Origin of the sequence: Mammaliicoccus sp. K-M42 (genome assembly GCF_022386375.1) — a bacterium.
In the GTDB taxonomy this organism is placed as follows: domain Bacteria; phylum Bacillota; class Bacilli; order Staphylococcales; family Staphylococcaceae; genus Mammaliicoccus; species Mammaliicoccus fleurettii.
The window spans coordinates 1-57,671 of sequence record NZ_JAJNIS010000004.1 but is presented as its reverse complement, the minus strand read 5'-3'; the positions used below and the strand labels follow the sequence as shown (position 1 = coordinate 57,671).

61 protein-coding genes and 1 pseudogene (1 of these 62 running past the window's edge) are annotated in these 57,671 nt (G+C 31.5%); 45 read left to right on the top strand and 17 right to left on the bottom strand.

Going from position 1 to position 57,671, the window contains the following annotated elements:
- A protein-coding gene (locus LQ668_RS03960) for a hypothetical protein (RefSeq protein WP_107509710.1) crosses the window boundary here: on the bottom strand, positions 1 to 42 show its start. It extends 192 nt beyond the left edge of the window; 42 of the gene's 234 nt are visible here — the first part of the coding sequence; the start codon lies at positions 40 to 42; its stop codon lies beyond the left edge, outside the window.
- Positions 43 to 382: 340 nt separating this feature from the next.
- Here LQ668_RS03960 and sufC point away from each other — a divergent pair, with 340 nt between their 5' ends.
- The 5 genes from sufC to sufB are packed head-to-tail and all read left to right on the top strand — an operon-like array spanning position 383 to position 5,656.
- Complete coding sequence (gene sufC / locus LQ668_RS03955; protein WP_078357710.1) at positions 383 to 1,162, top strand: Fe-S cluster assembly ATPase SufC; 780 nt, start codon at positions 383 to 385, stop codon at positions 1,160 to 1,162.
- A 35-nt stretch (positions 1,163 to 1,197) separates the two neighbouring features.
- On the top strand, positions 1,198 to 2,514 hold the full coding sequence (gene sufD, locus LQ668_RS03950) for a Fe-S cluster assembly protein SufD (protein ID WP_107509709.1): 1,317 nt from the start codon (positions 1,198 to 1,200) through the stop codon (positions 2,512 to 2,514).
- Entirely contained in the window at positions 2,511 to 3,782 is a 1,272-nt protein-coding gene (locus LQ668_RS03945) for a cysteine desulfurase (protein WP_174221883.1), read from the top strand. Before sufD ends, LQ668_RS03945 begins: the two co-directional genes overlap by 4 nt.
- Positions 3,772 to 4,212: a Fe-S cluster assembly sulfur transfer protein SufU gene (gene sufU / locus LQ668_RS03940; RefSeq protein ID WP_078357707.1), complete on the top strand. Its 441-nt coding sequence runs from the start codon at positions 3,772 to 3,774 to the stop codon at positions 4,210 to 4,212. Before LQ668_RS03945 ends, sufU begins: the two co-directional genes overlap by 11 nt.
- Before the next feature lie 46 nt (positions 4,213 to 4,258).
- A complete protein-coding gene (gene sufB / locus LQ668_RS03935; protein ID WP_078357706.1) occupies positions 4,259 to 5,656 on the top strand; it encodes a Fe-S cluster assembly protein SufB in 1,398 nt (465 codons plus the stop codon).
- Between the two features lie 84 nt (positions 5,657 to 5,740).
- On the opposite strand, the gene glcP is transcribed toward sufB, so the two are convergent.
- Entirely contained in the window at positions 5,741 to 7,108 is a 1,368-nt protein-coding gene (gene glcP / locus LQ668_RS03930) for a glucose transporter GlcP (RefSeq protein ID WP_107509708.1), read from the bottom strand.
- Positions 7,109 to 7,342: 234 nt separating this feature from the next.
- On the opposite strand from glcP, the gene LQ668_RS03925 reads away from it, so the two are divergent.
- The 5 genes from LQ668_RS03925 to dgoD are packed head-to-tail and all read left to right on the top strand — an operon-like array spanning position 7,343 to position 12,148.
- Positions 7,343 to 8,563: an ROK family transcriptional regulator gene (locus LQ668_RS03925; protein WP_115337681.1), complete on the top strand. Its 1,221-nt coding sequence runs from the start codon at positions 7,343 to 7,345 to the stop codon at positions 8,561 to 8,563.
- A gap of 18 nt (positions 8,564 to 8,581) precedes the next feature.
- Positions 8,582 to 9,367: an SDR family NAD(P)-dependent oxidoreductase gene (locus LQ668_RS03920; RefSeq protein WP_107509706.1), complete on the top strand. Its 786-nt coding sequence runs from the start codon at positions 8,582 to 8,584 to the stop codon at positions 9,365 to 9,367.
- A gap of 20 nt (positions 9,368 to 9,387) precedes the next feature.
- Positions 9,388 to 10,341, top strand: coding sequence for a sugar kinase (locus LQ668_RS03915; RefSeq protein ID WP_107509705.1), 954 nt, complete (start codon positions 9,388 to 9,390; stop codon positions 10,339 to 10,341).
- A 12-nt stretch (positions 10,342 to 10,353) separates the two neighbouring features.
- The gene (locus LQ668_RS03910) at positions 10,354 to 10,998 is read left to right on the top strand and encodes a bifunctional 4-hydroxy-2-oxoglutarate aldolase/2-dehydro-3-deoxy-phosphogluconate aldolase (protein ID WP_107509704.1); all 645 of its coding nucleotides are present in this window, start codon (positions 10,354 to 10,356) and stop codon (positions 10,996 to 10,998) included.
- A gap of 1 nt (position 10,999) precedes the next feature.
- The gene (dgoD, locus tag LQ668_RS03905; protein ID WP_078357700.1) at positions 11,000 to 12,148 is read left to right on the top strand and encodes a galactonate dehydratase; all 1,149 of its coding nucleotides are present in this window, start codon (positions 11,000 to 11,002) and stop codon (positions 12,146 to 12,148) included.
- 433 nt (positions 12,149 to 12,581) lie between these two features.
- Here dgoD and LQ668_RS03900 read toward each other — a convergent pair whose 3' ends face one another.
- Positions 12,582 to 13,046: an ImmA/IrrE family metallo-endopeptidase gene (locus LQ668_RS03900; protein WP_107509703.1), complete on the bottom strand. Its 465-nt coding sequence runs from the start codon at positions 13,044 to 13,046 to the stop codon at positions 12,582 to 12,584.
- Between the two features lie 35 nt (positions 13,047 to 13,081).
- Positions 13,082 to 13,411 carry a helix-turn-helix transcriptional regulator gene (locus tag LQ668_RS03895; protein ID WP_078357698.1) on the bottom strand — a complete coding sequence of 110 codons (330 nt, stop codon included), beginning with the start codon at positions 13,409 to 13,411 and terminating at the stop codon, positions 13,082 to 13,084.
- A 141-nt stretch (positions 13,412 to 13,552) separates the two neighbouring features.
- Here LQ668_RS03895 and LQ668_RS03890 point away from each other — a divergent pair, with 141 nt between their 5' ends.
- The 10 genes and pseudogenes from LQ668_RS03890 to LQ668_RS03845 all read left to right on the top strand — a co-directional run.
- The gene (locus tag LQ668_RS03890) at positions 13,553 to 13,873 is read left to right on the top strand and encodes a phage holin (protein WP_078357697.1); all 321 of its coding nucleotides are present in this window, start codon (positions 13,553 to 13,555) and stop codon (positions 13,871 to 13,873) included.
- A 19-nt stretch (positions 13,874 to 13,892) separates the two neighbouring features.
- Positions 13,893 to 15,146, top strand: coding sequence for an N-acetylmuramoyl-L-alanine amidase (locus tag LQ668_RS03885; RefSeq protein ID WP_119634593.1), 1,254 nt, complete (start codon positions 13,893 to 13,895; stop codon positions 15,144 to 15,146).
- Between the two features lie 250 nt (positions 15,147 to 15,396).
- The gene (locus LQ668_RS03880; RefSeq protein WP_239775908.1) at positions 15,397 to 17,397 is read left to right on the top strand and encodes a DUF1430 domain-containing protein; all 2,001 of its coding nucleotides are present in this window, start codon (positions 15,397 to 15,399) and stop codon (positions 17,395 to 17,397) included.
- Positions 17,397 to 17,759 carry a YxeA family protein gene (locus LQ668_RS03875; RefSeq protein WP_078357694.1) on the top strand — a complete coding sequence of 121 codons (363 nt, stop codon included), beginning with the start codon at positions 17,397 to 17,399 and terminating at the stop codon, positions 17,757 to 17,759. Before LQ668_RS03880 ends, LQ668_RS03875 begins: the two co-directional genes overlap by 1 nt.
- Complete coding sequence (locus LQ668_RS03870) at positions 17,756 to 18,388, top strand: ATP-binding cassette domain-containing protein (RefSeq protein ID WP_078357693.1); 633 nt, start codon at positions 17,756 to 17,758, stop codon at positions 18,386 to 18,388. The genes LQ668_RS03875 and LQ668_RS03870 overlap by 4 nt, the downstream gene beginning before the upstream one ends.
- Before the next feature lie 139 nt (positions 18,389 to 18,527).
- Entirely contained in the window at positions 18,528 to 19,376 is an 849-nt protein-coding gene (locus LQ668_RS03865; RefSeq protein WP_107509670.1) for a DUF72 domain-containing protein, read from the top strand.
- 12 nt (positions 19,377 to 19,388) lie between these two features.
- On the top strand, positions 19,389 to 20,210 hold the full coding sequence (locus LQ668_RS03860) for a sulfite exporter TauE/SafE family protein (protein ID WP_078357691.1): 822 nt from the start codon (positions 19,389 to 19,391) through the stop codon (positions 20,208 to 20,210).
- A 12-nt stretch (positions 20,211 to 20,222) separates the two neighbouring features.
- Positions 20,223 to 21,554, top strand: a complete 1,332-nt coding sequence (locus tag LQ668_RS03855; protein ID WP_078357690.1) for a bifunctional metallophosphatase/5'-nucleotidase — start codon at positions 20,223 to 20,225, stop codon at positions 21,552 to 21,554.
- 76 nt (positions 21,555 to 21,630) lie between these two features.
- Positions 21,631 to 22,551, top strand: coding sequence for a lipoyl synthase (gene lipA, locus LQ668_RS03850; protein WP_078357689.1), 921 nt, complete (start codon positions 21,631 to 21,633; stop codon positions 22,549 to 22,551).
- A 9-nt stretch (positions 22,552 to 22,560) separates the two neighbouring features.
- A pseudogene (locus tag LQ668_RS03845) lies at positions 22,561 to 22,938 on the top strand (YutD family protein); the annotation flags it as partial.
- Positions 22,939 to 23,646: 708 nt separating this feature from the next.
- Here the strand turns inward: LQ668_RS03845 and LQ668_RS03840 are convergent.
- The gene (locus LQ668_RS03840; protein WP_078357687.1) at positions 23,647 to 23,916 is read right to left on the bottom strand and encodes a DUF3055 domain-containing protein; all 270 of its coding nucleotides are present in this window, start codon (positions 23,914 to 23,916) and stop codon (positions 23,647 to 23,649) included.
- A 109-nt stretch (positions 23,917 to 24,025) separates the two neighbouring features.
- On the opposite strand from LQ668_RS03840, the gene LQ668_RS03835 reads away from it, so the two are divergent.
- The 9 genes from LQ668_RS03835 (at position 24,026) to dltD (LQ668_RS12365) (ending at position 30,791) form a co-directional block, all read left to right on the top strand.
- Positions 24,026 to 24,469, top strand: a complete 444-nt coding sequence (locus LQ668_RS03835; RefSeq protein ID WP_078357686.1) for a DUF86 domain-containing protein — start codon at positions 24,026 to 24,028, stop codon at positions 24,467 to 24,469.
- Positions 24,456 to 25,223, top strand: coding sequence for a TIGR01457 family HAD-type hydrolase (locus LQ668_RS03830; protein ID WP_078357685.1), 768 nt, complete (start codon positions 24,456 to 24,458; stop codon positions 25,221 to 25,223). Before LQ668_RS03835 ends, LQ668_RS03830 begins: the two co-directional genes overlap by 14 nt.
- 21 nt (positions 25,224 to 25,244) lie before the next feature.
- The gene (locus LQ668_RS03825; RefSeq protein WP_239775907.1) at positions 25,245 to 26,210 is read left to right on the top strand and encodes a 2-hydroxyacid dehydrogenase; all 966 of its coding nucleotides are present in this window, start codon (positions 25,245 to 25,247) and stop codon (positions 26,208 to 26,210) included.
- A 317-nt stretch (positions 26,211 to 26,527) separates the two neighbouring features.
- The gene (locus tag LQ668_RS03820) at positions 26,528 to 26,671 is read left to right on the top strand and encodes a teichoic acid D-Ala incorporation-associated protein DltX (protein ID WP_078357683.1); all 144 of its coding nucleotides are present in this window, start codon (positions 26,528 to 26,530) and stop codon (positions 26,669 to 26,671) included.
- Between the two features lie 15 nt (positions 26,672 to 26,686).
- A complete protein-coding gene (gene dltA, locus LQ668_RS03815; RefSeq protein WP_107509673.1) occupies positions 26,687 to 28,147 on the top strand; it encodes a D-alanine--poly(phosphoribitol) ligase subunit DltA in 1,461 nt (486 codons plus the stop codon).
- Positions 28,144 to 29,364: a D-alanyl-lipoteichoic acid biosynthesis protein DltB gene (gene dltB, locus LQ668_RS03810; protein ID WP_203153980.1), complete on the top strand. Its 1,221-nt coding sequence runs from the start codon at positions 28,144 to 28,146 to the stop codon at positions 29,362 to 29,364. The genes dltA and dltB overlap by 4 nt, the downstream gene beginning before the upstream one ends.
- A gap of 16 nt (positions 29,365 to 29,380) precedes the next feature.
- Positions 29,381 to 29,617, top strand: coding sequence for a D-alanine--poly(phosphoribitol) ligase subunit 2 (gene dltC, locus LQ668_RS03805; protein WP_078357680.1), 237 nt, complete (start codon positions 29,381 to 29,383; stop codon positions 29,615 to 29,617).
- A complete protein-coding gene (gene dltD, locus LQ668_RS12370; protein ID WP_275583888.1) occupies positions 29,614 to 30,213 on the top strand; it encodes a D-alanyl-lipoteichoic acid biosynthesis protein DltD in 600 nt (199 codons plus the stop codon). The genes dltC and dltD (LQ668_RS12370) overlap by 4 nt, the downstream gene beginning before the upstream one ends.
- On the top strand, positions 30,210 to 30,791 hold the full coding sequence (gene dltD / locus LQ668_RS12365; protein WP_275583887.1) for a D-alanyl-lipoteichoic acid biosynthesis protein DltD: 582 nt from the start codon (positions 30,210 to 30,212) through the stop codon (positions 30,789 to 30,791). Before dltD (LQ668_RS12370) ends, dltD (LQ668_RS12365) begins: the two co-directional genes overlap by 4 nt.
- Positions 30,792 to 31,425: 634 nt before the next feature.
- Here dltD (LQ668_RS12365) and LQ668_RS03795 read toward each other — a convergent pair.
- On the bottom strand, positions 31,426 to 31,668 hold the full coding sequence (locus tag LQ668_RS03795; protein WP_017001072.1) for a NifU family protein: 243 nt from the start codon (positions 31,666 to 31,668) through the stop codon (positions 31,426 to 31,428).
- A 110-nt stretch (positions 31,669 to 31,778) separates the two neighbouring features.
- On the opposite strand from LQ668_RS03795, the gene LQ668_RS03790 reads away from it, so the two are divergent.
- Positions 31,779 to 32,105, top strand: coding sequence for a YuzD family protein (locus tag LQ668_RS03790; RefSeq protein ID WP_107509674.1), 327 nt, complete (start codon positions 31,779 to 31,781; stop codon positions 32,103 to 32,105).
- A 34-nt stretch (positions 32,106 to 32,139) separates the two neighbouring features.
- On the opposite strand, the gene LQ668_RS03785 is transcribed toward LQ668_RS03790, so the two are convergent.
- Positions 32,140 to 33,204, bottom strand: a complete 1,065-nt coding sequence (locus LQ668_RS03785; RefSeq protein ID WP_078357677.1) for an NAD(P)/FAD-dependent oxidoreductase — start codon at positions 33,202 to 33,204, stop codon at positions 32,140 to 32,142.
- Positions 33,205 to 33,357: 153 nt separating this feature from the next.
- Here LQ668_RS03785 and LQ668_RS03780 point away from each other — a divergent pair, with 153 nt between their 5' ends.
- The 7 genes from LQ668_RS03780 to LQ668_RS03750 all read left to right on the top strand — a co-directional run bounded on the left by LQ668_RS03780 (position 33,358) and on the right by LQ668_RS03750 (position 39,112).
- Positions 33,358 to 33,594 carry a YuzB family protein gene (locus LQ668_RS03780; protein WP_025904683.1) on the top strand — a complete coding sequence of 79 codons (237 nt, stop codon included), beginning with the start codon at positions 33,358 to 33,360 and terminating at the stop codon, positions 33,592 to 33,594.
- A gap of 11 nt (positions 33,595 to 33,605) precedes the next feature.
- Complete coding sequence (locus tag LQ668_RS03775; protein WP_078357676.1) at positions 33,606 to 33,965, top strand: HesB/IscA family protein; 360 nt, start codon at positions 33,606 to 33,608, stop codon at positions 33,963 to 33,965.
- A 153-nt stretch (positions 33,966 to 34,118) separates the two neighbouring features.
- Positions 34,119 to 35,333 carry an NAD(P)/FAD-dependent oxidoreductase gene (locus LQ668_RS03770; RefSeq protein WP_239701341.1) on the top strand — a complete coding sequence of 405 codons (1,215 nt, stop codon included), beginning with the start codon at positions 34,119 to 34,121 and terminating at the stop codon, positions 35,331 to 35,333.
- 65 nt (positions 35,334 to 35,398) lie between these two features.
- Entirely contained in the window at positions 35,399 to 35,719 is a 321-nt protein-coding gene (locus LQ668_RS03765; protein ID WP_078357674.1) for a YuiB family protein, read from the top strand.
- Between the two features lie 16 nt (positions 35,720 to 35,735).
- Entirely contained in the window at positions 35,736 to 37,211 is a 1,476-nt protein-coding gene (locus LQ668_RS03760) for a M17 family metallopeptidase (RefSeq protein ID WP_078357673.1), read from the top strand.
- A 226-nt stretch (positions 37,212 to 37,437) separates the two neighbouring features.
- On the top strand, positions 37,438 to 38,721 hold the full coding sequence (locus tag LQ668_RS03755; protein WP_239701405.1) for a Na+/H+ antiporter NhaC family protein: 1,284 nt from the start codon (positions 37,438 to 37,440) through the stop codon (positions 38,719 to 38,721).
- Between the two features lie 22 nt (positions 38,722 to 38,743).
- Entirely contained in the window at positions 38,744 to 39,112 is a 369-nt protein-coding gene (locus LQ668_RS03750) for a PaaI family thioesterase (protein ID WP_078357671.1), read from the top strand.
- A gap of 98 nt (positions 39,113 to 39,210) precedes the next feature.
- Here LQ668_RS03750 and mnhG read toward each other — a convergent pair whose 3' ends face one another.
- The 8 genes from mnhG to kapB all read right to left on the bottom strand — a co-directional run bounded on the left by mnhG (position 39,211) and on the right by kapB (position 45,473).
- On the bottom strand, positions 39,211 to 39,552 hold the full coding sequence (mnhG, locus tag LQ668_RS03745; protein WP_078357670.1) for a monovalent cation/H(+) antiporter subunit G: 342 nt from the start codon (positions 39,550 to 39,552) through the stop codon (positions 39,211 to 39,213).
- A complete protein-coding gene (locus LQ668_RS03740; protein WP_078357669.1) occupies positions 39,530 to 39,820 on the bottom strand; it encodes a Na(+)/H(+) antiporter subunit F1 in 291 nt (96 codons plus the stop codon). Before LQ668_RS03740 ends, mnhG begins: the two co-directional genes overlap by 23 nt.
- Positions 39,817 to 40,299, bottom strand: coding sequence for a Na+/H+ antiporter subunit E (locus LQ668_RS03735; protein WP_078357668.1), 483 nt, complete (start codon positions 40,297 to 40,299; stop codon positions 39,817 to 39,819). The genes LQ668_RS03740 and LQ668_RS03735 overlap by 4 nt, the downstream gene beginning before the upstream one ends.
- Positions 40,299 to 41,789, bottom strand: coding sequence for a Na+/H+ antiporter subunit D (locus LQ668_RS03730; protein ID WP_203153982.1), 1,491 nt, complete (start codon positions 41,787 to 41,789; stop codon positions 40,299 to 40,301). The genes LQ668_RS03735 and LQ668_RS03730 overlap by 1 nt, the downstream gene beginning before the upstream one ends.
- Positions 41,782 to 42,123, bottom strand: a complete 342-nt coding sequence (locus LQ668_RS03725; protein WP_078357666.1) for a Na(+)/H(+) antiporter subunit C — start codon at positions 42,121 to 42,123, stop codon at positions 41,782 to 41,784. Before LQ668_RS03725 ends, LQ668_RS03730 begins: the two co-directional genes overlap by 8 nt.
- Entirely contained in the window at positions 42,123 to 42,551 is a 429-nt protein-coding gene (locus tag LQ668_RS03720; protein WP_078357665.1) for a Na(+)/H(+) antiporter subunit B, read from the bottom strand. The genes LQ668_RS03725 and LQ668_RS03720 overlap by 1 nt, the downstream gene beginning before the upstream one ends.
- Entirely contained in the window at positions 42,532 to 44,943 is a 2,412-nt protein-coding gene (locus LQ668_RS03715; RefSeq protein WP_239775906.1) for a Na+/H+ antiporter subunit A, read from the bottom strand. Before LQ668_RS03715 ends, LQ668_RS03720 begins: the two co-directional genes overlap by 20 nt.
- A gap of 152 nt (positions 44,944 to 45,095) precedes the next feature.
- A complete protein-coding gene (gene kapB / locus LQ668_RS03710) occupies positions 45,096 to 45,473 on the bottom strand; it encodes a sporulation phosphorelay system protein KapB (protein WP_107509679.1) in 378 nt (125 codons plus the stop codon).
- A gap of 76 nt (positions 45,474 to 45,549) precedes the next feature.
- On the opposite strand from kapB, the gene LQ668_RS03705 reads away from it, so the two are divergent.
- From LQ668_RS03705 to LQ668_RS03680, 6 genes are all read left to right on the top strand, one after another.
- The gene (locus LQ668_RS03705; protein WP_078357662.1) at positions 45,550 to 46,143 is read left to right on the top strand and encodes a peptidylprolyl isomerase; all 594 of its coding nucleotides are present in this window, start codon (positions 45,550 to 45,552) and stop codon (positions 46,141 to 46,143) included.
- 82 nt (positions 46,144 to 46,225) lie between these two features.
- Complete coding sequence (locus tag LQ668_RS03700; RefSeq protein WP_078357661.1) at positions 46,226 to 46,426, top strand: hypothetical protein; 201 nt, start codon at positions 46,226 to 46,228, stop codon at positions 46,424 to 46,426.
- A gap of 589 nt (positions 46,427 to 47,015) precedes the next feature.
- Positions 47,016 to 47,396: a S1 domain-containing post-transcriptional regulator Ygs gene (ygs, locus tag LQ668_RS03695; protein ID WP_078357660.1), complete on the top strand. Its 381-nt coding sequence runs from the start codon at positions 47,016 to 47,018 to the stop codon at positions 47,394 to 47,396.
- A gap of 287 nt (positions 47,397 to 47,683) precedes the next feature.
- Positions 47,684 to 49,228, top strand: coding sequence for an L-glutamate gamma-semialdehyde dehydrogenase (gene pruA / locus LQ668_RS03690; protein WP_107510099.1), 1,545 nt, complete (start codon positions 47,684 to 47,686; stop codon positions 49,226 to 49,228).
- 70 nt (positions 49,229 to 49,298) lie between these two features.
- Complete coding sequence (locus LQ668_RS03685) at positions 49,299 to 50,489, top strand: ornithine--oxo-acid transaminase (protein ID WP_078357658.1); 1,191 nt, start codon at positions 49,299 to 49,301, stop codon at positions 50,487 to 50,489.
- Positions 50,490 to 50,597: 108 nt separating this feature from the next.
- Entirely contained in the window at positions 50,598 to 51,842 is a 1,245-nt protein-coding gene (locus LQ668_RS03680) for a Glu/Leu/Phe/Val family dehydrogenase (protein ID WP_078357657.1), read from the top strand.
- 599 nt (positions 51,843 to 52,441) lie between these two features.
- Here LQ668_RS03680 and argH read toward each other — a convergent pair.
- Both argH and LQ668_RS03670 read right to left on the bottom strand, forming a co-directional pair.
- Positions 52,442 to 53,815 (bottom strand): argininosuccinate lyase, encoded by a 1,374-nt coding sequence (gene argH / locus LQ668_RS03675; protein ID WP_107510100.1) that lies wholly within the window; start codon positions 53,813 to 53,815, stop codon positions 52,442 to 52,444.
- A complete protein-coding gene (locus tag LQ668_RS03670) occupies positions 53,812 to 55,014 on the bottom strand; it encodes an argininosuccinate synthase (RefSeq protein WP_078357655.1) in 1,203 nt (400 codons plus the stop codon). The genes argH and LQ668_RS03670 overlap by 4 nt, the downstream gene beginning before the upstream one ends.
- Positions 55,015 to 55,226: 212 nt before the next feature.
- On the opposite strand from LQ668_RS03670, the gene LQ668_RS03665 reads away from it, so the two are divergent.
- Both LQ668_RS03665 and LQ668_RS03660 read left to right on the top strand, forming a co-directional pair.
- Positions 55,227 to 56,564 (top strand): glucose-6-phosphate isomerase, encoded by a 1,338-nt coding sequence (locus LQ668_RS03665; protein ID WP_107510101.1) that lies wholly within the window; start codon positions 55,227 to 55,229, stop codon positions 56,562 to 56,564.
- A gap of 94 nt (positions 56,565 to 56,658) precedes the next feature.
- Positions 56,659 to 57,558, top strand: coding sequence for a nuclease-related domain-containing protein (locus LQ668_RS03660; RefSeq protein ID WP_107510102.1), 900 nt, complete (start codon positions 56,659 to 56,661; stop codon positions 57,556 to 57,558).
- Positions 57,559 to 57,671 lie beyond the last annotated feature (113 nt).

Here is a 57,671-nt window from a genome sequence, read left to right as displayed (position 1 = left end):
TATCGCACTTATTACAAATGCAAATTGTTCATAGCGTTTCATTTGGACTTCCTTTCCGTATTTTAAATTTTATTTAACATCATTATAATATACATTTTCCTAAATAGCCTTCTTAAGCCATTCAAATAGATTTTACATAAAATGAGAATAGATTGAAATGATTATCATTTGAAAGACTTTTCAGAAAAATGTTATTTATGAAGCGTTTCTTCTATATAAATTGAGCGAAAGTGTTTAATTGACTTAGTAACTACGTTATAATGTGAAGGGTAAAGAATCATAACAAACTTTGACGTTAGATTAAAATTATTATAAACTAGAAAAGATAATGTAGGGTTATCTTTTTTAAATGTGAATAAATTCTCTGGAGGGAAAAAATAATATGGCATCAAAATTAGAAATCAAAGATTTACACGTAGAAATCGAAGGCAAGGAAATTCTTAAAGGTGTAGATTTAACAATACAACAAGGTGAAATTCACGCAATAATGGGACCAAATGGTACTGGTAAATCAACTTTATCTTCTGCTATTATGGGACACCCTAAATATGAAGTAACTAAAGGTGAAATCCTTTTAGATGGTGAAAATGTATTAGAAATGGAAGTTGATGAACGTGCTCAAGCTGGTTTATTCCTAGCTATGCAATATCCATCAGAAATTTCTGGTGTAACAAATGCTGATTTCTTACGTTCTGCTATAAATGCTAAACGTGAAGAAGGCGACGAAATTAACTTAATGCAATTCATTAAGAAATTAGATAAAGAAATGGATCTATTAGAAATGGATCAAGACATGGCTCAAAGATACCTTAACGAAGGTTTCTCTGGCGGTGAGAAGAAACGTAATGAAATTCTTCAATTAATGATGTTAGAACCTAAGTTTGCTATCTTAGATGAAATTGACTCAGGTTTAGATATTGACGCTTTAAAAGTTGTATCAAAAGGTATCAACAAAATGCGCGGTGAAGACTTTGGTTGCTTAATTATTACTCACTATCAAAGACTATTAAATTATATTACACCAGACTTCGTACACGTTATGATGCAAGGTCGCGTTGTAAAATCAGGTGGCGAAGAATTAGCGAGACGTCTTGAAGAAGAAGGTTACGAGTGGATTAAAGACGAACTTAATATTGAAGACGAAACAATCAACGCTGAATAATATATAAGAATTATAGTCAAGTAGGAGGAGTATAAATGGCAACTGAAACAAAGTTAAATATTAACATTGAAGACATCGTTAATTATTCAGCATCTCAGAACGAACCACAATGGATGACTGATTTAAGAAAAGAAAGTTTTCAAAATTTAGATAAATTAGAAATGCCTAAACCAGACAAAACTAAAATTGATAGATGGAATTTTGATACTTTTAACACTCATGTAGTTGAAAGTGATACATTCGATTCAATTGAAAGTTTACCTGAATCAGTACAAAAAATTATCGATACTGAAAATGCAACAAACTTAATTGTTCAACATAATAATACGCCTGCTTTTACTAAAGTAGACGAAAAATTAATTGAACAAGGTGTTGTAATTAAAGACTTAAAAACAGCTTTAATTGAAAACAGTGATTTAGTGCAAAAATACTTCATGACAGATGCTGTTAAAGTAGATGAGCATAGATTAACTGCACTTCACGCAGCATTAGTAAATGGTGGTGTCTTCGTATACGTACCAAAAAATGTTGTCGTTAAAGATCCTGTACAATATGTAGTACTTCATGATGATAGCGATGCGAGCTTCTTCAACCATGCGATTATCGTAACTGAAGAAAGTGCTGAAATAACTTACGTTGAGAACTATTTATCTACTGTATCTTCAAATAAAGGTCAGTTAAATATTGTTTCTGAAGTTATAGCTGGAGCTAACTCAAATATCACTTATGGTACAGTTGATTTCATGGATAAAGATTTTACTGGACATATTATTCGTCGTGGCACAGCTGATGCTGATGCAACAATTGATTGGGCATTAGGCTTAATGAATGATGGTAGTACAATCAATGACAACACTACTTATTTAATGGGTGACCGTTCAAACTGTAACCTAAAAACAGTAGTAGTAGGTCGTGGAGAACAAAAACAAAACTTTACAACACAAATCATTCAATATGGTAAAGAATCAATCGGACATATCTTGAAACACGGCGTTATGAAAGATAGTTCTTCATCTATCTTCAATGGTGTTGGTTACATTAAACATGGTGGTACTAAAGCAGATGCACAACAAGAATCTCGTGTTCTTATGTTATCTGAAAAAGCACGTGGAGATGCAAACCCAATTTTACTTATTGATGAAGATGATGTAACAGCAGGACATGCAGCTTCAGTAGGTAGAGTAGATCCAACCCAATTATACTACTTGATGAGTAGAGGTATTTCTCGTGAAGAAGCAGAGCGCTTAGTTATTCACGGTTTCCTAGACCCAGTTGTATCTGCATTGCCAATTGAAGACGTAAAACGTCAATTACGTGATGTTATCGAACTTAAAGTAACAACACAAATATAAATAAAGGCACAGAAAGGTCTGATAATGTGGCCGAATCAACATTTAATGTAGAAAAAATTATAAAAGATTTTCCAATATTAGAGCAACAAGTTAACGGTAGTAGACTCGTGTACTTAGATTCATCAGCCACAAGTCAAACACCTACGCAAGTAACGAATAGTATAGTAGATTATTACAATCGCTATAATTCAAATGTTCATCGTGGTGTGCATACACTTGGTACGCTTGCAACAGATGCTTACGAAAAAGCGCGTGAAACAGTTAGAAGATTTATAAACGCACAGTATTTTGAAGAAGTTGTTTTTACAAGAGGTACAACAACAGCAATCAATTTAGTTGCACATAGTTATGGTGACGCAAATGTTTCAGAAGGTGATGAAATTGTTGTTACACAAATGGAACATCATGCTAATATCGTACCTTGGCAACAATTGGCTAAAAGAACTGGTGCAAAGCTTAAATTTATTCCGATGTCAGAAAGTGGCGAACTTGAAAAAGAAGCCATCGATAACACGATAAATGATAATACTAAAATTGTTGCAGTAACTCATGTATCAAATGTATTAGGAACGATAAATGATGTGAAGTATATTGCTGAAGTTGCGCATAATCATAATGCTGTTATAGCAGTTGATGGTGCACAGTCAGCACCACATATGAATGTTGATGTTCAAGATTTAGATGTGGACTTCTTTAGCTTTAGTGGACATAAAATGTTAGGTCCTACTGGAATAGGTGTCTTATATGGTAAGCGTAATTTATTAGATAAGATGGAACCTATTGAATTTGGTGGAGATATGATTGACTTTGTTGGATTAGAAGATGCAACATGGACAGACTTACCAACTAAATTTGAAGCAGGAACACCTCTTATTGCTGAAGCAATTGCCTTAGCTGAAGCTATAAGATATATTGATTCTATCGGAATGGATAACATTCATCAGCATGAGTATGATTTAGTTAGTTATGCATACAATGAAATGTCTAAAATCGATGGATTAGATATTTATGGACCAGCCCCTGACAAAAGAGCAGGGCTAATAACATTTAATGTAGAAGGTGTACATCCACATGATTTAGCGACTGCACTAGATTCTGAAGGTGTCGCTGTAAGAGCGGGGCATCATTGTGCGCAACCATTAATGAAATGGTTAAACCAATCTTCAACAGCACGAGCAAGCTTCTATATTTATAATACTACTGAAGATGTTGACCAGTTAATTCAGGCACTTAATGGAGCGAAGGAGTTTTTCTCTTATGAATTTTAATAACTTAGATCAACTATACCGTTCTGTCATTATGGATCATTACAAGAACCCTCGTAATAAAGGTGTTCTTGAAGATGGATCTTTAACAATAGATATGAACAACCCTACTTGTGGTGACCGCATCCGCTTAACATTAGATGTTGAAGATAATGTTATTAAAGATGCTAAGTTTGAAGGTGAAGGTTGCTCTATTTCAATGTCTAGTGCATCAATGATGACTGAAGCAGTAAAAGGTCATTCAATCGAAGAAGCTTTAGCAATGAGCAAAGAATTTTCAAATATGATGCTTGGAGAATCTTACGATATCAATGAAGAAATGGGCGACATTGAAGCTCTATCAGGAGTGTCTAAGTTCCCAGCACGTATTAAATGCGCAACATTAGCTTGGAAAGCATTTGAAAAAGGAACAAAAGAGCAAGATAACGCGTAACTTTTGAACAATGGGCGAACGCTATTATAATAGAGGAGTGAAGAAAATGGCTAAAAAATCACCAGAAGTTGGAGATTATAAATATGGCTTCCATGATGAAGATGTTTCTATTTTCCGTTCAGGTAGAGGTTTAACAGAAGAAATAGTTAAAAAAATATCTGAAATGAAAGACGAGCCACAATGGATGCTTGATTTTCGTTTGAAATCATTAAAACAATTTTACAAAATGCCTATGCCAATGTGGGGTGGGGATTTAACAGAATTAAACTTTGATGAAATCACATATTATGTAAAACCTTCAGAACGTTCAGAACGTTCATGGGATGAAGTTCCAGAAGAAATTAAAAATACTTTCGATAAATTAGGTATTCCTGAAGCAGAACAAAAATATCTTGCGGGTGTATCAGCACAATATGAATCAGAAGTTGTTTACCATAATATGGAACAAGACTTAGAAGATCAAGGAATTATCTTCAAAGACACTGATTCAGCATTACGTGAAAATGAAGATTTATTTAAAGAATATTTCGCAACTGTAATTCCAGCTGCTGATAATAAATTCTCAGCATTGAACTCAGCAGTATGGTCAGGTGGATCATTCATTTATGTACCAAAAGGTGTAAAACTTGAAACACCACTTCAAGCGTACTTCAGAATTAACTCTGAAAATATGGGTCAATTTGAAAGAACATTAATCATTGCTGACGAAGGTTCTTCAGTACACTATGTTGAAGGTTGTACAGCACCTGTTTACTCAACAAATTCACTACACTCAGCTGTAGTTGAAATTATTGTTAAAAAAGATGCATACTGTCGTTATACAACTATTCAAAACTGGGCAAATAATGTTTATAACTTAGTTACAAAACGTACATTTGTTTATGAGAATGGTACGATGGAATGGATCGATGGTAACTTAGGTTCTAAATTAACGATGAAATATCCATCTTGTTTCTTACTTGAAGAAGGCGCTAGAGGTATGACTTTATCTATCGCACTTGCAGGTAAAGGACAAGTACAAGATGCTGGTGCTAAAATGATTCATAAAGCGCCAAACACTTCATCAACAATTGTATCAAAATCAATTTCTAAAAATGGCGGTAAAGTTGTTTACCGTGGACAAGTACACTTTGGCCGTAAAGCTACAGGTGCTCGTTCAAACATTGAATGTGATACATTAATTATGGATAATGAATCTACTTCAGATACAATTCCTTATAATGAAATTATGAATGATAACATTTCATTGGAACACGAAGCGAAAGTTTCTAAAGTATCTGAAGAACAATTATTCTACTTAATGAGCCGTGGTATTTCAGAAGAAGAAGCTACTGAAATGATCGTAATGGGCTTCATTGAACCATTTACAAAAGAATTACCAATGGAATACGCTGTAGAAATGAACCGCCTAATCAAATTTGAAATGGAAGGTTCAATTGGTTAATCATTAACGACTACAGTAATACAATTTTATTAAAATAAATAACACCCAATCCGAAAGAAATACTACGGATTGGGTGTTTTATTTTTAATCTATTTCAGATAATGTTGCTGAAGATGTTCTGTTTCTTAAATCTACTTCAATTTCTTCTAAACTACGTCCTCTTGTTTCAGGAATATATTTTATAACGAATATCATTGCTAATATTCCGATTGCTGCGAAAATCAAGAATACTTGTTCAATACCCATTACTGACGTGAGTATCGGGAATAATTGAGCGACTAATAAACTACCAATTGATAATGATAATGTTGCAATTCCTGTTGCTGCACCTCGTGCTCTCATAGGGAATAATTCTGGTAGAACAATCCATAAAATAGGTCCCCATGTGAATGCGAAGAAAATAATAAACATTGTTAAGCATGCTACGATTATCCAAGCACCGACTGTAGAGTCTAGACCGATTGTCCATACTAGTGTTGCCATTATAAGTAATGAACTAACCATACCGATATTCCCTGTAATGAGTAGTTTTTTACGATCAATTTTATCCATAATCATAATCGCAAAAATGGTAACTATCACATTAACAGAACCAATTCCTACTGTACCTAAAATTGCAGTTGCATCTCCTAAACCTGCTTGACTAAAGATAGTAGGAGCGTAATAAATGATAGCATTGATACCGATTATTTGTTGTAATAAAGCAAATATACAGCCAATGAGTAGTACAGGTCTTAACCACACAGATTTCAATACTGTCCATGTGCTTTCTGATATATGAATAATTTCTTTCATTTCATCTATTTCTTTATCGATTTCAGATTGTTGTCGTGTTATAGCCATAACTTTTCTAGCTGCTTTTTCACTTCTATGCTCAAGTAACCATCTTGGACTTTCTGGCATAAAGTAAACACCAGCCATAAGAATAATAGATGGTACAACAGCTAAACCTACCATCCATCTCCATGCCTCAGCATCAGCGAAAGCATAGTTTACTAAATATGATGCTAGAATCCCTATTGTAATCATAAGTTGATTTAACGAGCTGAGTGATCCTCTTGTATCTGTTGGTGCCATTTCTGAAAGGTACACTGGTACGATTGCTGTAGAGCCTCCGACTGCTAAACCAATGATGAATCTACCGATAACAAGTATGACCATTGATTGTGCAAATGAAAGTATTAAAGCACCAAGTATAAATACGATAGCTATTATAAATACTAGCTTTCTTCTCCCGAGTTTGTCTGATAAAGGTCCACTTGCGCCCGAACCGAATATTGCACCAACTAACATGGAACTTACAACAAGTCCTTCGGTAAAGTTTGTTAGTGGAATATCATTTTTTATAAATAGTAAAGCGCCAGAAATAACGCCAGTGTCATATCCATAAAGCAAACCACCTAATGCACCAAGAAAGAATATTAACTTTGTTCGATAATTGCTTGCTTCCATCCTATTACCTCCAAATATTTTGAATAAGAACTTCGAATAACTAAAACTATTCGAGGAATAATTTATTTCAAAACCAGATTTAATTATTATAAATAACTAAAAGGTTGTAATTATCTAAATAATCTGATTTAATTATAAATGTAAGCCTTTTCAATTATAAAATCAAGTTTTATTTCAAAATAAATCAATTATATAGTTATTGCACATTACTTAATTAAGGTGAGGAGGACTGTTATGAAGCAATCATCAAGGATAAATGTGAATTTGATGAAAGATTATAATAAACAACTTGTATTAAGAACTATTCAAAAGCATGGACCTATATCTAGAGTCGAGGTTGCCAATAGAATTGACTTATCTCGGCCATCAGTTTCAGAAATTGTTTCAATATTAATTGAAGAGCAATGGATTGAAGAAAAATCCTCTGAAGTAAAAGTAAGAGGAAGACAACCTATTCCTCTAGATATTAATAAAGAGAAGAAAGTCATAATTGGTTTAGAAATAGGTGCATATTCTACTAAGGTTATTGTTAGCAATTTAAAGGCAGAGATATTGAATGAGATAGCAATTGAAATGGATGTACATAAAAATCCAAATGAGATGATTGAGTATTTAGGAAATCAAATTAATTTAATTACTGAAAGATATAAAGCAAATCAAATTGAAGTACTTGGTATCGGTGTAGGCATGCATGGACTCGTTGATACTGAAAAAGGTGAAAATATATTTGCTCCTAATTTAGGTTGGAAAAATGTACAGATTAAATCAATATTAGAAAAGATTACACAACTAAAAGTCTTAATTGATAATGACTGTAATAGCGCAGCACTAGCAGAAATGTGGTTTGGACAAGGTAAAGATGAAAGTAATTTCATTTCAGTAATTGTTGACTATGGAGTTGGTGCAAGCATTATCAACAATGGTTCTATTTTTAAAGGGAGTCATCATGTTACAGGGCAGGTTGGTCATATAACGATAGATCCTGATGGTCCTTTGTGTTCATGTGGAAATTATGGATGTTTAGAAACTTTAACTTCTGAAACAGCTATTTTAAAAAAAGTAAAACGCAAATTAAAAATAGGTGAGAAAAGCAGTATTTTAAATCAAAAGGATAACATTGAAGACTTAACCATCGATGATTTTTATATTGCAGTAAATAAAGGGGATGAATTTTGCATAAATATTACGCACGAAGTTGCAAGAAATCTCGGGTTAGGATTCACTATTTTAATTAACTTATTTGGACCAAGATTTATAGTTCTTGGTGGTAGTTTAACTAAAATAAGTGATGCATTAATACCTATTATAAAAGAAGTGATTCAATTAAAAGTAATGGGTGAAGAAGCTAAACATACACCAATCATTACTTCAGGTTTAGGAGATGATTTATACACTATTGGTGCAGCATCTTTAATCGTTGAAGATATATTCTCTTTACCAAGACCAAATAAATAAATTCAAGGAGGAGTCATTATGAGTAATTTAAATGAACAAGTTGCAATTGTCACAGGTTCTGGAAAAGGAATCGGAAAAGGAATCGCTAAACAATTAGGGAGCAAAGGTGCGAAAGTAGTAGTAGCGACTATAGATTCAGATTTTGGGAAAGAAACAGCTGAAGAAATCAAACAGAGCGGTGGAGAAGCTTATTTCATTGAAACAGATGTTTCAAAAGAAGAAAGTATTATAAATATGGTTAAAGAAACAGTTAAACAATATGGACAGATTAATACACTCGTAAATAATGCCGGAATTACGGTGTTTAAATCAATAGAAGAAGCTACTGTAGAAGATTGGGATTCCATTATTAATATTGATTTGAGAGGTACGTTTCTTTGTACAAAATACGTTATTCCAGAAATGAAAAAGCAAGGAGGAGGTTCAATTATCAACATCTCTTCTAATCATTCGATTGCAACTTTACCAGATACTGATATGTATGCAGCTGCGAAAGGTGGCGTAAATGGCATGACACGAGGTATGGCACTAAGTTTAGGTAAATATAATATACGAGTTAATGCCATTTGTCCTGGTTTTACAAATACTTCACATTTAAAAAATTGGTTTGATTCAATGGACAATGAAGATGAAGTAAGAAAAGGTGTGTTAGATTTACATGCTACTCCAAGAATAAATGAGCCAGAAGATATCGGCAAATTAGCACAATATTTAGCTTCTGATGATTCGGAAATGATGACAGGTGAACACTTAGTTATAGATGGTGGATTGTCAGCTAGATTATATAATGCAGAAGGTTATTAAGTTAAAGGAGTGAGGAAATAATGGATGTTTTATCTATTGGTGAAACGATGGTAGTTTTTTCTCCGAATGAAGTTGGTCCTATGCGTTATGCACACAGCTTTACAAGTCATATAGCAGGAGCTGAGACAAATACGCTCATTGGCTTAGAAAAGTTAGATATAAAAACAGGATGGATTAGTCAACTTGGAAATGACGAACTAGGACATAAAATACTTTCATTTGTAAGAGGTGAAGGCATTAATGTTGATGCAGTTCAATTAATAGAAGATGCACCTACTGGTATTTTTCTTAAAGAAAAAGTACGTCAAGATCAAACACGTGTACATTATTATAGAAAAGGTTCTGCTGCAAGTCTCATGACAAATTCAAATATAGATAAAGATTATATAGCAAAGTTTAAATATTTATATGTTACTGGTATTACACCAGCACTAAGTGAAAGCTGTAAAGAGACAACATTCCATTTAATATCTATAGCAAAACAACTAAACTTGAAAATTATATTTGATCCTAATTTGAGGCTTAAATTATGGAGTGAAGATGAAGCTCGAGAAACCCTATTAAAAATGATTTCATTAAGTGATATTGTGTTACCTGGAATTAGCGAAGGTGAATTTTTGTTTAATGAGAAGTCTGAAGAAAAGATTGCTCAGAATATTATAGAACATGGTGCATCTACTGTTGTAGTGAAACTAGGGAGCAAAGGTGCATATTATCATAATGAAAATTATGCTGGATATGCAACAGCTTCAAAAAAGATTGAAGTTGTTGATCCGGTTGGTGCAGGTGATGGATTTGCAGCTGGATTTATAGCGGGTTATATTGATGGATTGTCTATTCATGAGGCTGTCGAACAAGCATGTAATGCAGGAGCACTTGTGACTACTGTTAAAGGTGATGTTGAAGGATTGCCAAGTAAAGAAGAAATCGAAAAAATGAAAAATACAAAGATTACTGATGATGTAATCAGATAAGGAGTAATTATAATGGATACTTTAAAAATTATAAAAGAAACTAAGCTCATTGCAATTTTAAGAAATGCAGATCCAAATAATATTTTACCTATTGTTAAAACGTTATATAAAGCGGGAGTTAGGGCAATAGAAGTTACAATGAATTCGCCTAAAGCTCTAGAATCAATAGAGTTAATAGCTAATGAAATGAAAGGAAAAGTAGTCGTTGGAGCAGGTACAGTATTAGATGCTGAATCTGCAAGATTAGCGATATTAAGTGGTGCTACATTCATCTTATCTCCAACAGTTAATAAAGATACAATTAGAATGAGCAAGAAATATGGTGCAGTTAGTATTCCAGGAGCATTAACACCTACTGAAATATTAGAAGCGTATGAATATGGTGGAGATATCATTAAAGTATTCCCAACTACTACGATGGGTCCAGAATATATTAAAGATTTACAAGGTCCATTACCACATATTCCACTTTTACCAACAGGTGGGGTAGATTTAAATAATGTTGAAGATTTTATTAAAGCCGGTGCAGTTGGTGTTGGGCTAGGAAGTGCTTTAGTAAATACTAAAGTCGAAATTACCGATGGATATTATGATGATTTAGAAAAAACTGCGCAATCATTTTATAACAAAGTAAATTCTGAAAAAGGACGTGCATAATATGAAAATAATTGATTATGAATTGTTTCAAGTACCACCTCGTTGGTTGTTTTTAAAAATCACGACTGATGAAGGCATTGTTGGATGGGGAGAACCTGTAATTGAAGGTAAAGCGAGTACTGTTGGGGCAGCAGTAGATGAATTTATGCAACAATTAATAGGCAAGAATCCATTAAATATAGAAAATCATTGGAATATGATGTATAGAAGTAGCTTTTATAGAGGTGGTCCCATATTAATGAGTGCAATCTCTGGAATTGATCAAGCACTATGGGATATTAAAGGTAAATATCATAATGCACCTGTACACGAACTACTAGGTGGTGCGTGTAGAGAATCTATGAAAGTTTATTCTTGGATTGGCGGAGATAGACCTCAAGATACATCTATGGCAGCAAAAAAAGCACATGATAATGGTTTTGAAGCAATTAAAATGAATGCAACAGAAGAATTACAATATGTAGATAGTTATGAAAAAATAGATAGTGTAATAGAACGTGTAGCTAGCATTAGAGAAGCGGTTGGTAATCAATTAGGAATCGGTATTGATTTTCATGGGAGAGTTCATAGACCAATGGCTAAAGTATTAGCTAAAGAATTGGAACAATTCAAGCCAATGTTTATTGAAGAACCAGTTTTAAGTGAAAATATAGAAGCAGTAAGAGAAATTAGTCAAACTACAACAATTCCAATAGCATTAGGAGAGAGACTTTTTTCAAGATGGGACTTTAAGCCAATATTAGAAAGTGGCTATGTAGATATTATACAACCTGATTTATCTCATGCAGGTGGTATTACTGAATGTAAAAAAATTATTTCTATGGCTGAAGCATATGACGTAGGAGCAGCACCACACTGTCCACTAGGTCCGATAGCATTAGCATCTTGTTTACAAGTAGATGCAACATGCCATAATGCTTTTATTCAAGAACAAAGTCTTGGAATTCATTACAATAAAGATAGTGATATTTTAGATTATATTAAAAATAAAGAAGTGTTTGAATTTAAAGATGGGTATGTGGATATCCCTAAAAATCCAGGACTAGGTGTCGAAATAGATGAAGAACATGTTAGAGAAATGGCTAAGCAAGGTCATGACTGGCATAATCCTATATGGAGACATAAAGATGGAAGTATAGCAGAGTGGTAGTTAATAGGGAGTAGGACAGAAATCTAATTTTCAAAAAGATTTCGTCGTCCCATCCAGTCATCTACTTAGTCATAGCACGCTTATATTCACACAAGTCGGAAGAAGTGTGAGCAAGGATAGCTATATTCACACAAGTCAGTAGAAGTGTAATCAAGGATAGTCATATTCACATAAGTCAGTAGAAATGTAAGCAAGGGTAGCTATATTCACACAAGTTGAAAGAAGTGTAAGCAAGGATAGTCATGTTCACACAAGTCGGAAGAAGTGTAATCAAGGATAGTCATGTTCACACAAGTCGGAAGAAGTGTAAGCAAGGACACTCATATTCACACAAGTCAGTAGAAGTGTGAATAACCTTTATAGAAAAAGCGCAGAAATTCAATGTTGAAATTGAATTTCTGCGCTTTTTAAATTATTGTCCCATCCTCTATTGTTAATTTATTTCTCTATATTCAAATACTTGAAGTGGATTAAATTTAATTAAATAATGATCATACCAAGTACTTAAACCATATTTTTGTTTATAATGTTCTAAAGCTTCATCAATATATCCTTCCGATACATCTAAATAATTGCTTAACTCAAATTTGTTTTGAACACCTGATTGATATGCTTGGACTATACTTTTTAAAGGTATGATTTTTTCGAATCCTAATCTTCTTGCTTTATGTTCGAATTTCCATTTCCATAATTCATTTGTATCAAGTATATCGCCATACGTTATATCATGATGGGCCAATTCTTCTCCTAGAACTTCTAACTTTTCTTTGTTAGATAAATCATCTTTCAATAAAATTAATCCATCTACATATAAACCTTTCAATTGATGTGGAAGGTTATTTGTTTCTTTTATGACGATGTGTTCATTATTGATAAGTGTTTTTTCGTATCTATTCAAATTATCCCCACCATAAGTTTTGTATAAAATATGTTTTATTTATTTCTTTGTTTTATGAAATCAACATATTCTAATACTTTTTTTAATTCTTCTTCAGTTAATTCTCCATCTAGATGTGCTGCAATTGTTTCGGCAGTTGAATTATATGTCCCTTTAGCTTCCCCATCTAAAATATAACTCACACTTACATTAAACAATTTAGCCATTTCTTCTATTTTTTTCATCTTTGGTGCTTTACGACCTGTTTCCCAATATGAAATGGATTGCTTTGAAACTTGTAATTCATCTGCTAATTGTTGTTGCGTCCATCCATTCCTTGTTCTTAATAAACTAATTTGTTCAGAGAGTTTATTTTCAGACACCATAAGTTTCCCGCTCCTTATATGATTTATACTTATATTATAACTCTTGGTTATATTTTTTCAATGAAATAATAAAAAATATAACCTAAAGTTATTGACGTCAACCAAAAGTTATACTATAGTGTAACCAAGGAGGTGATAAACATGGTTAAAATGAATTTCAAAACAGATAAAGTTAATTTGAATTATTCAGAAGATGAGAACGGAATCCAAATTGATCCGGATAAAGTTAAACAGTTCATCGCAATGATAGGTGGTTTTATTGGAGCATTGTACTTAGCTTTAAATGCTTCTGGTATTCAAGTCGAATGGCTGAATCCTCAAAAGTTAAATGCATGGATGAATGTATTAAATACAGGTATTCCAATTGTATTTGTACTATATGGAATTTGGAAAAATACATTCATTTTAACGAATCACTCTAGGGAACAGGAAAAGATTTTAAAGCAATCAGGTAAGAAATAAAAATTGAGAGGATGATTGAATGTTAACAGCGATAAATTATTTAACTAAAAAAGGATGGGAAATATCTTCAGATCCAAGAACGTACGATAACTATCCAAAGCAATATGGATATAGAAACTACACAGAAGACGGTATCAATTATGATGCTTATTGTAGCGGGTATCATAGAGCTTTCGACGTATTTAATAATAAGACAGATAATATTCCTGCAGTTGCAAGCGGAACAGTAATTCTCAGTGAACCGTTTGGAAACTTTGGTGGAACAATGGAGATTAGAGATAGCAATGGTAATGATTGGATATATGGGCATATGGAAAGAGATTCTTTGAAATTTTCAAAAGGAGATAAAGTCATTCAAGGAGATATTATTGGCTTACAAGGTAATTCAAATTATGCTGATAATCCAATGAGTGAACATTTGCATATTCAACTACGCAAAAAAGGAGAAAACATTGCAAATGAAATCACAAGAGTTTGCAGTGGTATGCCAATAGAAAAATATGATATTACAAAATTAAATCAAAAATTAGATCAATCTAAAAATAAAGGAGCAGTTCAAATGAGTAGAAAAATTATGATCGTAGCAGGGCATGGATATAATGATCCAGGAGCAGTAGGAAATGGTACAAATGAAAGAGATTTTATTAGAGCAAATATTGTGGATAGAGTAGCTAATTATTTAAGCCAAGCAGGAAATGATGTTGCTGTATATGGTAAAAACCAAGACATGTATCAAGATACAGCATATGGACAACAAGTAGGAAACAAGACAGATTATGGGCTGTATTGGGTTAAATCACAAGGTTATGAAATAGTAGTGGAATTTCATTTAGACGCAGCGTCAGCATCAGCAACTGGAGGACATGTCATTATTCCAAGCGAATTAGCACCAGATAACATTGATAAAGCAATACAAGCAGCAATTCAAAAACATGTCGGCACAATTCGAGGCATTACTGAAAGAAGTGACCTATTAAATTGTAATGTTGCAAAAGCAGAATATATCAACTATAGACTTGTAGAATTAGGATTCATCACGTCAACAAAAGATATGAATGCAATTAAGAATAATTTAAGCGCATATACAAAATCATTAGCAGAAGCAATACACGGGGCAGCAATTGGAAGTAATCCATCAACATATACAGTCGTAGCAGGAGATACGTTGTGGGGAATCAGTCAAAAAACAGGCGTAACAGTCGCAACATTAAAAAAATTAAACGGCTTAACATCAGATGTGATACAAATTGGACAAGTATTGAAATTGAAATAGGAGATGTAAAAATGAAAGATAAAAACGAAAAAAATACCTTAGACATAAACATTACCCAATGACGGCCATCATTTAATAAGTTTATGTAAGGTATCTAACTAATTTAAATATAACACAAAACCCTTGCTATCAACAAAAAATAGCAAGGGTTTTGTGGTGGTAAAAAATGTATAATTTATAATTGACAGAATATTATGAATTATTTATATTATAATTAAGCTAGCTTAAATCACATAAGGGAAGTGTAAGAATGAAAAATATAACAAGAATAACTATATTTTTTACATTCCTTACTTCGACATTTTTGTTTTTGAATTTTTATAAATATTACGATGAAATAGGCATTCCTGGTTATGAAGAAGGATTTATAATAACTAATTTGGATAAAAAGCTGAGTAAAAAAGAAGGAAATAAAGTAATTGTTAAACTATCAAATAAGTATAATACTAACATTATAAGAGAGAATAAGAATTATGAAGATAATGGGAAATCAAAATTTTTAGTGCAATATAAAAATGATAAGCACAGCTTTTCAGAGCGTCCATTTACTTACGGTAAGAAATACAAATTATTAGAACCAAATGATGTAAAGGTAAATCAGTTAAAACTCGTTGGTACATTCTTTTTTACTGATGAACCTTTACCTCAAACGTTCTATAAAGAATTAGAAGATAATGGACTTACTGCGGTATATTTTAATCAACCTGTTTTCTTTGTCCTTGTAGACTACTTAAATGTATATAAATTGATTCCATCAATTGGAATGTTGATGATCATTTTATTTATTGCTATTTTGTATCATAATGTAACCTCAATTAAAGATATGTCTATAAAAAGGTTACACGGGTTTACTACACAGAAAATTTTTCGAATTAAATCAAAAGAATTTTTTATCATTTTTCTTAAATATTTCTTTGTAATTAATATGATTATGACAATAGGTCTCTTAATATATAATAAATTAGCACAGTTCATATATGTTCAATTATCATTTTTGGTTTTCGCATTAATGTTTTTAACCATCCTATTTATAATGATGTCTATATCTTTTATCATCGTATACAAAGAGTCGTTTAAAATAACGAAATATATTAAGTATGATGGGATTGGAAATATTCTTAAATACTTACCAGGTGCAATTAAAATTTTGGTAATGTTAACCTTATTAAATGTTATTAATAGTTCGATGTTTAACTATAATGAATTAAAAGACAATTTAGTAAGTGAAAAATATTGGATTAAAAATAAGGATTTATTTATGACCGAAATATCAACTAATGAAAATGGTACAGATAAAGAAAAAAATGACAACGTTGAAAAAAGAATCTTAACTTTAATAAACAAAATTCCCGAAGATAAATGGCTATTATCTTATAACAATTATTATGATTGGAAAAATAAAGGCGAGAGATATGATTTAGAAAATGCTATTTTTGTAAATAAGACTTATGTAAAGAGAAATGGAATTAAAGTAAAGGGTGAAAAACAAATAGACTTTTCGAGATTGACTATTTTATTACCTGAAAAGGCATATAACAAGAAGAATATTTTTCAATTAAAAAAAGAAATGAATGAATATATCAACCAGCTTAATGATGAAAGAAGTATTACTAATAAAGAAAAATATTTAAATGTAGAGGTCTTGAAAACTGATAACCATTTCGAATTATTCAATTATAGTAGTATGTTTGAACTAAAAAATGCTATTTCATATAATCCGGTCATTGTAATTATGCCTAAAGAATTAAATCCATTTTCTTTTTATTCGACAGCTGCATCTAATGGAAGTTTATTGTTTAAAGACTATGATTTTATACAAAATAAAATAGAAAAATATAAACTAGACGATGAAATTCAAGGTTTAACGAACATTTATAGTAAAGTCATAGATGATATTCAACAACTAAAATTAAATTTAGGAATATCCTTGATAACGGCCATTTTTGGGAGCGTTGTTCTTTTTAGTGTTTATATTTTTAATGTATGTTTATATTGCGATTCTGAAAAGAAAAAAATATTTGTTAAGACAATTCATGGATATTCTTTTGTGAAAAAGCATTATCACTTTATGATGATAAGTATTGTTTCTTCATTGATATCTTTGTTAATTGTTAAATATTTTGATGTCTTATCACTTTCATTTCCGGTGATTTGTTCAGTTATATTATTTGAAATATTATCTTTGATTTTTGTGATTCGACGTTATGAGTATTACTTATTAAAAAATGCACGACGAGGTGAGAGTCAGTAGTGAGGCGAATATTTATTATTATTTTTTCTATTATAGTTGTGATTTGCATAGCTTTATTTATTTTAAAATATACTGAAGAGAAAATAGATAGATTTAATCCTTTAGTTAAAAGACAGTGGAGTTATGCTAAAGTGCCTAATAGTGAATATCCTGATAAATTAAGTACTAAAGAAATTGAAGAAATCCAAGATTATAAAGATATCGAATCGTTTGATGAAAATGGTAAAAAGAATAGTTATTTATTAGATTTTAAAGGATTTAATCCTTCTGAAAAATATGTCAAAATTGATCACAAAGGTAAATGGGTATTCTTTATTGATTATATTAGTAAAGCAGAATATGAAAAGAGAATTAAACAATGATTCAAGTGAAAAATTTAAATAAGCAGTTTAATGGTGAATATTTATTTACGGAGTTTAATTTATCTGTTAACAAAGGTGAAATGATTGCTATAACTGGGAAAAGTGGTTCTGGTAAATCAACTTTATTAGCTTGTATGTGTGGACTTGAAAAGTTTGATAAAGGTAAAATTGAAATTAACAAACGTAATATAGCTAATATGAAACAAAAAGATAAAGTGTTAATATATAGAAATGAAATTGGATATTTATTTCAAAATTATGCTCTCATTTCTCATGAAACGATCAATTACAATTTAGAGATTGTATTAAGTTATAAGAAACTGAGTAAAGCAAAGAAGAAAGAGTTAAAGTTAGAAGCTTTAAATAAAGTTGGTTTAGATAAGTCACTAGATACAAAAGTTTATACTTTGAGTGGTGGAGAGCAACAAAGGGTAGCGATTGCAAGATTATTATTAAAAGAACCTCTTGTTATATTTGCAGATGAACCAACTGGTGCATTAGATGAAGTTAATAAACATATTATCTTGAAATTATTACTAGAATTCAAAGGAAAATCTACGATAATAATTGTTACACATGATGAAGAAGTTATGAATTATTGTGATAGAAATATACAGTTAAGTAAATGATATTTTGGAATAGTTTAAGCAGGAAGAGATAAATTAATTGTCTCTTCCTGCTTTTTATTATACAGAGAAATTTATGATTTTAATCAAACAAAATGAACTATAAATACTCGATATGGTATGATAAATGTGGTGATAATATATGATAAAAATTGGCCTAACTGGATGGGGAGATCATGATAGTTTATATGAGGACCTTTCTAATAAAAAAGATAAATTAAAGGCATATGCTGCTCATTTTCCAACTGTGGAATTGGATGCGACTTATTACGCGATTCAGCCACAAAGAAATATTGAGAAGTGGATTCGTGAAACACCGAATAATTTCAAATTTGTTGTTAAAATACATCAGGCTTTAACTGGTCATGCTGAAATTACTGATTTTGCTTCAGGTAAGGTAGAGTTGTTTAACTTATTTAAAGATTCTATGGCGCCCTTAAAAGCATCTGGTAAATTAGCGATGATTCTTGTTCAGTTCCCACCTTGGTTTGATTTACAACCTCAAAATATTAATTACTTACGGTATGTTCGGGAGCAATTAAAAGATTTTGATGTATGTATTGAATTTCGAAATCGCACTTGGTTTAAAGATGATGTAAAAGAATACACTTTAGAATTTTTAACTGAGATGAAATTTATTCATAGTGTTTGTGATGAGCCACAAAGTGGAGAAGGTTCTATTCCATTTATTAATCGTATTACACATGATGTAGCTTTTGTTCGATATCATGGAAGAAATGTTAATGGATGGACTAAAAAAGACATGACTGATCAAGAGTGGCGTGATGTAAGATATTTATATGATTATAATGAAGCGGAACTAAAAGAATTATCAGATAAAGTTAAGATCTTAAACCATAAAGCAAAAGATATATATGTAGTATTTAATAATAATTCCGGTGGTCATGCAGCACAAAATGCCAAAACTTACCAAAAGTTATTAGATATAAAGTATGAAGGGTTAGCACCTAAACAACTTAAATTATTTTAGAGGTGGGAAATTATGGCATATTTAGTGTTGGTTATTATTGGCGTTTGTTCTGCGGTTATAGGTGCCTTAGTAGGAATAGGTGGCGGAATAATTATTGTTCCATCACTTGTTTACTTTGGAATTGATCACCATTTACTCTCAGGTATGACGCCACAAAGAGCAATAGGGACATCATCTGTGATTTTGATTACAACAGGTTTGACTGCTACTTTAGGCTATTTAAAAACGAAACAAGTTGATGTGAAGAATGGTTTAATATTCTTGATTGGAATTATTCCTGGAGCTTTAGTAGGTGCATATTTAAGTAAATATTTCACATTAGATTCATTTAATTTATATTTTGGTATTTTTCTAATACTTATATCTATTATTTTAATGATTCGAAATCAAGTGAAACCAATTAAATATTTTCAACAAGAAAAATATTTAAAATCATTTATTGATAAAACAGGAGAAAAACATCAATATGGCATACCACCAATTGCAGCTGTTATATCAGCATTTATTGTAGGTATTACGACTGGATTGTTTGGAATCGGTGGAGGCGCATTGATGACACCACTCATGATTATTGTATTTAAATTCCCACCACATGTTGCAGTAGGGACAAGTATGATGATGATTTTCTTCTCTAGTTTATCAAGTTCTGTGAGTCATGTTATACAAGGCAATGTATTATGGGTACACGCAATTGTATTGATTATCTCAAGTTACTTTGGAGCGAAAATTGGAGTAAAAATTAATAGTAGAATGAAATCAGACACAGTTGTTTTAATTTTAAGAATTACAATGTTAATCTTAGGTATATATTTGATTATAAAAAGTATTTTATAAGGAGTTGAATCTGTGAAGCTTACAATTTTTCATACGAATGATATACACAGCCATTTAAATACATATGCAAAAATATCTCAATATATTAAAGATGAAAGAAGCAAACTTCAACATGATTCATTATATATTGATATAGGTGACCATATAGACTTGTTCCATCCATTAACTGAAGCATCTCAAGGTACTGAGAATGTTAAAATATTAAATGATAGCAATGTAGATGTTGTGACACTTGGAAATAATGAAGGCATGACAATCTCTCATGATTCACTCAACCATTTGTATGATGATGCTCAATTTGATGTAACATGTTGTAATTTGTTTGATCTTAATAGTAATTTACCTAATCATTTAACATCTCATGTACTCAAGAATGTTAATGGCATTAAAGTATGTTTGATAGGTTTAACAGCACCATTTAATCATATATATGAAACTTTAGACTGGAAAGTGACTTCACCGTTACTTGCATTAAAAAATGAAATCTCACAAGTTAAAGAAGATTATGATGTATTAATTGTTATGAGTCATGTAGGAATCTTTTTTGACGAACAGTTATGCGAAGAGTGTCCAGAAATTGATGTGATTTTTGGAGCACATACACATCATTATTTTGAACGTGGAGAAGAAAAAAATGGAGTATTGATGGCTGCTGCAGGTAAGTATGGACACTATGTTGGGCAAGTAGATTTAGAGATTGAAAATAATAAAGTTATTCATAAAGAAGCACAGATACTCGATACAACTTTATTGGATGAAATTCCTAATAATTATGAAGAAAAAGGGAAATCACTATTAGATAAACCGGTTTTAAATAGGAGAATATCTTTACCTCGCCGTTTAAATAGTGCGAGTTATACGACGGATTTACTTTGTGAAAGTGTATTAGAGTTTACAGAAGCAGATTGCGCAATCATAAATGCAGGGTTAATTGTTAAAGAAATTGATGATAGTAAAATAACTGAATATGATATTCATCAAATGCTACCTCATCCAATAAATACAGTTTCAATTGAATTAAGAGGCGTGGAGCTTAAACAAATTATTTACAAAGCGATGGAACAGTCCTATATAGATGAAGTTGCGATTGGTTTCGGGTTCAGGGGAGATATTTTTGGCGGATACGTATTTAAAAATATCGGCTATATAGAATCCACTGGCCAATGCTTTGTAAAAGGTATTGAAGTTCAGGATCACGAGCAATATAAACTAGGAACAATTGATATGTATACATTTGGTAGATATTTTCCGATATTGAAAGATATGAATATAAATTATATTATGCCCGAGTTTTTAAGAAATATTTTTGAACAAAAGTTAATACAAAAAGAAAAGAAAGTGTAAGGAGCATTTAAATTTATACGTATTTTGGTTATAATGAACGAAGATGAAAATTAATTATAGAAGGGTGTTCACGTATATGGCTACTAAAAATGAAGAAATATTACGTAAACCAGACTGGTTAAAAATAAAGTTAAATACTAACAAGAACTACACTGGATTAAAGAAAATGATGCGTGAAAAGAATCTACATACTGTATGTGAAGAAGCAAAATGTCCGAATATTCATGAATGTTGGGGAGAACGACGTACTGCAACATTTATGATTTTAGGAGCAGTATGTACAAGAGCATGTCGTTTCTGTGCAGTTAAGACAGGTCTTCCAAACGAATTAGACTTAGACGAACCACAACGTGTTGCAGAATCAGTACAATTAATGAACTTAAAACATGTCGTTATTACAGCTGTTGCAAGAGATGATTTGAAAGATGCAGGTTCAAACGTTTATGCTGAAACTGTACGTAAAGTAAGAGAATTAAATCCATATACAACTATAGAAATATTACCTTCAGATATGGGCGGTAGTTATGAAGCGTTAGAAACTTTGATGGATTCTAAACCAGATATTTTAAACCATAATATCGAAACAGTTAGAAGATTAACACCAAGAGTTAGAGCACGTGCAAAATACGATCGTACGCTAGAATTTTTAAGACGTTCTAAAGAAATGTATCCAGATATTCCTACAAAATCAAGTTTGATGGTAGGTTTAGGAGAAACTGTTGAAGAAATCTACGAAACAATGGATGATTTACGTGCAAACGATGTTGATATCATGACAATCGGACAATATTTACAACCATCACGTAAACATTTAAACGTTCAAAAATATTATACGCCGTTAGAATTTGGTAAATTAAGAAAAGTAGCAATGGAAAAAGGTTTCAAGCATTGTCAAGCTGGCCCAATGGTACGTAGTTCATATCACGCTGACGAACAAGTAAATGAAGCAGCTAAACAAAAACATATTCTAGGTGAACAGGAACTTAATAAACAATAAGGTGATTGAATGTTAACTAAAATAGAAAATAACTATTTTGAAGTAATTAAAGACGATCAACAATCATTCAATGAAGAACAATTTACATCACGTTATTCTGAAATACTAGATAAATATGATTATATTGTTGGCGACTTTGGCTATGACCAACTTCGTCTAAAAGGTTTTTATCACGATTCTAATAAAAAAAGCGATGCCAATAAACGATTTTCGGCAATACAAGATTATTTACTCGAGTATTGTAACTTTGGATGTAAATATTTTGTACTAAGACGTTTATCTAAAGGAGAAATCACGAAATTAACAGCTGAAGACGCTGACTTTGTAGATGAAGATAATAAATTAGATGATGTAAAAATCGAACCATCAATACAACAAAATAGTAAACAAGAAATCGAAGAAGTAGAAATTGTAGAAGAAAAAATTATTGAAGAGGACACAGTTGAAACACAACAAACTTCTAGAAATACTTTAAAAGATTATTTATAGAAAGTAGAGGCTGGGACAAATTAATTGTCCCAGCCTTTTTACATAGGCAATCTATATTTATATAAGGTGGAAGAAGTGTGAATGATATTTAAATTTATAGTACATTTTTATCACATCCTTCATTTCAGGACTGTTATTTTATTTTATCGGTCCGTATTTCTGATTTCTGGACCGTTAATTTATTTTATCGGTCTGTATTTCTGATTTCTGGACCGCTAATTTATTTTATCGGTCCGTATTTCTTATTTCTGGACCGCTAATTTATTTTATCGGTCTGTATTTCTGATTTCTGGACCGTTAATTTATTTTATCGGTCCGTATTTCTGATTTCTGGACCGCTAATTTATTTTATCGGTCCGTATTTCTGATTTCTGGACCGCTAATTTATTTTATCGGTCCGTATTTCTGATTTCTACACCTCATATAAGCACAACTGCGGAAAGGACACACATAGAAAAATGCCGACAAAGTTTAAGACTTTGTCGGCATTTTGAAACTAAGATAAACTTATGAACCAATCTAAGTTCTAATCTAGATAGGTTATTTTTCATGAACATGTTAGTAATAGTGCTATTAGTGATAGTCACATAACTAAGTCTCAATTTATTAGATATCTATAACATCGTGTAAATATTCTGTTACTTCTTCTCCTTCTTCAGGTGATAAACCTAGGATGTGGCTAATATAACCTTCTTCTTCTAAATCGTCTTTTCCGATTATTCCAAATTTATTGTTTTGAGTATTAAGCACGATTGTTTTACCGTAATGTCTGTCTGTATAAATAAGTGTTAAGTCATATCTACTATGTTCACCTACAAAACCGACAAATTGAATTTTTGCTTCATCTTCTTCATCATATAAAAACATTTCTACCATAAATAGTTACTCCTTTATTTAAAAGCTTTCTTTAATTGTTTAGTATACAGAGCAATGCCGTATATTTCAAAATTATGATATTATTATATATGAATAGGAGGTTTTCTACATGTATTTCGTAGATAGCAAAACATTAAATTTAAAAATGAATTATTTAGAAAAATTAACAGTTGATTTTGAAGTTGAGAAGGATTCTTCGTATGCTTTAGAAAGAATTGCACACATGATGATTGAATCTGTCGTAGATATTGGGAACTTAATTATTGATGCTTTTATATTAAGAGACCCTGGAAATTATAAAGATGTAATTGATATTATGGAACTTGAAAAAGTATTCCAACCTTCAACTGCTGAAGCTATTAGAAATTCTATTGATTTTAGAAAAGAATTAATTCGTAATTACGAAAGCATTAATCACGACAAATTAAAAAAAGCTTTTGAAATAGCTAATCCTTTTTATAAACAAGCAATTGAAGACACTAAACAATTTTTAAAAAATGAAAATGTACCCGTTACAGCATTTGGTGAAGGAGATAAAAATGAAAGATTATAAAGGTTATTTTATTGATATAGACGGAACTATGTATAAAGGTTCTGAAATAATTGAAGGCGCAATCGAGTTTATAGAATATTTAAATGCAAACAATAAAGATTACTTATTTGTTACAAATAATTCTTCCAAAACTCCTGCTGAAGTAGCTGAAAAATTAAATAATATGGGGTTTAATACTTCAAGTGAGCATGTTATCACTTCAGCTATGGCTACAGCAGGATATATTAGTGAAGAATCACCAGGAGCTTCTGTATACATGGTTGGTGGAAGTGGATTGAAATCTTCATTGAGTGATGCTGGTTTAGTAATTAAAGAAGATCAAAATGTAGATTATGTTGTTATGGGACTGGATGTTAATATTTCATATGAAAAATTATCAGTTGCATGTTTAGCAGTAAGAAATGGTGCGAAATTTATTTCAACAAATAAAGATGTTTCAATACCGAATGAAAGAGGCTTCTTACCAGGTAACGGTTCATTAACTAGTGTTGTAAGTGTTTCTACTGGGCAAACGCCTATCTTTATAGGCAAGCCAGAAACAATTATTATGGAACAAGCAGTAGAAAAAATAGGTCTCTCAAAAGAAGAATGTGTAATGATTGGTGACTTGTACGATACTGATATTTTAGCAGGTATCAATAGTGGAATTGACACATTACATGTACAAACAGGCGTTACATCATTAGAAGAAATTAACTTAAAAGAGATATTACCAACTTATAGTGTTAAGAACTTATTTGAAGTAATCAAATAACTGAAATAAGGAGATGGGAATATGGGAGAGAAAGTATTAGTTGCTAGACAGTTGCCAAATAAATTTATTCAACAAATAGAACAATTTGCAGAAGTAGATGTTTGGGATAGTGAATTAGAACCTATGCCAAGAGAACAATTTTTAAAGCGCGCTGCAGATGCCACAATTGTAATCACAACATTAAGTGAGAAAATAGATGAAACCTTTTTTGAATCTGCACCTAAAATTAAAGGAGTCGTTAATTTAGCAGTAGGGTATGATAATATTGATATTGACTTGGCTCATAATAAAGGTGTTATTGTAACAAATACACCAGAAGTGTTAACAGAAACGACTGCAGAATTAGGATTTACTTTAATGTTAACTGCTGCAAGAAGAATTGTAGAAGCGGTTGAGTATGTAGAAAATGGCGAATGGAAAAGTTGGGGTCCATACTTATTAGCAGGTAAAGATGTTCATGGATCTACAGTTGGTATATATGGAATGGGTGCAATAGGTGAAGCTTTCGCCAGAAGATTAAAGGGCTTTAATTGCAAAGTGATATATCACAACCGTTCTAAAAAAGAAAAAGCTGAAAAAGAATTAAATGTTGAATATAGAAATATGGATGAACTGTTAGCAGAAAGTGACTTTGTAGTTTGTACTGCTCCATTAACATCTGAAACCAAAGGCATATTTAATAAAGAAACATTTAAGAAAATGAAAGATAGTGCAATATTGATTAATATCGGTCGCGGCGGACATGTCGTAGAATCTGATTTAATAGAAGCAATTAAGCAAAAAGAAATTCTCGGTGCAGCATTAGACGTAGTAGAAAATGAACCTATAGCAATGGACCATCCATTTATAGGAATGAAACAAGTAATAGTTGTTCCTCATATAGGTAGTAGCTCAATAAACACAAGAGATCATATGGTTCAACTTTGTGTTGATAATGCAAAACAAATTATCGCAGGTAGTGAACCAGTAACACCAGTGAAGAAATAGAGATGACAAAGATTGAAAAAGCGTGATTTCAGTCTATTTCGCTTCAGTAAACGACTTTTTAATTTAATGATTAGATGGTGAGATAATTAATTTATCTCACCATCTTTTTTTATATAAGAGGTATTAAAATCAAATTTCATTATACTTGTTTATAAGGTCTGTTATGACAGTTTATATGTCAATTTTGTAATGTGATTAATCCCTTTTAAATTCCAATAAATGCTAAAATTTTACATATTTTCGTTGATATCTCTTTATACATAGAATATAATATAAAAATAGAATAATTACAAAATAAAAACATGAGGAGATTTACAATGGAAAAAATTAGGCAAATATTACTATCTGAGAATTGCAAAATAGTTGGTTTAACCATTTTTTATTTCTTAATCATGATTGTTTTATTTTGGATTTATGCTGGTGGTAGTGCAAGTAACGATTTTATATATAATGAATTTTAATGAAGGAGAACATTTATGAGAGACATCTTAGAACAAGTAGAGTTTATGAGTAAGTGGTATACCGATAAAATTGCTATAAACTATAGAGAAGAAGAGATGACTTATGGTGAACTAGATCTTTATTCAAATAAATTAGCTACGTTAATCCAAGATTCTGATAAGCCAATTGTATTATATGGTCATATGTCACCATTTATGATTGTAGGTATGATTGCGAGTATGAAAGCAGGCATTGGATACGTTCCAATAGATATATCGATTCCTTTAGAAAGAATAGAGCATATCATTGAGAAGGTAGAGCCTGCTTTTATTTTTAATACAACTGGTAATTTATTGAATAATATACAAATTAATCAAATAACAATAGAAGCATGTAAAGAAGCGCAAATAAACTTGGAAGACTTAAATAGAATTAATAATTTAGATACTGTTTATACAATTTTTACATCCGGATCCACTGGATTGCCAAAGGGTGTACAAATCAGTTATGAAAGTTTAATGGACTTTACTAACTGGATGTTACAACTTAATAAGCTTGGCGACAACAGTATGTGGTTGAATCAAGCTCCATTTTCTTTCGACTTATCAGTTATGGCAATATATCCATGCTTAATGACAGGTGGGACGTTGCAACTAGTTGATAAAAAGATGATTGAAAAGCCAAAACAATTATATGAATTACTAAATAGTAAAGACATTGAATCTTGGGTATCAACGCCATCATTTTTAGAAATGTGTTTATTATTACCAGGATTTAATCAAGATCAACATACTAAATTAAAGCAGTTTTTCTTCTGTGGAGAAGTGCTGAGTCATAAGACAGCACAGAAATTAATCAATCAATTTAAAGATTCGATTATTTATAATACATATGGCCCAACAGAAGCAACGGTTGCTGTAACAAGTATTCAAATTACTCAAGAAATTCTAGATAAATTTAATCCATTACCAATTGGTACAGTACGTCCAAATTCACAATTAAAATTAGCTGATAATGAAGAATTAGTGATAATTGGTAAAAGTATTAGTCAAGGATATTTAAAAGATGAAGAAAAGCACAATAAAGTATTTAAAAATATAGATGGTCAAGTAAATTATTTTACTGGAGATAAAGCAGAGTTTCGTGATGGTTATTGGTTTATACATGGAAGAATAGATTTCCAAATAAAAATTAACGGCTATCGTATGGAACTAGAAGAAATTGAAATGGTTTTAGAGCAATTGCCAGAAGTTAAACAAGTCGTTATATCACCAATTAAAAAAGGTGAAAAAGTTCAATATTTACATGCTACTGCTATTCTTACAAATCAGGAAATAGATAACGAAAATGACATGATACTCCATTTAAAACAGGAATTAAAAATTCATTTACCTGAATATATGATTCCTAGAAAATTTAGCTTTGTGAATAATCTACCACTAACTGCTAATGGTAAGTTAGATAGAAATAAAGTATTAGAGAGGTTAAAACCATGATTCCATATGGGGATTTTACCTATTTTTATATCTGTTTAGCCTTAATGTTACCAGTAATTATATTAGGGTTAGTCGGAAAGAGAAGTCTTGTTTATAACCGAGTCATTACGTTAGTTATGCTCATACTAATATTTTCGGATGAAAATAAAAACTTATATGATAATAAATTTTTAAGTTATCAATTTATTTTCTTTGCTCTATATATATGTTATCAAGTTGTATTGATTAGAGTTTATATTTCGATAGCAAAGAAAACAAACCAGTTTAAAAATTATGCTTTTGCAATAGTACTTTCAATATTACCTTTAATTATTGTGAAAATATTACAAAGTAGTTGGCTAGGGGATTTTCAAATAACAGTTCACGGTAATAAATTAATTGAATTTATAGTATTTCTAGGTATTTCGTATATTGCATTTAAAAGTGTTCAACTCATTATGGAAATTCGTGATAATAGAATAAAATCAATCAATACAATGAAACTAATTGATTTTATTACATTCTTTCCAACGATATCTTCAGGTCCTATAGATAGATATAAGCGATTTATCAAGGATGAAGAAAAGATTCCTGAACCCAATGTTTATTATGGAATGCTTATAAAAGCTATACATATGGTGTTTATGGGATTTTTATATAAGTATATTATTGCTTATTACATAAATGAAAATGTAATTAAAGTTACGCCAATAGATACAGATCCTACCTTTTTAAATTATCTTTATTACATGTACGGGTATAGTTTTTATCTGTTTTTTGATTTTGCAGGATACAGTTTATTTGCTATAGCATTTAGTTATTTATTCGGAATTCAAACTCCAATTAACTTTAACAAGCCATTTAAAGCTAAAAATATTAAAGAATTTTGGAATAGATGGCATATGAGTTTATCTTTTTGGTTCAGAGATTGTATATATATGAGGTTTGTTTTTTGGGTATCCAAAGAAAAATTACTAAAAGATAAGCTGTTAATATCTAACCTGGGATTTTTAATCAATTTCTTTATTATGGGAATTTGGCATGGTATTGAAATACATTATATTCTTTATGGTTTATATCACGCATTCTTATTTATTGCATATGGTTATTTTGAACAATGGCGCAAAAAGCATCCGCCAAAACTTAATTATAAGTTAATGAATGTGATCGCAATATTAATTACATTCCATAGTGTAGCATTTGGATTTTTATTATTCTCAGGAAAATTAATACATTAAATAAGGGAGTTATATTATGAATTTTGAAGAAAAAGTATTAAATATATTAGCTGAAGTTGCTGAAAATGATATCGTAAAAGAAAACCCTGATATCGAAATTTTTGAAGAAGGGATTATAGATTCATTTGCAACTATAGGCTTGTTGTTAGAAATTCAAAATAATTTAGACATTGATGTTACAATTACGGATTTTGATAGAGATGAGTGGGCAACACCGAATAAAATTATAAAAGTACTTAAGGAATTACAATGAAAATAAAATTATTGTTGCCTTTATTGTTAAGTGGTATTTTATTTGGCTTATTTTTATTAATTCCAGTTGAATGGCTTACATCTTTATCTAAACAAGACAATATTAATAAAGAAGCAATTTCTTTAAATGATTCTGTACTAAAAGGCGTGCACTCTCAAGAGGAAATGTTGTTAAGTAAACATTATTATCCTATATTTGGCTCAAGTGAATTGGAAAAACAAGATATATTTCATCCAGCGCATATTTTGAAAGATAAAAATGCTAAATTAAAGCCATATTTAATTGGAACAGGTGGCTCTACAGATTTAATCCATGCAATTAATGTTGGCAGCCAAGCACACAATCTAAATGGAAAAAAAGTAGCTATCATCATTTCACCCCAGTGGTTTACTGATCATGGTTTAACAAATGATAACTTTAGCGCTAGATTTTCACCATTACAAGCGGATCATTTATTTAAAATTAAATCTTTGAGTCCAGAATTAAAAGACAGATTTGCAAAAAGATTAGTTCAATTTAAACAATTAAAATCAGATCCATATTTAAATTCTGTATTAAGTAAAAAAATCATCAGTATGATGAAGGAACTTTTATGAATGATTTTGAAAATAACATCCATGAAAAACATGATGCTTTAAAGTCTATTTTTGGTAGAGAAAAAGTCGCTTTAACGAATAGTTCTAAACATCATTTTAGTCATATGAAATGGGATGAAATGAGATTATATGCTAATCAATATGGTGAAAAGCATTCTACAACTAATAATTTCGGAATGAATGACCAATATTGGAATTTATTAAAAGAGCAACGAAAAAGATACAATAGAAATTACGAGTTCAATAACCAGTCTAAAGAATTCGATGACTTACAGTTGTTAATTGACACATTAAAAGAAGTAAATGCAGATCCATTATTTGTTGTTATTCCAGCAAATGGAAAATGGTATGATCATATTAATGTTAATAGAGAGAAAAGAGAAGCAGTATATCAAAAGATTAATAAAATGCTCACATCAAATAATATGAAAGTATATGACATAACCGATAAAGAATATGAACCATATGTCATTACAGATGCAGTTCATATAGGTTGGAAAGGTTGGGTCTATATTAACGAGCAAATGATTAACCATATAAATGGACAATATGATAATAAAGTAAGTCGACAATATTAATAATATTACCTAGGAAATATTAAAAAGCACCGTGCCAACTTTATGGCACGGTGCTTCAGACTGTCGACAACCTGTCTTGAATTTATCAAGACGGGCCCAACATGATAAATAGACGGGCTGAATATTGTAAGACGAGGCTAACATGATAAATAGACGGACTGAATATTGCATGACTAGGCAAACATGATAAATAGAGAGTCTGAATTTATCAAGACGAGGCAAACATGATAAATAAACGGGCTGAATATTGCAAGATGAGTCAAACATGATAAATAGAGAGTCTGAATATTGCAAGATGAGGCAAACATGATAAATAGAAAGGCTGAATATTGCAAGATGAGTCAAACATGATAAATAGAGAGTCTGAATATTGCAAGACGAAGCAAACATGATAAATAGAGAGGCTGAATATTGCAAGACAAGGTCAACATGATAAATTGAGAGGCTGAATATTGCAAGATGAGTCAAACATGATAAATAGACGGGCTGAATTTATCAAGACGAGCTCAACATGATAAATAGAGAGGCTGAATTTATCAAGACGAGCCAAACTTGATAAATAGAAAGAAAAAAAGCACCGTGCCAACTTTATGGCACGGTGCTTTTTTAATACTTATAAATAAAATGAAAGTGATTAGAAAACTTGTTCTACTTCTACAACGCCAGGTACTTCTTCTAGTAAAGCACGTTCTATGCCAGCTTTTAGAGTAATTGTAGAACTTGGACATGTACCACAAGCTCCGAGTAATCGTAGTTTAACGATACCATCATCAACATCTACTAATTCACAGTCACCACCATCGCGTAATAGGAATGGTCTTAATTTCTCAAGTACATCACTAACTTGATCAAACATTGTTTGTTGTTCAGTAGTCATATATATAAATACTCCTCTCATCAAGTGTTATTAGATACATTAATCTTATTAATCTATTATAATAGATATAAGGTAAAAAATCTATTCATCAAACTAGGGGGTATGATTATATGTCCAAAGCAAGTATAGTAGTTTATGGTGCAGATGTTGTATGTGCGAGTTGTGTTAATGCACCATCATCGAAGGACACATATGAATGGTTACAAGCTATTTTAGGAAGAAAATATACGGATTTAGAATTTGAATACACTTATATTGATTTTTTTAAACAGACTGAAAATTTAACAGATCATGATCTTCAGTTTATAGAAAGAATTAATGAAGATGAATTGTTTTATCCACTTGTTACAATAAATGATGAATATGTTGCTGATGGTTTTATTCAGTTAAAGCATATCACGAGATTTATTGATGAACATGTCGCCATTGAACAATAAAAAAAGTAGCAGATATTTCTGCTACTTTTTATCATTATCCATTATGGTATTTATATAACCAGAGTACTCCTGATTTAATGACTCTTGCTAATCGTCCTGTAACTGTTTGTTCCATTAGATAAGCGAAGCCTTGTTTCTCACCAAGTGAACCTACAAATCCTTGAGGTTTTAACTCGGGCATTTTTTCTGGTAAAGGTTTATCAGTCCATTGTAATTTCATAACTTCAGCAATTTGATCTGCTTGTATTTCTGCTAAATAAGCACTTGGTGCGTGAGGCAATGCTGCACAGTCACCTACAATATATACATTTTTATAAGTTGGAATTTGATGATATTGGTTTACAATAACTCTTCTACCATCATTAGTATCAACTGGAAGATTTCTTACGATTTCAACTGGTTGAATGCCGGCAGTCCAAACGACTAAATCTACATTATGAATGTCTTCATTGTTGTATAATTGGCCAGGCTCAACTTGTGTAATATTTGAATTAGGAACAACTTCTACATTATGTTTATCAAACCATTTCTTTACATATTTACTTAACTTTTCTGGAAATGCAGGTAAAATTCTAGAACCTCTATCAAAAAGTTTAATCTTGATATCTTGTCTGCTTTCACGTAATTCACTAGCTAATTCGATACCACTTAAACCCGCACCAACAATTCCGACAGTAGCATCACTTGGTAAGTCACATATTGCTTGATATGTTTTACGAGCATTTTGTACTGTTTGAATACTGTAAGTGTAGTCTTTTGCTCCAGGTACATTATGATATTTATCTTCACATCCTAAGCCGATAACAAGTTCATCGTAATCAACACGTGAGTCACCAACTGAAACAATTTGATTATCTAAATCAATATCAGTAATTTCCCCATATACTGTATTAATTTTTTTGTCTTTAGGAAATTGAACACGAATATCTTTATCTGGTTTTGTACCTGCTGCTAATGCGTAGAATTCTGTTTTTAAACCATGAAATGGCATACGATCAATCAGCGTAATTGAATAATCGGACGGTAAAATGCTTGGAAGGATTTCTTTCATCAAACGCATATTACCATATCCGCCCCCTAATAATACTAAGCTTTTCATCGTTATTCTCCTTTGTCCATAAATCAAATTTCTACAAATTTGTATGTATATATTTTATAATATATAAGTATACTTTTAGTATAATCTTTTTTGGCATAAACTACAATGAATGTTAAAATAGTTTAATGAATATAAAGTGAGTAGGTGAACACATTGAATCCGATTGTCGAATTTTGTATTTCAAACTTAGCCAAGGGTGCTGATGTAGTGTTTAACAAGCTCGACAATGATCCAGAAGTAGATGTATTGGAATACGGTTGTCTACAAAATTGTGGACCATGTGCAAGAGGGTTATATGCACTAGTTAACGGAGATATGGTTAAGGGAGAGACACCAGAAGAATTACTAGAAAATATATATAGTCACATAGAAGAAAATTGGATTTTTTAGGAGGAATAAATATGTCAACAGTTATATTAACTGAAGCAGCAGCTTATGAAGTTAAAGATATGATGAAAAGTAACGATATGCCAAATGGTTATTTAAGAGTATCTGTTAAAGGTGGCGGTTGCACAGGACTATCTTATGGTATGTCTGCAGAAGAAGAACCTGCTGAAAACGACGAAACACTAGAATTTTTTGGTGTTAAAGTAATAGTAGATAAGAATGATGCTCCGATACTAAATGGTACAACAATTGACTTCAAAACATCATTAATGGGCGGTGGATTTTCTATTGAGAATCCTAATGCAATTGCAGCTTGCGGTTGTGGAAGTTCATTTAAAACAAAAGACGTTGCAGGTACGCCAGAGAATTGCTAAGGAAATAACATGTGACACTTGAATTTATCTTTATAAAAATATACAATTGTACTTGTATGTAAATAGCAGTATCATTACTTGTGATGAAAAACACAAAGTGACACAACTTTCCTATAAGTGTCAAACAAATATTAGAAAGTATAGGTGAAAATAATGGGATTTGAACGTAAAAAAGTTCTCGTATTAGGGGCAGGTTACGCTGGCTTACAAACAGTAACTAAATTGCAAAAATTAGTTTCAAACCAAGATGTTGACGTTACTTTAATCAACAAAAATGATTATCACTATGAAGCTACATGGTTACATGAAACTTCAGCTGGAACATTAAATTACGAAGATGCTTTATATCCAATTACAAATGTAATTGATAGAAATAAAGTAAACTTTGTAAAAGCAGAAGTTAGTAAAATCAATAAAGATGCTAAAACAGTTGAAACATCTAATGGTATATTTGAATATGACATTTTAGTTGTTGCATTAGGATTCGAAAGTGAAACATTTGGAATTGAAGGTATGAAAGAACATGCTCTTCAAATCGAAAATATTAACACTTCTCGTCGTATTTCTAAGCATATTGAAGATAAATTTGCTAATTATGCTGCATCTAAAGAAAAAGATGAAAATGATTTAGCTATTTTAGTAGGTGGTGCTGGTTTCACTGGTGTTGAATTACTAGGTGAATTAACTGAACGTATCCCTGAATTATGTAAAAAATACGGTGTAGATCAATCTAAAGTTAAAATTACTTGTGTTGAGGCTGCTCCAAAAATGTTACCAATGTTCTCAGAAAACTTAGTGAACTATGTTGTTAAATATTTAGAAGAACGTGGAGTAGAATTCAAAATTTCTACACCAATCGTTGCTTGTAACGAAAAAGGCTTCGTAGTTAAAGTTAATGATGTAGAACAAACTCTTGAAGCAAACACAGCAATCTGGGCTGCTGGAGTTAGAGGTAGCAAATTAATGGAAGAATCATTCGATGGCGTTAAACGTGGTCGTATCGTTGTTAAAGATGATTTATCAATCGACAATTACGATGATATCTTCGTTATTGGTGACTGTTCAGCTGTTATGGCTGGCGAAGGAGACAACAAACGTCCACTTCCAACAACAGCTCAAATCGCTATGCAACAAGGTGAACACCTTGCTGAAAATATTAAAAACATCTTTAACGGTGAAAAAACAGAAGCTTTCTCTTATGATGACAAAGGTACTGTATGTTCATTAGGTAGCCGTGACGGTGTTGGTGTCGTTATGGGTCGTGAAATTACTGGTAAAAAAGCAGCATTCATGAAAAAAGTTATCGATACTCGTGCTATTTTCAAAATCGGTGGTATCGGATTAGCCTATAAAAAAGGTAAATTCTAATTGATTAATTATTAAATGTAGAGACCTGCTATTAGGCGGGTCTCTTTTTTTAAAGGAGGTTAGCTATGATATCTTTACCTCAAGTTATCATATCAATGGCATTGTTTTTTGTTTTGTTTTTTGGCATCGCATTTATATTGAATATGCTATTAAAAACTACTTGGCTAATGGTTGTATTTTATCCATTCGTTATTTTTGCGATTGTAGATAAAATATCGACAGCTATGTATTTTACAGATCCATCAACAGCATTTTCAAAACTTATTTCTGGCATAACAAATATACATACAGCTGACATATTAATGCTCGGTTCAGGATGGATTGGTGCGATTGTAGCAGGTTTTGTTATAAGGAATTTAAGAAGAAGTGGTTATTCAATGTTCTAACAAAGGGGATAATAATATGAAATTTAACATTTTAGAAAAATATTCAAATAATGAATTTCCAATTATAATAGGTTGCCCAAGTCATTTAAATCAAATGCATAATTTTGAAGAAGTGAATAATATATTAAATGGGCAGTTAGATAATTTGAAAAAACAACAAATTATAAGTAGTGAACTAGGTGAAGTTACAAGTACTGCCGTTACTGTTAATAATAATATTGTTAAATTAATTTCTATAGGTTTAGGAAATTTAAAGGAAATTAAAGAAAACGATTATCAAGTTATATATGGTAATTTAAGCCGTTATCTACATAGCAATAAAATAGAAACTGTTAATCTATTTGATGATACATTTTTAACACAAAATGTTACTGAAAAAGAACGATTATATCGATTCGGATGGTTATCAAAACAAGCTGTATTCCAATTTGATCATTTTAAGTCAAATAAATCAGCGAATGTTGAAACTACGATAAACTTTATTTCTACATCTAATGAAAATATTGAGTCATACATTAAGCACGGTGAGATTTTAGGAGATAGTATCAATTTGGCGAGAACTTATTCACAAACACCTCCTAATATTTTGACACCTGATTATTTTGCACAACAAATTGAAGAACATTTTAAAAACTCTAAAGTTCAGGTCACTATCAAAGACGAACAAGCTATTCGCGAGGAAGGTATTGGCTTATTAGATGCAGTTGGTAAAGGGTCTGTAAACCCTCCACGTCTAGTTACTTTAGAGTATAAAGGATCTAAAAATGATCCTATCGCTTTAGTAGGAAAAGGGGTCACTTACGATTCTGGTGGTTATCAAATTAAATCCAAAACAGGTATGCCTACTATGAAATACGATATGAGTGGTGCTAGTAATGTAGTAGCAATGGTTAATGCGATCTCAGAATTGCAATTACCTGTTCACATTGTTGCTGTATTGCCGCTAGCTGAAAATATGGTATCTAGTAATGCAATGAAACCTGATGATGTATTTACTGCTTTAAGTGGTGAAACTGTTGAAATTACAAATACAGATGCTGAAGGTAGACTTGTTTTAGGAGATGCTGTTTCATATGTTGCTCAGTATAAACCAGAACTTATTATGAACTTTGCTACATTAACAGGTGCAGTAGTTGCTGCATTAGGATTAGGAAAAACAGGTATATTCTCTAGTGATGCAGATCAATATATTGAGGATGTAAAGAAAGCAGCAAGGTATTCAAATGAAGTAAGTTTTGAATTACCAATTACAGACGAAGAAAAAGATGATATTAAGTCTTCAGAAGTTGCCGATTTAACAAACTGTATATTAAATAAAAATGGTAAAGCGCTATTTGCTGCAGCATTTGTAACACATTTCAGTGGAGATATTCCTCATTTACATTTTGATATTGCTGGATCAGGTGAAACTGAAAAAGTATCGTTCCGTGGACCAAAAGGCGCTACTGGTGCAATGATTCCTACGGTTATTCATTTCTTAAAAAACAGATAATGCGATATATTATAAAATAATCGAAAAATACTTACAAAGTCACACTGGTTTTGTAAGTATTTTTTAAATTATATTATTCTAAAAATTCTGACTAGTTATCGATATATTGACATCATATTTCTCAACTGATATGATAAATTCATCATTTTACTTTATCGTGGTAGAGAGTTAAAGAATGGAGAGGGTCTTTTTGGAATTTAATGCAGTACTTGTAGCTGTTATTGTAATGATTATACTTTGTTTAATGAGACTTAATGTCGTTTTGAGTATTTTCGTGGGTGCATTAACAGGTGGTTTGTTAAGTGGTATGTCGCTTGATAAAGTGATATCTACATTTGGAAAAACAATCGTTGATGGTTCAGAAGTTGCACTATCATATGCTTTATTAGGTGGATTTGCGGCACTTATTTCATATAGTGGAATTACTGACTACATAGTTGGTAAAATCATCAAATCAATGAAAAAAGAAAATTCGCAAAAAAGTAGACTTAAAATTAAAATTACTTTGGTAGCTGTATTACTCGTTATTTCAATTTTAAGTCAGAATATTATACCTGTCCATATAGCTTTTATACCAATCCTTATACCACCATTATTAAGTCTATTTAATGAATTAAAAATGGATAGAAGGTTAATAGCAACAGTAATAGGTTTTGGATTATGTTTTCCTTATATATTATTACCATACGGATACGGACACATCTTCCAGTCAATTATATTTGATGCATTTGGTAAAGCAAATGTAGATATAGAATTTTATAATATTTGGAAAGCAATGCTTATTCCTTCAATGGGCTATGTTGTTGGATTAATAATTGCAATCATACTTTATTGGAGACCAAGAACATATAAAACAATAAAAATAGAAGAAGAACAAGAATTGAAAACTTTAAAACCATATCCTTTAATTGTTACTGTAGTTGCCATTTTAGCAACATTTATTGTTCAGACATTTACAGAATCAATGATATTCGGTGCTTTAGCTGGTATTCTAATTTTCTTCTTCTCAGGATTATATAACTGGAAAGATTTAGATGTTAAATTAGTTGAAGGAATTCAAATAATGGCATATATAGGTGTTGTTATTTTAACTGCGAATGGTTTTGCGGGTGTAATGAATGAAACGAATGAAGTAGGTACACTAGTTAAAAGTCTCTCTTCTATTACAGGCGATAACAAAGCTTTTAGTATCATAATGATGTTGATAATAGGATTGATCGTGACATTAGGCATAGGTTCTTCATTTGCAACCATTCCCATTATTGCAAGTTTATTTATCCCATTCGGACAAGAAATTGGTATGAGTTCTATGGCACTAATAGCAGTGATTGGTACTGCAGGTGCATTAGGCGATTCAGGGAGTCCTGCAAGTGATTCAACATTAGGTCCAACAGCAGGATTGAATGTCGATGGAGAACATGATCATATAAGAGATACTTGTATACCCAATTTTATTATATATAATATACCATTATTGATATTTGGCTTTATCGCTGCTATGGTATTATAGTATCAATAAGGGGGATCATAATATGGACTTAATAGAAAATCTTCAAATAGAAACAGTAGAATCAAAATATGGTTATATTGAAATGACAATGCCTGTAACTGACAAAGTCAAACAACCATTTGGATATTTACATGGTGGCGCAACAATCGCATTAGCTGAAACAGCAGCATCTGTTGGTGCACATATATCTTCAAATGAAGATGAAATACCTTTAGGATTAGAAATTAATGCAAATCATATTAAATCTATACGAAGCGGTGAAGTAAGGGCTGTGGGGAAAGCACTTCATATCGGTCGTACTACACAAGTATGGGATGTTAAAGTAACAAATGAAGAAGAGCAATTAATTTCAGTAATTAGAGCAACAATAGCTATAAAAAAGAAAAGATAAAAATAGAGGCTGAGACATAGATTTATAGAATCTCAAAGAAAAAGACGAAATTCACGATTAAGAGTGAATTTCGTCTTTTTTAATTCCTAAAGTATTGTTTATTTTGCATCTTTTAAATCGTCTCGAATTGTACGTTCAGTTGGTTTAACCCCCATATAATACGCACTTCTTGAAACTAAGTGTCCTGCTAAAGGACCTGTAATAAATATAAAAATAATACCTAGTAATAATTGAACATTGAAATGACCTTCTTTACCTATGAAGTAGATCATTACACCTAATAAAATTAACATAACTCCAAGAGTTGAAGCTTTACCAGAAGCATGTGCTCGTGAGAACACATCTGGTAATCTTAGAATACCTAACGCTGCGAAAAAGCTAAAGCATGCACCAATGACCATCATAATTATCGAGATACTAATAAGAATCGTTTCTATCATTTTCAATGATCTCTCCTTTATCCATGAACTTCGCAAATGCTGCAGTACCTAAGAATGCTAAAATACCTATTAATAAAAGTATAACGAATAAATATCTTGTGTTAGTTAATACAGAGAACAATGCAATCATTGCCATTAAAGTTATGCCTAATGCGTCAAGAGCGATTACTCTATCAGCTAAAGTTGGTCCGATTATGACACGAACAAGAATACCTATCATAGAGAGTGCAACGATGATAATCGCGATTATTACGAATATATTTGTCATCGTATGCTCACCTCCTTGATTGCTTTTTCAAATGAATCTTTAATAGAACTTATTTCCGAATCTATATCAGAAAAATCTATAGAGTGAATATAAAGTGTTTTTTTATCATCTGAAATGGCTACGACGATTGTTCCAGGCGTTAATGTAATCAATTGTGATAGTAATGTAATTTCCCAATCATGCTCTAGTTCTGTTGGGTATGCAAAGAATGCTGGTTTATTATGAATTTCTTTTTGGATAACAATTTTAATTACATCTATATTAGCAAGTATCAATTCTTTCATAAATAATATAGCTAATAAGATACTTTTCCATACTGGACGTAAGTACAAATGTTTGCCAGGTAGTAGGGGTAAAGCAACTAATACAAACAATATACCGAATAAATATCCAAATATGAATGCACCAAAAGTATATGTCTCAGAAAGCATCATCCATAGAGTTGCTAATAGAACATTAATTAGTACTTGTATAGCCATTAATAATCGCCTCCTAACGCATTTACATATGTCTCAGGGTTATAGAAAGGCAAGGCTGCTTTTTCTATAAGAGGATATAAAAAGTCTGCGCCAAGTCCAAATAATATTGCCACTACTGTAATTGTGATTGATGCGATCATTAACTTATTAATTGGTAATTTAGGATTGTAAACATATCCTTTTTCTTCTCCCCAAAATGCCATTAAGAAGATTCGCATTACTGAGTAAAGGACACATAAACTAGATAATAATACGACAATACCACTTATATAATGACCATTTTCAAATGTAGACATTACGATAAAATACTTACCGTAGAAACCACTTAATGGAGGTATCCCGGCTAATGATAGCGCGGCAATAAAGTATATCCATCCTAGAACTGGATAATGGTTGATTAGACCACTATATTTTCTCAAATCTGGTGAACCAGTTATTTTAATGATGACACCAATTAATAAGAATAAAGAAGCTTTAATAATCATGTCATGTAGTAAGTAATAAATGCTACCCATCATACCATTTTTGTCCATCATAGCAGCACCGATAAGAATGACACCAATCGCAATCATAATGTTATAAATAATAATCTTTTTAACATCATAGTATGCAATCGCACCTATACAACCCATAATAATGGTTAGTATAGCAAGTACAATCAATGTTTGAGTTATAAACTCACTATTCGTTGAATAGAATAAACTGAAAGTACGCATGATTGCATAAGCGCCAACTTTAGTTAGCAATGCACCGAATAAAGCAATAATCGGGATAGGTGGTGCGTAATAAGCTCCAGGTAACCAGAAATACAATGGGAACATACCTGCTTTAGTAGCAAAAACAAATAAAAACATAATAAAAGTAATTACAACTATATTTAAATTTGCTTCTGAAAGGTCAGCAAGTTTAACGTGTAAGTCACCCATATTTAATGTTCCTGTTATGGAGTAGAGCATACCAACACCAAGTACAAAGAAAGCTGAAGTTAAAACGTTAACTAATATATATTTAATACTTTCTTGTAATTGAATTTTTGTTCCACCAATCACAAGTAATAAATATGATGACATTAAGAATACTTCGAAAAATACGAATAAGTTAAATAAATCGCCTGTCATAAAGGCACCGTTAACACCAGTAACCATCATTGATACACCAAAGTAATAAAAATATCTTTCCCGGTTTATACCAATCGATTGGTGTGAGTATATGAGTACGACGAGTGTAATAAACAAACTCGTACTAACTAACAAAGCACTCAACATATCAACGTATATGACAATACTATACGGAACTGGCCAACTACCTAAGTTCAGTGTTTGTGTACCATCCATATTAATCATATAGATATTATATAAACTTACTAAAAAGGCTAAAGTAAAACCAGTTAGTACGACTTTACGCTTTAAATAAGGTCTTGGACCTACAAAAATTAAAGTAACAGCCGTTAAAAATGTAATGATAAGAGGTACAATAATCAAATTATTCATCTTTCGGTACCTCCTTCATCTCTTCTAAATTATCAGTTCCAAGCTCTTTATAACTTCTAAAAGCTAGTACTAAGAAAAATGCTGTAACAGCAAATGCAATAACAATTGCTGTTAAAATCAATGCTTGTGGTAATGGATCAACATAATTTTTGATGCCTTCTTCTTCAATTGGTAAAGCACCTTTCTTTAATCCACCCATAGTAAGAAGCATTAAATGAACACCGTGTGAAAGTAACGTTGTACCAATAATAATCCTAATTAAACTTTTAGAGAGAACTAGGTATACTGATACAGATATAATAATACCCGAAACGAAAATCATTAATATTTCCATTATTCATTCTCTCCAATCGCTAATATAATCGTTATCGCAGTACCTACAACAGCTAGCAGTACGCCTAAATCAAATAGCATTGCTGTATGCCAATGTACTTCACCAAATATAGGGAGATGAAATTCCCCAAATGCGTGTGTAAAAAATGTTTTATTGTAAGTCCAACTTAAAATAGGTGTAAGAACACAAAAGAATAAACCAGTGCCTGTCACCAATTTAAAGTCAAAAGGAAACATTTTCTTTAATGTTTTAGTGTCAAATGCTATCCCGATGATGATAACTGCAGATGATAGTAATAATCCACCAACGAATCCTCCACCAGGAGTATAGTGTCCACCAAAGAATATAGAAACAGCATACATCATAATAATTAAGAAAATGATTATGGAATTAAACTGAAAGAACACATCATTCGATTGTTTCTTCATGTTCTTCACCTCCATTTTTATCATTATTACGTAGTTTAATTAAAGTATAAATTCCTAAACCAGCAATACCTAATACTGCAGATTCAAACAATGTATCAAAACCACGGAAATCTACAAGTATTACATTGACCATATTTTTACCTGCTGCTAAGTCATAAACATTATCAATATAATATTTAGAAATTGAATCATAATGTCTATTACCATATGCAATTAGCCCAATTGTAATTACAGCAATACCTATACAAATAGAAATTATGAAATTACCGATTTTAAATTTACGGTTTTCATCGTGTCTATTCATTTTAGGTAAATGATAGAAACATAATAAGAATAGGGCAGTTGAAATTGTTTCAATAGATAATTGTGTTAGTGCCAAATCAGGTGCACCAAAGAATACAAAGAATAATGCAACTGAGTATCCAACTGCAGCAAGCATAATGATACTGAACAATCTTGATTTTGCTAATACGATACAAAATGTACTTACTAAAATTAATCCCATTAAAATCACTTCATATGGTCTAATTTCGCTTATATTATCAAATGCGATACTAACAGGATGCGTGAATAAAGTTAGTGCAGTCATAATAATAAAGAAAGCAAATATATACATTAAGTATGTTCTAATAAATCCAGTCATATAACTTTGAGTAATTTTATTAGATAAATAAGAGCTTAATTGAATACCTCTATCGTAATAATAATTAAACGTTAAATATTCTGGCTGAATATTGTAAACACCAATCCATTTTTCAACGGATTTAAATAATAAGAAACCTACTATAATTACAATTAATGTACCTATTAAAGCAGGTGTGATACCGTGCCAGTGTGATATATGTACTTCAGGTGCATCAGCAAATGGTGCTATAGCTCTTACAGCTGGAGCAATAATACTTTCACTTAATATATTTGGGAATAACCCGAAAAGCACTACTAAAAATGTTAGAATACCTGTTGGCAACAACATAAGCATTGGTGCTTCGTGTGGCTTTTTAGGTAATGCATCTGGTTTATATTCACCAAAGAATACTTCATGTACATATTTAAATGAATACACAAACGTGAAGATGCTACCTACAATAGCGACGATTGGTAGTAAGTAACCAATTGTTGATAAGCTGAAAACATCTGCTTTATGAGCATCAAACATCGCTGTTAAAAATAACTCTTTAGATAAGAATCCGTTAAACGGTGGCACACCAGCCATACTTAAAGCTGTAATAATCGTGAATGTACAAGAAATCGGCATGATGGTCATTAGTCCACCCAACTTTTTAATATCTCTTGTACCAACTTCATGATCAATAGTACCTGTAATCATAAATAACGCGCCTTTAAATGTAGCATGATTAATTAAATGGAAAACTGCTGCGATTATACTTGCTAAGAATAATTGACTTTCTTCTCCAGAGTAGTGATAACTTACAGCACCAATTCCTAACATCGACATAATCATACCGAGTTGAGAAACAGTTGAAAATGCTAAAATACCTTTTAAATCTTGCTGTTTTACGGCATTAAATGATGCCCAGAATAGTGTTATTAAACCTATTGCAGTCACCGCCCACACAAATCCTGCGCTTGCTGCGAAAATCGGTGTAGTTCTAGCAACTAAATAAATACCTGCTTTAACCATTGTTGCTGAATGTAAATAAGCACTTACTGGAGTAGGTGCTTCCATTGCATCAGGTAACCATATGTGAAATGGAAATTGTGCAGATTTAGTCATTGCACCAATTAAAACTAAAATCATCGCAAATATAAAGTAAGGTGATGATTGTATTGTTTCTGCATTCTGTATAAGTGAAGTAATACTCCATGAATTACCAGCTAATGCTAAACAAATGAATCCACCCAGTAACATTAAACCACCAAATACTGTGATTAAAAGTGACTTTTGAGCACCATATATTGATGACTGTTTATGACGCCAATAAGCGATTAGTAAGAAACTTGAAATAGATGTTAATTCCCAGAATAGATAAAGCATAAGTAGATTATCTGATAAAACAACACCTAACATTGCACCCATAAATATTAATAAATAACAATAAAAATTCCCTAATGATTCATTCTTACTTAAATATGTAATGGAATAAAGAACGACTAATGCTCCAATACCTGTAATTAATGATGCAAATAATAAACTCAAACCATCTAGATGAACTGAAAAATTCATTCCTATTCTTGGCATGAATTCCCAAATGACAATAAATGGTTTGTCCGAGTCAGGAACCTTTATGTATGACATAAAATAACTAAATATAATAATAGGAATCGGTAATACAAACCATCCTAGATGAGTTCCTTTATAAAACTTATATAAAATTGGTATTATGATTGCAAAAATTAAAGGTAATAAAATCATAATATGCATTAAACTCATTTAATAACCTCCCTCCAAAAATTCACCTAATTAATATTATACACAATAATCTCAATGCTTGAAAATACTAGCATTACTATATTTCAGAATTTTTAGGCGATTTTTAAATATGAAGAAACTCGTAATAAATTTCTTGAATTTTTTTGTAAAATTTATATATTAACCTTATATTGTCTCGAATAATCTTTTTTCAATTGTTCTATACACTTTAATGCTTGATCACTATAAGCGTTATTTTTTTTCTTCATCTTCTCTTCTAATTCATAAATAGAAGATTTTAGTGATTCAATATAATTCGGTACCTCTTCATTATACGCTTTCAAAAATTGAGCTGTTGTATATCTTTTTTCAAACTGACTCAATGCTTTTCTTTCATGGAAAAACACATTTTCTACTTCATTAGGGCTATGTAAATCACCTTGTCTAGGATGTTTCAATACTGCTAAAATTTTAACAAGAAGTTGATCTCCTTTTTCTTCAATTACTTCTACAACATACTGACCAGTTTTATGTGGAAATTGATATAACATGTTGATATCCCCTTTCTATTAAATTATGTTATGATATCACTATTGTAATTATTTTAACATGAATGGAGAATTTTAAATGACAAACTATCCACAATTAACAAATGAAATACTAGAAGGTGAAAGAGTTGTAGAAATTAAAACAACTAAAGGTAATATGACTTTCAAATTATTCCCTGAGCTAGCACCTAAAACAGTAGAAAACTTTATCGGCTTAGCTGAGAAAAAATATTACGACGGAATTATTTTCCATAGAGTAATTAATGACTTTATGGTTCAAGGTGGAGACCCAACAGGAACTGGTATGGGTGGAGAAAGTATTTATGGAAGTGCTTTTGAAGATGAATTCTCATTACAAGCATTTAACTTGTATGGTGCATTATCAATGGCAAACGCTGGTCCAAATACAAATGGTTCTCAATTTTTCATCGTCCAAATGAAAGAAGTACCAGCCAATATGTTATCTCAACTTAAAGATGGCGGTTGGCCAGAAGAAATAGTTGATCGTTATGCTGAAAAAGGTGGAACACCTTGGTTAGACCAAAAACATTCAGTATTTGGTCATATCGTTAAAGGTGAAGACATTTTAGAAGAAATCGCTAATGTTAAAGTTGGCGCTAATGACAAGCCAGCTGAAGACATAGTAATCGAGACAATTGATATTATAAAATAAATCGACATTCAATTGTCATAAAAAATCAATTCATTCGACTTAATCTTTGTTATAATCTAGATGCTAAGGGAGTGGTCGGATTATGATGGAATTTCTTTATTTTCCAGATAATAAATTAGAATATATTCCTGCTGTTGCTACGTTGTTATTATTTATGGTTTTGGCGTACATTGTTTTTATGATGTTTCGTAAAAAATCAAAAAAAGACGAAGAGAAAATGAAATCATTTGAAAAACAAGTGATGGATCATTTAGAGCAAGAGGAGAATAAAAGTAAAAAATAACTAAGTGAATATTGCTTTGCACCAACTTCTATCTGATTGAAATCCTATGAAGTTTGAGGATTAAACAATCGTAAGATCATGGTAATAAAAGTAATATCATTACAAGCTAGTTGAGAAATGTAATATAAGAGAATACTTTGGGATATAAATGTCCTAGAATTTATTAAGAGCAGAAATTCATTTTAATAATGAATTTCTGCTCTTATTTTTTATGAAAATTATTGATCAACTCATATACTTTGTTGGTATTTTTTATGCGCATGCTTTCCGCGGGCATGTTCTCAGCCTGTAGTCTTCGAATCATGCTTTACCCGCAGGAGTCAGCGCTAAAAAATAACAAATATTAATTAAATATTTATTAAATAGTTGGAATTCATTCAAGAACTGATTCTATGTTTAATAAATCTACTTATTAAAACAAAAAACAAACTGAACTTATAAATTTAAGTTCAATTTGTTCCAAGTTCATTCTTTAAGTTATATTTATGCATTGTATTTTCAGAATTATATATCAAATTAATGGTTAATTAAAAATAACTATGCTATGATGTAAGAGTTAATAACTATAAGTACAAGGGGTTTTCTAAAAGTGGGAAAACAATATAAAGTTGGTCAGTTTGTAAAGGTAAAAGTGACTGGCATACAGCCATATGGCGCCTTTGTTGAAACCCCTGAACATGTGGAAGGTCTCATTCATATATCAGAAGTGATGAATGATTACGTGCATAATCTCAATCAATTTTTAAGTGTTGGTCAAATTGTTAAGGCAAAAGTGATCAAAGTTGAAGTAGATGGTAAACTAAATTTATCACTAAAAGAGAATGAGTATTTCAAGAGACAAGAGCGTAAGAAAGAAAAGCGTTCAGTTCTAGATGAAATACGTGAGACAGAAAAATATGGGTTTCAACCTTTAGAAGAAAGGTTGCCTAAATGGATTAATCAATCTAATAAGCATCTTGAAGACGATTAAATAATTATTTAATCGTCTTTTTGTATACTCATTTTTTGTTTAAAGGACTATAAAGAATAAAACACTGCTATTTGTAAGTGAAAATCATGAAAAAATATTAAATTTTTATAGTGTTTAAGTGAACTTTTAATCGTCTTTTTGTATATTTATTTGAAGTAATTTTACAACTTATTTTAATCCTAAATTTTTGAAAAAAATAGCTTGAAGTAATCTATAAAAGTGTGTCATTATAGGAATGTAAGGGGTTTCTTTTTTTGCCCCATATAAACATAGGGAGGTTTACTTTAATGATTCCATACAAACACGAACCATTTACTGATTTTACGAAAGAGGAGAATAAGGCTGATTATTTAGAAGGTCTTAAAACTGTTGAAGGATATTTAGGAAAAGAATATCCGATTATTGTTGGAGGGGAAAGAATTTTTACTGATGATAAAACACGTTCTTATAATCCTTCTAATATAGAAGAAACAGTTGGACTAGTTTCTAAAGCAAACAAAGAGCATGCTGAAAAAGCAATGGAAGCGGCTAAAGAAGCTTTTAAAACTTGGAGAGAAACTGATCCAATTGTTCGTGCAGATGTGTTATTTAGAGCAGCTGCAATTACTAGACGCCGCAAACATGAATTCTCAGCGTTACTTTCTAAAGAAGGTGGTAAACCATGGAAAGAAGCTGATGCTGATACAGCTGAAGCGATTGACTTTATGGAATACTATGCGCGCCAAATGTTAGAACTAAAAGACGGTAAAAAAGTAGAAAGCCGTCCTGGAGAATATAATAAATATAATTATTTACCAATTGGTGTTAGTGTCGTTATTTCACCTTGGAACTTTGCATTTGCTATTATGGCAGGAACTACTGTAGCACCAATCGTTACAGGTAATACGGTATTGTTAAAGCCATCTTCAAAAACACCTGTTATTGCTTATAAATTTATGGAAGTTCTTGAAGAAGCTGGTTTACCAAAAGGGGTAGTAAACTATATACCTGGTTCATCAAGTGAAATCGGTGATTACTTAATTGATCATAAAGATACAAGTTTAATTTCATTCACAGGTTCTCGCGATGTTGGTGTATCTATTTATGAAAGAGCAGCAAAAGTACAAAAAGGTCAAACACATCTTAAGCGTGTAATTGCTGAGATGGGTGGTAAAGATACTATCATTGTTGATTCTGAAGGTGATTTAGATTTAGCTGCAGATTCTATAGTACAATCAGCATTCGGTTTTTCAGGACAAAAATGTTCTGCATGTTCTCGTGTAATTGCTGTTGAAGATATTTATGATGATTTATTATATAAAGTGGTTGAGCGTACTGAAAAATTAACAGTCGGCGATTCTACAAATCATGAAAATTATATGGGACCTGTAATCGATGAAAATTCATTAAATAAAATTAAAAAATATATTGAAATCGGTAAAAAAGAAGGCCGTATTGTAGCTGGTGGAACAACTGATGAAGAAAAAGGTCATTTTGTTAACCCGACTGTTATTGCTGATTTGAAACATGATGACAGAGTGATGCAAGAAGAAATCTTTGGACCAGTTGTTGGTTTCAGTAAAGCAAAAGATTTTGATCAAGCAATCGAATTTGCAAACAACACTGAATATGGCTTAACAGGCGGCGTTATTTCTAATAATAGATTTAAATTAGAACAAGCACGCAAAAACTTCTTAGTAGGTAACTTATACTTTAATAGAGGTTGTACAGGTGCGATTGTTGGATATCAACCATTTGGTGGGTTCAAAATGTCTGGTACAGACTCAAAAGCTGGAGGACCAGATTACTTAGTACTTCATTTACAAGGACGAACTACGTCAGAAATGTTATAATGATGTTGGAATATTCAAAATACAGTAGGGCGTATACATGCTCTACTGTTTTAATGGGAGGAGATTTAATATGACAAAATCACAAGAAATAATTGAACAAACAAATACATTTGGTGCTCCAAACTATTTGCCATTACCAATTGTAATTTCAGAAGCAGAAGGCATTTGGGTGAAAGATCCAGAGGGTAATCGTTATTTAGATATGTTATCAGCATATTCAGCTGTTAACCAAGGTCATCGTCATCCGAAAATCATCCAAGCATTAAAAGATCAAGCGGATCGTGTAACACTAACTTCACGTGCATTCCATAGTGATCAATTAGGTCCATGGTATGAAAAAATATGTAAACTTGCCAACAAAGAAATGGTACTACCTATGAATACAGGTGCAGAAGCTGTTGAAACAGCAATTAAAGCTGCAAGACGTTGGGCATATCAAGTGAAAGGTGTAGAAGATAATAAAGCAGAAATTATTGCGATGAATGGAAACTTTCATGGTCGTACTATGGCTGCAGTTTCACTTTCTTCAGAAAAAGAATATCAAAGAGGTTATGGTCCATTATTAGGAGGATTTAAACTCGTTGATTTTGGTGATATTGAGCAAATTAAATCAGCTATTACACCTAACACAGCAGCTGTGTTAATTGAGCCTATTCAAGGTGAAGCGGGTATTAATGTACCTGAAGATGGCTATTTAAAACAAATTAGAGAAGTCTGTGATGAAAATAATGTGTTGTTTATAGCAGATGAAATTCAAGCAGGTTTAGGAAGAACTGGAAAATTATTTGCTACTGATTGGGATAACGTACAACCAGATATGTATATTCTTGGTAAAGCATTAGGCGGAGGCGTATTCCCAATTTCATGTATTGTAGGTAATAAAGAAATATTAGAAGTATTTAATCCAGGTTCTCATGGTTCTACTTTTGGTGGTAATCCACTTGCTGCTGCTGTTTCAAATGCAGCATTAGATGTAATAATTGATGAAAAATTATCAGAGCGTTCATTAGAGCTTGGTACTTATTTCAAAGATGAATTGAAAAAAATCGAACATCCATCTATTAAAGAAGTAAGAGGTAAAGGATTATTCATCGGAATCGAGTTAACTGAAGATGCTAGACCATATTGTGAGAAATTAAAAGAATTAGGACTATTATGTAAAGAAACTCATGATACAGTAATCCGTTTTGCACCGCCATTAATCATTGAAAAAGAAGATTTAGATTGGGCACTTGATCAAGTTAAGTCTGTTTTTAAATAAAAAAGCTGATAACGTTTACAAAAAAGTGTTAAAGACCTTTTAAAAATAATCAATTATGTTACAATTATTTAGAGATTAAAAGTATTTAAAAAAGAGGCGAAGAGGATCATGAGCGAAAATTTAAATTTAGTTTCATCGACACAAGAAATTATTGGTGTAGCCCTTAATAAATTAGGTTTTGATGAGGGGATGTACGATTTAATTAAGGAACCAATGAGATTATTAACAGTGCGTATACCAGTTAGAATGGATGACGGTTCTGTTAAGACGTTTACTGGGTATCGTGCCCAACATAATGATGCAGTTGGTCCAACAAAAGGTGGCGTACGTTTCCATCCTGATGTTGACGTTGAAGAAGTAACAGCTTTATCTATGTGGATGACATTAAAATGTGGAATTGTAGATTTACCATATGGTGGCGGTAAAGGTGGTATTGTTTGTGACCCAAGACAAATGAGTATTCATGAAGTTGAAAGATTATCTCGTGGATATGTTCGTGCTATTTCTCAAATAGTAGGGCCAACAAAAGATATACCAGCACCAGATGTATTTACAAATTCACAAATTATGGCTTGGATGATGGATGAATACAGTCAAATGGATGAATTTAATTCACCTGGATTCATTACTGGTAAGCCAATTGTGTTAGGTGGTTCTCAAGGTAGAGACCGTTCTACTGCATTAGGTGTAGTTATTGCAATTGAACAAGCTGCCAAAAGACGCGGTAAAACAATCGAAGGTTCTAGAGTCGTTATACAAGGCTTCGGTAATGCCGGTAGTTTCTTAGCGAAATTCTTATATGACCAAGGGGCAAAAATTGTAGGTATCTCTGATGCTTATGGTGCACTTCATGATCCTGAAGGTTTAGATATCGATTATTTATTGGATCGTCGTGATAGCTTTGGAACTGTTACTAATTTATTTGATGATACTATTTCAAATAAAGAATTATTTGAAATTGACTGTGACATTCTTGTTCCAGCAGCAATCTCAAATCAAATTACTGAAGAAAATGCAAATGACATAAAAGCTAATATTATTGTTGAAGCAGCAAATGGTCCAACTACAATGGGAGCTACTAAAATTTTAAGTGAACGTGGTATTTTATTAGTACCAGATGTATTAGCAAGTGCGGGTGGCGTAACGGTTTCATACTTTGAGTGGGTACAAAATAATCAAGGTTATTATTGGACTGAAGAAGAAGTTAATGAAAAATTACGTGAAAAACTAGTTAAAGCATTTGATACAGTTTATAACTTATCAGAAAACAGAAAAATAGATATGCGTTTAGCAGCTTATATTGTAGGTATTAAACGTACAGCAGAAGCAGCTAGATACAGAGGTTGGGCATAAGCTTCAATCCAGTAATCTACTGTGAATAGAATGATTTGAGGGTGAGACAATTAATTTGTCTCACCCTCAAAATGATTTTGGGACATAAATTCTAACTCAAAATAAATAAGCATATCACTTAACTGATTTTTTTTAAGTTTATAGTGATATGCTTATTTTTTATAATACTTTACGATTTTGTACGTGCATGCTTGCCTAGGGGTATGGCTCGAGCCTGTAGTCTCTCACGCATACTATTCCCTCAGGCGTCCGCACTTACAAAATCGTTACTAATGATCTATTTTTATATGCATTTTTTCTACGATTATACTTATAAGTGATGCGTTAAAAGCAGATTTAGGTAAAATTGCTGATAAGAGGTCCATTAAAAGCAATACTAGGTGAAATTGCTGATAAGGGGTGCGTTAAAAGCAATTCTCAGTAAAATAGCTGATAAGGGGTTCATTAAAAGCAATACTAGGTAAAATAGCTGATAAGAGGTGTATTAAAAGCAGATTTAGGTAAAATTGCTGATAAGAGATACAGTAAAAGCGGATTTGACTACAAAATGGAGGCTGAGACAATTTAATTGTCCCAGCCTCTGGAATAATAATTTTATTTTAAATAAGTTCTTTAGCTACATTAATCTGATGTTGTACGGACTCTTGTCCTGTTGAACCATAACTTTTTCTACGGCTTAAGCAATTTTCAGGTTTTAAATAATCATATACATTGGATTCGATTTTATTGTTATATGATTGATACTGTTCTAAAGGTACATCTAATAAATATTTTCCATTTTGTATACACCATAATACGATTTTACCTACAATTTCGTGTGCTTCTCTAAATGGTATATTTTGTTCTACTAAGTAATCTGCCAATTCTGTCGCATTTGAAAAGTCTTTATGAACTGTTTCATTTAAACGATCTTTATTGACTTGCATTGATGTAATCATACCTTCAAATATACGTAAAGATCCTTTAATAGTATGAATAGCATCAAACAATCCTTCTTTATCTTCTTGCATATCCTTGTTATAGGCTAAAGGTAGTCCTTTTAAAGTAACTAACATACTCATTAAGTAACCAGTTGTTCTTCCTACTTTACCTCTAATCAATTCTGCCATATCTGGATTTTTCTTTTGTGGCATGATAGAAGATCCTGTTGAAAAGCTATCTGATAAAGTTACGAACTTAGCTTCATCTGTAGACCAAAATATGATTTCTTCAGCAAATCTTGATAAATGGACCATCGTTAATGAAATGTTATGCAATGTTTCAACAATGTAATCACGGTCACTTACAGCATCAAGACTATTTTCATACAAACTACTGAAACCTAGAAGTTCTTGTGTACGATGTCTATCTATTGGATGTGTAGTGCCACTTAATGCTGCTGCACCAAGTGGATTAATATCAATCCTTTTAATGCTGTCATTAAATCTTGATTTATCACGTTCTAACATCCAAAAATAGGTCATTATATGGTGAGCAAACGATATTGGTTGCGCTCTTTGAAGGTGTGTATAGCCCGGCATAATTGTATGAATATGATCATCTGCAATGGTGATGATAGATTTTTGTAAAGCTTCAACAAGTTTAATAATTTCTTGGACATTTTCCTTTGTATAAAGATGCATGTCAGTTGCAACTTGATCATTTCTACTTCTACCTGTATGTAGCTTTCCACCGACTTGACCAATTTTTTGAATTAATGCGTGTTCAACGTTTAAATGAATGTCTTCTAATGATTCTGATAGTTCTAAATTATTGTTGTAATAATCTTGTTTTATTTCTTTTAAACCTTGAATAATTAATTCAGCTTCATCATTTTGAATAATATTTTGTTCAGCAAGCATTGTTGCGTGCGCAATACTGCCTTGTATATCTTGATCAATCAAATTTTTATCAAAATGGATAGATGCATTGAATGCATCTACCCATGATTCAGGGTTAGACTCGAATCTTCCACCCCATGCTTTTTTTGTCATTTTAAAACACCCTCTGTTTCTAATAATGCTTTAACTTTTGTAGGTAAGCCAAAGATTTCGATAAATCCTACTGCAGCTTCTTGATTAAATGCATCTTCTTTAGTATATGTTGCAAGTTCTTCATTATATAAACTAAATGGAGATTTACGTCCATTTACAATAACATTTCCTTTGAATAGTTTAACACGTACTGTACCAGTTACTTGAGTTTGAGTAGAATCAATAAATTGTTTTAAGCTCTCAGTTAAAGGTGAGAACCATAAGCCATTATAAATTTGTTCTGATAATTGTTTTTCGATAACTGGTTTGAAATGTGCAACATCTTTAGTTAAAGTAATCGTTTCTAAAGCTTTATGTGCTTCCATAATTACTTTTGCACCAGGTGTTTCGTACACTTCACGAGATTTAATTCCAACTAGACGATTTTCTACATGGTCAATTCTTCCGATACCATGTAAACCAGCAATTTCATTTAAATTTAAAATGAGTTGATCTAATGGATACGACTTATTATTTATTGAAGTAGGTAATCCATTTTCAAAAACAATTTCAAGTTCTTCTGGTGTATCCGGAGTTTCTTCTATTGGATTAGTTAAATCATATGCATCTTCTGGTGGTGTTGCGAATGGATCTTCTAAAATACCACATTCATTACTACGACCCCATAAATTTTGGTCAATTGAATAAGGAGAGTCTAAATTGATAGGAATAGGGATATTATGTTTTTTTGCATAATCAATTTCTTCCTCACGACTCCAAGACCATTCACGAACTGGTGCTAATACTTTAATATGTGGTGCTAATGATTTAATAGCAACTTCAAAACGTACTTGGTCATTACCTTTACCAGTACAACCATGTGCGATAGCAATAGCGTCTTCAGCTTGAGCTATTTCTACTAATTTTTTGGAAATAAGAGGTCTACTTAATGCAGATACTAAAGGATATGTTCCTTCATACATTGTATTACCTTTAATTGCATAACCAACAAAATCTTCGCTAAATTCTTTAGTAGCGTCAATGACATATGATTGTTCTGCGCCCATATCGAATGCTTTTTGTTGTACAAGGTCTAAGTCTTTACCTTCACCAACATCTAAACAACATGCAACTATTGAATAACCTTTTTCTATTAACCATTTTACTGCAACACTTGTATCTAAACCACCTGAGTAAGCTAAAACTACTTTATTAGACATAACTTAAATCGCTCCCTTTTGTATTAATATTTAATATCTTGTATATTTAATCGATAAACATACGATACCATATTGATTTTGTATTTTCAATAGTTTTATTAAATATTTATGCATTACAAAGTATATCGTTACATTTCAATTGAAAGCCTATGAAAACTAGAGTAAAATAAAGACGTTGTTTAAATTAACTATGAATTCAATAGGAGGATACTATGTCACATATTCAATTTGATTATAAAAAAGCATTAACGTTTTTTGGTGAACATGAACTAGACCAATCAAGAGATTTAGTAAAGAATATACATCATGTTATACATGAAAAAACAGGAGCAGGTAGTGACTTTTTAGGATGGGTTGATTTACCTGTTGATTACGATAAAGAAGAATTTGATCGAATCTTATCAGCTTCTAAACGTATTAAAGAACAATCAGAAGTATTACTTGTTATCGGTATTGGTGGTTCTTATTTAGGTGCACGTGCTGCAGTAGAGATGTTGAATTCAACATTTGCTAACTACGAAAAAGGTGAGAATCCTCAGATTATATTTGTTGGACATCATTTATCATCATCATATGTACATGATTTAATTGAATATATAGATGGTAAAGATTTCTCTATTAATGTTATTTCTAAATCAGGTACAACGACTGAACCAGCTGTAGCATTTAGAATTTTCAAGAAAATTTTAGAAGAAAAATATGGTAAAGATGAAGCTAAAAATCGTATCTTTGCTACTACAGATAAAGAAAAAGGTGCTTTAAAAGATTTAGCTACTGGAGAAGGTTACGAAACATTTGTAGTGCCAGATGACGTAGGTGGTAGATATTCAGTATTAACAGCTGTAGGATTACTACCAATTGCAGCAAGTGGTGTAGATATTCAAGAAATGATGAATGGTGCTGCTGCAGCACGTGAAGATTTATCATCATCTGAACTTGAAGAAAATATTGCATATCAATATGCAGCAATCCGTAATATTCTTTATGCAAAAGGTTATTCAACTGAAATGTTAATTAACTATGAGCCTGCATTACAATACTTTAGTGAATGGTGGAAACAACTATTCGGTGAATCAGAAGGTAAAGACTATAAAGGTATTTATCCTTCAAGTGCAAACTTTACATCTGACCTTCACTCATTAGGACAATATGTACAAGAAGGACGTCGTTTCTTATTTGAAACAGTTGTTAAAGTTGAGAGCCCTAAACATGATATTACAATAGAAGAGGATAAAGACGATTTAGATGGTTTGAACTTCTTAGCAGGTGAAACTGTTGATTTTGTTAACACTAAAGCATTCCAAGGTACACTATTAGCTCATACAGATGGTGGCGTACCAAACTTAGTTGTTAAAGTACCTCAATTAGATGCATATACATTCGGTTATGTTGTATACTTCTTCGAGTTGGCTTGTGCTATGAGTGGATACTTACTAGGCGTTAATCCATTCAACCAACCAGGAGTTGAAGCATATAAACAAAATATGTTTGCTCTACTTGGTAAACCAGGATTTGAAGATTTGAAAAAAGAATTAGAAGATAGACTATAATATGAGAATGATTTTAAAAAAGTCCCCGAATTTTTATTCGGAGGGCTTTTTTTGATTTGTAAGTGAAATTTTGAAAATATGAGGTGAAAAATTTTTGAAGTTGATTAACAATTTATTCATTGATTATGTTGAAGCGGTTAAAGAAAGGGTGGAAGATTTTCCAAAAGAATTAGATGAACAATACCAAGTCATTAAACAAGGTTTCGAAGGAGAAAAGCAATTTGCTAGCCTTCTAAATGAAATAGAAGGTCTATGGTGGATATATGATTTACAAATTAAAAATTATAACCAAATTCAATTTGATTTCTTAGTGGTAACTGATGATGAAATCATTCAATTTGAAATTAAAAATTTCACAGGAGACTATTACTATGACAACCAAAAGCTATATAGAAGTTCTGGTTATGTAGCAAAAGATCTGATTAATCAATTTGAAGTAGCACATGATGGATTAAAAAGAGTTATTCAGAAATATAATATAAATAGAAGGGTGAAAAGTTATATTGTATTTATACATCCAACATTTACATTACATGGTGATTTAAGATCTAAAGTGGATATTTTAGTGAATAGCGAGTTGTACAAATTAAAAGAAATGGTATCAAATAACTTCAAATATGATCACAATAAATTGATTTATGACAAGTTGAAATCACTACACCAGCCATTTTTAACCAACAATAAACATTTTCAAAAAATACAGTTTGATGAGATAAATGGAGGGGTAAGATGTACAAAATGTCGGAAGATGTTGCAAACAGAGTTGATTTATAATAAACGAAAATATTTAAACTGCAACCATTGTGGTACCGTATTGATGAGAAGTGATATTATTATAAAATCATTAAAAGAATTATATTTATTGAAAGATGCACCTTTTTCAGTCAAAGAAGCAGAAGAATGGACAGGTGTTTATAGAAGTTCTATCAAAAGGGTTTTATATAATAATTTTAAAAGAATTGGAACTGGAAAAAGTACTAAGTATTATGATTAGTGAATGAAAAGTATTTTGAAATAGTCAAGTCCATAATTTTGTGTAATATCTTTAGATGTAATCAACCATTGGTTTTTCTATGGTATTAACAAAATATATATGCTTGGTTTTTA

What these genes read in the sequence shown, in the direction of transcription:
- sufC (WP_078357710.1), top strand. Translation starts at nt 383, where the DNA reads ATGGCATCAAAATTAGAAATCAAAGATTTACACGTAGAAATCGAAGGC.
- sufD (WP_107509709.1), top strand. Translation starts at nt 1,198, where the DNA reads ATGGCAACTGAAACAAAGTTAAATATTAACATTGAAGACATCGTTAAT.
- sufU (WP_078357707.1), top strand. Translation starts at nt 3,772, where the DNA reads ATGAATTTTAATAACTTAGATCAACTATACCGTTCTGTCATTATGGAT.
- sufB (WP_078357706.1), top strand. Translation starts at nt 4,259, where the DNA reads ATGGCTAAAAAATCACCAGAAGTTGGAGATTATAAATATGGCTTCCAT.
- glcP (WP_107509708.1), bottom strand. Translation starts at nt 7,108, where the DNA reads ATGGAAGCAAGCAATTATCGAACAAAGTTAATATTCTTTCTTGGTGCA.
- LQ668_RS03925 (WP_115337681.1), top strand. Translation starts at nt 7,343, where the DNA reads ATGAAGCAATCATCAAGGATAAATGTGAATTTGATGAAAGATTATAAT.
- LQ668_RS03920 (WP_107509706.1), top strand. Translation starts at nt 8,582, where the DNA reads ATGAGTAATTTAAATGAACAAGTTGCAATTGTCACAGGTTCTGGAAAA.
- LQ668_RS03915 (WP_107509705.1), top strand. Translation starts at nt 9,388, where the DNA reads ATGGATGTTTTATCTATTGGTGAAACGATGGTAGTTTTTTCTCCGAAT.
- LQ668_RS03910 (WP_107509704.1), top strand. Translation starts at nt 10,354, where the DNA reads ATGGATACTTTAAAAATTATAAAAGAAACTAAGCTCATTGCAATTTTA.
- dgoD (WP_078357700.1), top strand. Translation starts at nt 11,000, where the DNA reads ATGAAAATAATTGATTATGAATTGTTTCAAGTACCACCTCGTTGGTTG.
- LQ668_RS03895 (WP_078357698.1), bottom strand. Translation starts at nt 13,411, where the DNA reads ATGGTGTCTGAAAATAAACTCTCTGAACAAATTAGTTTATTAAGAACA.
- LQ668_RS03890 (WP_078357697.1), top strand. Translation starts at nt 13,553, where the DNA reads ATGGTTAAAATGAATTTCAAAACAGATAAAGTTAATTTGAATTATTCA.
- LQ668_RS03885 (WP_119634593.1), top strand. Translation starts at nt 13,893, where the DNA reads ATGTTAACAGCGATAAATTATTTAACTAAAAAAGGATGGGAAATATCT.
- LQ668_RS03880 (WP_239775908.1), top strand. Translation starts at nt 15,397, where the DNA reads ATGAAAAATATAACAAGAATAACTATATTTTTTACATTCCTTACTTCG.
- LQ668_RS03870 (WP_078357693.1), top strand. Translation starts at nt 17,756, where the DNA reads ATGATTCAAGTGAAAAATTTAAATAAGCAGTTTAATGGTGAATATTTA.
- LQ668_RS03865 (WP_107509670.1), top strand. Translation starts at nt 18,528, where the DNA reads ATGATAAAAATTGGCCTAACTGGATGGGGAGATCATGATAGTTTATAT.
- LQ668_RS03860 (WP_078357691.1), top strand. Translation starts at nt 19,389, where the DNA reads ATGGCATATTTAGTGTTGGTTATTATTGGCGTTTGTTCTGCGGTTATA.
- lipA (WP_078357689.1), top strand. Translation starts at nt 21,631, where the DNA reads ATGGCTACTAAAAATGAAGAAATATTACGTAAACCAGACTGGTTAAAA.
- LQ668_RS03840 (WP_078357687.1), bottom strand. Translation starts at nt 23,916, where the DNA reads ATGGTAGAAATGTTTTTATATGATGAAGAAGATGAAGCAAAAATTCAA.
- LQ668_RS03835 (WP_078357686.1), top strand. Translation starts at nt 24,026, where the DNA reads ATGTATTTCGTAGATAGCAAAACATTAAATTTAAAAATGAATTATTTA.
- LQ668_RS03830 (WP_078357685.1), top strand. Translation starts at nt 24,456, where the DNA reads ATGAAAGATTATAAAGGTTATTTTATTGATATAGACGGAACTATGTAT.
- LQ668_RS03825 (WP_239775907.1), top strand. Translation starts at nt 25,245, where the DNA reads ATGGGAGAGAAAGTATTAGTTGCTAGACAGTTGCCAAATAAATTTATT.
- LQ668_RS03820 (WP_078357683.1), top strand. Translation starts at nt 26,528, where the DNA reads ATGGAAAAAATTAGGCAAATATTACTATCTGAGAATTGCAAAATAGTT.
- dltA (WP_107509673.1), top strand. Translation starts at nt 26,687, where the DNA reads ATGAGAGACATCTTAGAACAAGTAGAGTTTATGAGTAAGTGGTATACC.
- dltB (WP_203153980.1), top strand. Translation starts at nt 28,144, where the DNA reads ATGATTCCATATGGGGATTTTACCTATTTTTATATCTGTTTAGCCTTA.
- dltC (WP_078357680.1), top strand. Translation starts at nt 29,381, where the DNA reads ATGAATTTTGAAGAAAAAGTATTAAATATATTAGCTGAAGTTGCTGAA.
- dltD (WP_275583888.1), top strand. Translation starts at nt 29,614, where the DNA reads ATGAAAATAAAATTATTGTTGCCTTTATTGTTAAGTGGTATTTTATTT.
- dltD (WP_275583887.1), top strand. Translation starts at nt 30,210, where the DNA reads ATGAATGATTTTGAAAATAACATCCATGAAAAACATGATGCTTTAAAG.
- LQ668_RS03795 (WP_017001072.1), bottom strand. Translation starts at nt 31,668, where the DNA reads ATGACTACTGAACAACAAACAATGTTTGATCAAGTTAGTGATGTACTT.
- LQ668_RS03790 (WP_107509674.1), top strand. Translation starts at nt 31,779, where the DNA reads ATGTCCAAAGCAAGTATAGTAGTTTATGGTGCAGATGTTGTATGTGCG.
- LQ668_RS03785 (WP_078357677.1), bottom strand. Translation starts at nt 33,204, where the DNA reads ATGAAAAGCTTAGTATTATTAGGGGGCGGATATGGTAATATGCGTTTG.
- LQ668_RS03775 (WP_078357676.1), top strand. Translation starts at nt 33,606, where the DNA reads ATGTCAACAGTTATATTAACTGAAGCAGCAGCTTATGAAGTTAAAGAT.
- LQ668_RS03770 (WP_239701341.1), top strand. Translation starts at nt 34,119, where the DNA reads ATGGGATTTGAACGTAAAAAAGTTCTCGTATTAGGGGCAGGTTACGCT.
- LQ668_RS03765 (WP_078357674.1), top strand. Translation starts at nt 35,399, where the DNA reads ATGATATCTTTACCTCAAGTTATCATATCAATGGCATTGTTTTTTGTT.
- LQ668_RS03760 (WP_078357673.1), top strand. Translation starts at nt 35,736, where the DNA reads ATGAAATTTAACATTTTAGAAAAATATTCAAATAATGAATTTCCAATT.
- LQ668_RS03755 (WP_239701405.1), top strand. Translation starts at nt 37,438, where the DNA reads ATGATTATACTTTGTTTAATGAGACTTAATGTCGTTTTGAGTATTTTC.
- LQ668_RS03750 (WP_078357671.1), top strand. Translation starts at nt 38,744, where the DNA reads ATGGACTTAATAGAAAATCTTCAAATAGAAACAGTAGAATCAAAATAT.
- mnhG (WP_078357670.1), bottom strand. Translation starts at nt 39,552, where the DNA reads ATGATAGAAACGATTCTTATTAGTATCTCGATAATTATGATGGTCATT.
- LQ668_RS03740 (WP_078357669.1), bottom strand. Translation starts at nt 39,820, where the DNA reads ATGACAAATATATTCGTAATAATCGCGATTATCATCGTTGCACTCTCT.
- LQ668_RS03735 (WP_078357668.1), bottom strand. Translation starts at nt 40,299, where the DNA reads ATGGCTATACAAGTACTAATTAATGTTCTATTAGCAACTCTATGGATG.
- LQ668_RS03730 (WP_203153982.1), bottom strand. Translation starts at nt 41,789, where the DNA reads ATGAATAATTTGATTATTGTACCTCTTATCATTACATTTTTAACGGCT.
- LQ668_RS03725 (WP_078357666.1), bottom strand. Translation starts at nt 42,123, where the DNA reads ATGGAAATATTAATGATTTTCGTTTCGGGTATTATTATATCTGTATCA.
- LQ668_RS03720 (WP_078357665.1), bottom strand. Translation starts at nt 42,551, where the DNA reads ATGAAGAAACAATCGAATGATGTGTTCTTTCAGTTTAATTCCATAATC.
- LQ668_RS03715 (WP_239775906.1), bottom strand. Translation starts at nt 44,943, where the DNA reads ATGAGTTTAATGCATATTATGATTTTATTACCTTTAATTTTTGCAATC.
- kapB (WP_107509679.1), bottom strand. Translation starts at nt 45,473, where the DNA reads ATGTTATATCAATTTCCACATAAAACTGGTCAGTATGTTGTAGAAGTA.
- LQ668_RS03705 (WP_078357662.1), top strand. Translation starts at nt 45,550, where the DNA reads ATGACAAACTATCCACAATTAACAAATGAAATACTAGAAGGTGAAAGA.
- LQ668_RS03700 (WP_078357661.1), top strand. Translation starts at nt 46,226, where the DNA reads ATGATGGAATTTCTTTATTTTCCAGATAATAAATTAGAATATATTCCT.
- pruA (WP_107510099.1), top strand. Translation starts at nt 47,684, where the DNA reads ATGATTCCATACAAACACGAACCATTTACTGATTTTACGAAAGAGGAG.
- LQ668_RS03685 (WP_078357658.1), top strand. Translation starts at nt 49,299, where the DNA reads ATGACAAAATCACAAGAAATAATTGAACAAACAAATACATTTGGTGCT.
- LQ668_RS03680 (WP_078357657.1), top strand. Translation starts at nt 50,598, where the DNA reads ATGAGCGAAAATTTAAATTTAGTTTCATCGACACAAGAAATTATTGGT.
- argH (WP_107510100.1), bottom strand. Translation starts at nt 53,815, where the DNA reads ATGACAAAAAAAGCATGGGGTGGAAGATTCGAGTCTAACCCTGAATCA.
- LQ668_RS03670 (WP_078357655.1), bottom strand. Translation starts at nt 55,014, where the DNA reads ATGTCTAATAAAGTAGTTTTAGCTTACTCAGGTGGTTTAGATACAAGT.
- LQ668_RS03665 (WP_107510101.1), top strand. Translation starts at nt 55,227, where the DNA reads ATGTCACATATTCAATTTGATTATAAAAAAGCATTAACGTTTTTTGGT.